General features: G+C 25.5%; 46 protein-coding genes and 1 riboswitch (1 of these 47 only partly in view). Of the genes, 14 read left to right on the top strand and 32 right to left on the bottom strand.

All coding sequences use genetic code 11. The features are described from left to right. The 3 genes from ARA19_RS05805 to ARA19_RS05815 all read right to left on the bottom strand — a co-directional run. On the bottom strand, positions 1-302 hold the start of the coding sequence (locus ARA19_RS05805; protein WP_147574366.1) for a ferric reductase-like transmembrane domain-containing protein. 400 nt of this gene lie to the left of the window's left edge; the window shows 302 of its 702 coding nt (coding positions 1-302); its start codon is at positions 300-302; its stop codon lies off the left edge, out of view. 337 nt (positions 303-639) lie between these two features. Next, positions 640-1,581 (bottom strand): hypothetical protein, encoded by a 942-nt coding sequence (locus ARA19_RS05810; RefSeq protein WP_055070026.1) that lies wholly within the window; start codon positions 1,579-1,581, stop codon positions 640-642. 46 nt (positions 1,582-1,627) lie between these two features. Continuing rightward, positions 1,628-2,638, bottom strand: a complete 1,011-nt coding sequence (locus ARA19_RS05815) for a hypothetical protein (protein ID WP_055070027.1) — start codon at positions 2,636-2,638, stop codon at positions 1,628-1,630. A gap of 335 nt (positions 2,639-2,973) precedes the next feature. Here ARA19_RS05815 and ARA19_RS05820 point away from each other — a divergent pair, with 335 nt between their 5' ends. Then, the gene (locus ARA19_RS05820; RefSeq protein ID WP_055070028.1) at positions 2,974-3,861 is read left to right on the top strand and encodes a hypothetical protein; all 888 of its coding nucleotides are present in this window, start codon (positions 2,974-2,976) and stop codon (positions 3,859-3,861) included. A gap of 152 nt (positions 3,862-4,013) precedes the next feature. Here the strand turns inward: ARA19_RS05820 and thiE are convergent, their stop codons facing one another. Genes thiE through thiD form a run of 4 tightly spaced genes read right to left on the bottom strand, consistent with a single transcriptional unit; the run spans position 4,014 to position 6,941 of the window. Next, on the bottom strand, positions 4,014-4,634 hold the full coding sequence (gene thiE / locus ARA19_RS05825) for a thiamine phosphate synthase (RefSeq protein WP_055070029.1): 621 nt from the start codon (positions 4,632-4,634) through the stop codon (positions 4,014-4,016). 19 nt (positions 4,635-4,653) lie between these two features. Then, positions 4,654-5,331, bottom strand: a complete 678-nt coding sequence (gene tenA / locus ARA19_RS05830) for a thiaminase II (RefSeq protein ID WP_055070030.1) — start codon at positions 5,329-5,331, stop codon at positions 4,654-4,656. Further along, positions 5,325-6,107, bottom strand: coding sequence for a hydroxyethylthiazole kinase (thiM, locus tag ARA19_RS05835; RefSeq protein ID WP_055070031.1), 783 nt, complete (start codon positions 6,105-6,107; stop codon positions 5,325-5,327). Before thiM ends, tenA begins: the two co-directional genes overlap by 7 nt. Before the next feature lie 33 nt (positions 6,108-6,140). Beyond that, positions 6,141-6,941, bottom strand: a complete 801-nt coding sequence (thiD, locus tag ARA19_RS05840) for a bifunctional hydroxymethylpyrimidine kinase/phosphomethylpyrimidine kinase (RefSeq protein ID WP_055070032.1) — start codon at positions 6,939-6,941, stop codon at positions 6,141-6,143. A gap of 127 nt (positions 6,942-7,068) precedes the next feature. Next, positions 7,069-7,166, bottom strand: a riboswitch (TPP riboswitch). A 301-nt stretch (positions 7,167-7,467) separates the two neighbouring features. Here thiD and ARA19_RS05845 point away from each other — a divergent pair. After that, positions 7,468-8,343: a DNA-3-methyladenine glycosylase family protein gene (locus ARA19_RS05845; RefSeq protein ID WP_055070033.1), complete on the top strand. Its 876-nt coding sequence runs from the start codon at positions 7,468-7,470 to the stop codon at positions 8,341-8,343. 32 nt (positions 8,344-8,375) lie between these two features. Here ARA19_RS05845 and ARA19_RS05850 read toward each other — a convergent pair whose 3' ends face one another. From ARA19_RS05850 to ARA19_RS05860, 3 genes are all read right to left on the bottom strand, one after another. Continuing rightward, the gene (locus ARA19_RS05850) at positions 8,376-8,990 is read right to left on the bottom strand and encodes an HD domain-containing protein (RefSeq protein ID WP_055070034.1); all 615 of its coding nucleotides are present in this window, start codon (positions 8,988-8,990) and stop codon (positions 8,376-8,378) included. An 845-nt stretch (positions 8,991-9,835) separates the two neighbouring features. Further along, the gene (locus ARA19_RS05855; RefSeq protein WP_055070035.1) at positions 9,836-10,072 is read right to left on the bottom strand and encodes a hypothetical protein; all 237 of its coding nucleotides are present in this window, start codon (positions 10,070-10,072) and stop codon (positions 9,836-9,838) included. A 206-nt stretch (positions 10,073-10,278) separates the two neighbouring features. Continuing rightward, positions 10,279-11,226, bottom strand: a complete 948-nt coding sequence (locus ARA19_RS05860) for a hypothetical protein (protein WP_055070036.1) — start codon at positions 11,224-11,226, stop codon at positions 10,279-10,281. Positions 11,227-11,847: 621 nt separating this feature from the next. Between ARA19_RS05860 and ARA19_RS05865 the strand changes: the two genes are divergently transcribed. Beyond that, positions 11,848-12,339 (top strand): DedA family protein, encoded by a 492-nt coding sequence (locus ARA19_RS05865; RefSeq protein ID WP_055070037.1) that lies wholly within the window; start codon positions 11,848-11,850, stop codon positions 12,337-12,339. 69 nt (positions 12,340-12,408) lie between these two features. Here ARA19_RS05865 and ARA19_RS05870 read toward each other — a convergent pair whose 3' ends face one another. From ARA19_RS05870 to ARA19_RS05895, 6 genes are all read right to left on the bottom strand, one after another. After that, complete coding sequence (locus ARA19_RS05870) at positions 12,409-12,981, bottom strand: Uma2 family endonuclease (RefSeq protein ID WP_055070038.1); 573 nt, start codon at positions 12,979-12,981, stop codon at positions 12,409-12,411. Between the two features lie 83 nt (positions 12,982-13,064). Beyond that, complete coding sequence (locus ARA19_RS05875; protein WP_055070039.1) at positions 13,065-13,598, bottom strand: hypothetical protein; 534 nt, start codon at positions 13,596-13,598, stop codon at positions 13,065-13,067. 394 nt (positions 13,599-13,992) lie between these two features. Next, the gene (locus ARA19_RS05880; RefSeq protein WP_055070040.1) at positions 13,993-16,155 is read right to left on the bottom strand and encodes an SH3 domain-containing protein; all 2,163 of its coding nucleotides are present in this window, start codon (positions 16,153-16,155) and stop codon (positions 13,993-13,995) included. Positions 16,156-16,615: 460 nt separating this feature from the next. After that, positions 16,616-17,575: an SH3 domain-containing protein gene (locus tag ARA19_RS05885; RefSeq protein WP_055070041.1), complete on the bottom strand. Its 960-nt coding sequence runs from the start codon at positions 17,573-17,575 to the stop codon at positions 16,616-16,618. A 353-nt stretch (positions 17,576-17,928) separates the two neighbouring features. After that, positions 17,929-19,170: a hypothetical protein gene (locus tag ARA19_RS05890; RefSeq protein WP_055070042.1), complete on the bottom strand. Its 1,242-nt coding sequence runs from the start codon at positions 19,168-19,170 to the stop codon at positions 17,929-17,931. A 207-nt stretch (positions 19,171-19,377) separates the two neighbouring features. After that, positions 19,378-19,692 (bottom strand): 3'-5' exonuclease, encoded by a 315-nt coding sequence (locus ARA19_RS05895; protein ID WP_055070043.1) that lies wholly within the window; start codon positions 19,690-19,692, stop codon positions 19,378-19,380. Positions 19,693-20,037: 345 nt separating this feature from the next. Between ARA19_RS05895 and dndC the strand changes: the two genes are divergently transcribed. From dndC to ARA19_RS05915, 4 genes are read left to right on the top strand one after another with little or no spacing between them, the layout of a single operon-like run. Further along, positions 20,038-21,672, top strand: coding sequence for a DNA phosphorothioation system sulfurtransferase DndC (gene dndC, locus ARA19_RS05900; protein WP_055070044.1), 1,635 nt, complete (start codon positions 20,038-20,040; stop codon positions 21,670-21,672). Beyond that, positions 21,662-23,824, top strand: coding sequence for an AAA family ATPase (locus ARA19_RS05905; protein WP_055070045.1), 2,163 nt, complete (start codon positions 21,662-21,664; stop codon positions 23,822-23,824). The genes dndC and ARA19_RS05905 overlap by 11 nt, the downstream gene beginning before the upstream one ends. 2 nt (positions 23,825-23,826) lie before the next feature. Beyond that, complete coding sequence (locus tag ARA19_RS05910) at positions 23,827-24,216, top strand: DndE family protein (RefSeq protein WP_055070046.1); 390 nt, start codon at positions 23,827-23,829, stop codon at positions 24,214-24,216. Next, positions 24,213-25,397: a cysteine desulfurase family protein gene (locus ARA19_RS05915; protein WP_055070047.1), complete on the top strand. Its 1,185-nt coding sequence runs from the start codon at positions 24,213-24,215 to the stop codon at positions 25,395-25,397. Before ARA19_RS05910 ends, ARA19_RS05915 begins: the two co-directional genes overlap by 4 nt. Before the next feature lie 25 nt (positions 25,398-25,422). Here ARA19_RS05915 and ARA19_RS05920 read toward each other — a convergent pair whose 3' ends face one another. The 8 genes from ARA19_RS05920 to ARA19_RS05955 all read right to left on the bottom strand — a co-directional run bounded on the left by ARA19_RS05920 (position 25,423) and on the right by ARA19_RS05955 (position 40,543). Next, positions 25,423-25,881 (bottom strand): DNA phosphorothioation-associated protein 4, encoded by a 459-nt coding sequence (locus ARA19_RS05920; RefSeq protein ID WP_055070048.1) that lies wholly within the window; start codon positions 25,879-25,881, stop codon positions 25,423-25,425. 5 nt (positions 25,882-25,886) lie between these two features. Next, entirely contained in the window at positions 25,887-28,175 is a 2,289-nt protein-coding gene (locus ARA19_RS18305; RefSeq protein ID WP_055070049.1) for an AAA family ATPase, read from the bottom strand. Then, positions 28,165-28,353, bottom strand: a complete 189-nt coding sequence (locus ARA19_RS05930) for a hypothetical protein (RefSeq protein ID WP_055070050.1) — start codon at positions 28,351-28,353, stop codon at positions 28,165-28,167. The genes ARA19_RS18305 and ARA19_RS05930 overlap by 11 nt, the downstream gene beginning before the upstream one ends. Before the next feature lie 79 nt (positions 28,354-28,432). After that, positions 28,433-33,631, bottom strand: coding sequence for a DNA phosphorothioation-dependent restriction protein DptH (gene dptH / locus ARA19_RS05935; protein ID WP_055070051.1), 5,199 nt, complete (start codon positions 33,629-33,631; stop codon positions 28,433-28,435). Next, positions 33,612-34,997 carry a DNA phosphorothioation-dependent restriction protein DptG gene (gene dptG / locus ARA19_RS05940; protein WP_055070052.1) on the bottom strand — a complete coding sequence of 462 codons (1,386 nt, stop codon included), beginning with the start codon at positions 34,995-34,997 and terminating at the stop codon, positions 33,612-33,614. Before dptG ends, dptH begins: the two co-directional genes overlap by 20 nt. Then, positions 34,987-37,920, bottom strand: coding sequence for a DNA phosphorothioation-dependent restriction protein DptF (gene dptF, locus ARA19_RS05945; protein WP_242862401.1), 2,934 nt, complete (start codon positions 37,918-37,920; stop codon positions 34,987-34,989). Before dptF ends, dptG begins: the two co-directional genes overlap by 11 nt. Before the next feature lie 705 nt (positions 37,921-38,625). Next, the gene (locus ARA19_RS05950) at positions 38,626-39,387 is read right to left on the bottom strand and encodes a hypothetical protein (RefSeq protein WP_055070053.1); all 762 of its coding nucleotides are present in this window, start codon (positions 39,385-39,387) and stop codon (positions 38,626-38,628) included. Positions 39,388-39,670: 283 nt separating this feature from the next. Next, positions 39,671-40,543, bottom strand: coding sequence for a hypothetical protein (locus tag ARA19_RS05955; RefSeq protein ID WP_055070054.1), 873 nt, complete (start codon positions 40,541-40,543; stop codon positions 39,671-39,673). Between the two features lie 393 nt (positions 40,544-40,936). On the opposite strand from ARA19_RS05955, the gene ARA19_RS05960 reads away from it, so the two are divergent. Further along, complete coding sequence (locus tag ARA19_RS05960; protein ID WP_055070055.1) at positions 40,937-41,503, top strand: hypothetical protein; 567 nt, start codon at positions 40,937-40,939, stop codon at positions 41,501-41,503. Between the two features lie 475 nt (positions 41,504-41,978). Here ARA19_RS05960 and ARA19_RS05965 read toward each other — a convergent pair whose 3' ends face one another. Then, positions 41,979-42,317, bottom strand: a complete 339-nt coding sequence (locus ARA19_RS05965; RefSeq protein WP_055070056.1) for a hypothetical protein — start codon at positions 42,315-42,317, stop codon at positions 41,979-41,981. A gap of 161 nt (positions 42,318-42,478) precedes the next feature. Beyond that, entirely contained in the window at positions 42,479-45,028 is a 2,550-nt protein-coding gene (locus ARA19_RS05970) for an SH3 domain-containing protein (RefSeq protein ID WP_055070057.1), read from the bottom strand. Positions 45,029-46,198: 1,170 nt separating this feature from the next. On the opposite strand from ARA19_RS05970, the gene ARA19_RS05975 reads away from it, so the two are divergent. After that, positions 46,199-48,370 carry an SH3 domain-containing protein gene (locus tag ARA19_RS05975; RefSeq protein ID WP_055070058.1) on the top strand — a complete coding sequence of 724 codons (2,172 nt, stop codon included), beginning with the start codon at positions 46,199-46,201 and terminating at the stop codon, positions 48,368-48,370. An 87-nt stretch (positions 48,371-48,457) separates the two neighbouring features. Here the strand turns inward: ARA19_RS05975 and ARA19_RS18100 are convergent, their stop codons facing one another. Next, positions 48,458-48,826, bottom strand: coding sequence for a dihydrofolate reductase family protein (locus tag ARA19_RS18100; protein WP_341382007.1), 369 nt, complete (start codon positions 48,824-48,826; stop codon positions 48,458-48,460). Beyond that, a complete protein-coding gene (locus ARA19_RS18105) occupies positions 48,807-49,019 on the bottom strand; it encodes a dihydrofolate reductase family protein (protein ID WP_278321672.1) in 213 nt (70 codons plus the stop codon). Before ARA19_RS18105 ends, ARA19_RS18100 begins: the two co-directional genes overlap by 20 nt. 429 nt (positions 49,020-49,448) lie before the next feature. Here ARA19_RS18105 and ARA19_RS05985 point away from each other — a divergent pair, with 429 nt between their 5' ends. The 4 genes from ARA19_RS05985 (at position 49,449) to rd (ending at position 52,836) form a co-directional block, all read left to right on the top strand. After that, positions 49,449-50,159, top strand: a complete 711-nt coding sequence (locus ARA19_RS05985; protein WP_055070059.1) for a Crp/Fnr family transcriptional regulator — start codon at positions 49,449-49,451, stop codon at positions 50,157-50,159. A gap of 199 nt (positions 50,160-50,358) precedes the next feature. Then, entirely contained in the window at positions 50,359-51,105 is a 747-nt protein-coding gene (locus tag ARA19_RS05990) for an FAD-binding oxidoreductase (RefSeq protein ID WP_055070060.1), read from the top strand. A gap of 322 nt (positions 51,106-51,427) precedes the next feature. Further along, the gene (locus ARA19_RS05995; RefSeq protein ID WP_055070061.1) at positions 51,428-52,648 is read left to right on the top strand and encodes an FprA family A-type flavoprotein; all 1,221 of its coding nucleotides are present in this window, start codon (positions 51,428-51,430) and stop codon (positions 52,646-52,648) included. A 26-nt stretch (positions 52,649-52,674) separates the two neighbouring features. Beyond that, positions 52,675-52,836: a rubredoxin gene (gene rd / locus ARA19_RS06000; protein ID WP_055070062.1), complete on the top strand. Its 162-nt coding sequence runs from the start codon at positions 52,675-52,677 to the stop codon at positions 52,834-52,836. 101 nt (positions 52,837-52,937) lie between these two features. Here rd and ARA19_RS06005 read toward each other — a convergent pair whose 3' ends face one another. The 3 genes from ARA19_RS06005 to ARA19_RS06015 are packed head-to-tail and all read right to left on the bottom strand — an operon-like array spanning position 52,938 to position 55,211. Beyond that, positions 52,938-54,263, bottom strand: coding sequence for a TIGR03111 family XrtG-associated glycosyltransferase (locus ARA19_RS06005; protein WP_055070063.1), 1,326 nt, complete (start codon positions 54,261-54,263; stop codon positions 52,938-52,940). After that, entirely contained in the window at positions 54,260-54,844 is a 585-nt protein-coding gene (gene xrtG / locus ARA19_RS06010; protein WP_055070064.1) for an exosortase family protein XrtG, read from the bottom strand. Before xrtG ends, ARA19_RS06005 begins: the two co-directional genes overlap by 4 nt. A gap of 10 nt (positions 54,845-54,854) precedes the next feature. Next, positions 54,855-55,211, bottom strand: coding sequence for a 6-carboxytetrahydropterin synthase (locus ARA19_RS06015; protein WP_055070065.1), 357 nt, complete (start codon positions 55,209-55,211; stop codon positions 54,855-54,857). A 520-nt stretch (positions 55,212-55,731) separates the two neighbouring features. Between ARA19_RS06015 and ARA19_RS06020 the strand changes: the two genes are divergently transcribed. Then, complete coding sequence (locus ARA19_RS06020; protein WP_055070066.1) at positions 55,732-57,024, top strand: SH3 domain-containing protein; 1,293 nt, start codon at positions 55,732-55,734, stop codon at positions 57,022-57,024. Positions 57,025-57,409: 385 nt separating this feature from the next. Here ARA19_RS06020 and ARA19_RS06025 read toward each other — a convergent pair whose 3' ends face one another. Continuing rightward, complete coding sequence (locus ARA19_RS06025; protein WP_055070067.1) at positions 57,410-57,607, bottom strand: hypothetical protein; 198 nt, start codon at positions 57,605-57,607, stop codon at positions 57,410-57,412. Between the last annotated feature and the right edge of the window lie 64 nt (positions 57,608-57,671).

Consider the following 57,671-nt stretch of genomic DNA (forward strand, 5'->3'; position numbering starts at 1 on the left):
CTGATGCTTAATAATTTTCTTGTTACATTCCACTTTGTGTTCATGGCTCCTGCAAACATAACTAAGATAAAAAATCCAATTGCAATGTATCCTTTCATAGTTGATTTTTCAAGACCATACAAAAATGTTGGTAAGTTGTAATTTGAGTATAATTTAAATATCTCAAAAATTGTTGTTAAAAAGGCTAATAATCCTATAGCCACATAATAAAATTTAGAATATTTTTTTATTGTTTTTGTTCCTATTAAACTTAATAAAGTTACTCCAACAATAGATATTAATAAATAGTAAATTAAAGACATGATTCTTTTCTCCTTTAAATTTTATCTTTCGTTAAATGAAAATGAATTTCATTACCAATTAATATATTAATATTTTATTATTTTCTCGTCAATATTATTAGCTGCTTTAAAATCATTGTTAATTATTTATTAATAATTAGCCTCATACTTTTATCTTCTATGTTTTATTTTTTTAATTTCATATAAATTTACCTAAAATATATCCCCAAAATATTCTTTATTTTCTAGTTTCCTCATATCAATTCTAAATCTACTACAAACATATTTTAATAGTATAATAAAAAATCCTATTAAGAATACTACTACTCAAAATAGGATTTAAATCATATTACTTTCTTTATTTTTTAGGTCCTACTACAAACCTATTTTCATAATGACCATATATAGATCCATTTTTCGTATTCACAAAGTAAATTATTGAACTCTGAGTTGGTTCTTTAATATTAATTCCATAATACTTACTGTCTGTATTCTTATCGTAACTTCTCTCACTTATACCGGTAACTATTTGATCATCTCTTAAGATTCCATCCAATTCCTTCACTGCATAATCATATAATTCCTTTTGTTTATAATCTAAACATGGTTGTGATTCATCTTTATTTTCTATGGCATTAATCATACTTCCTTCTTCAAAAAGTGAAGCTGCTCTAAGTTCTCCATTAACTTCTTTAAATTCAACTGTTTTTACATTCTTATCTACAACGGGAAATCCATAATAAAATCTTACATTAAATCTTACTTTTAAACTGTTATTCCCTGTAACTTCACGTGATTTGACACTATTGAAAAAATAGGGTATATGATTTTCATAATGCTCTTTTTTTACATAGGTCCTTCCTTCTTTATTTATGTATTTTTCTTCATATACTCCAGGAGCATAATACTTATTTATAGCTTCTTGTCTTTTTTCTATAGTTTCAAAAGGTCTTGAAAGCTCAGTATAACCTCCTGTTTTATCCGTATACATATCTGGAGTACCCGTAAATCCACCTAATTCTTCTGCAAATACCTTTGTTCCTTCATTCAAAAAGTTTACTAAATACTCATCTGAATATTTGCTAAAATCCACCTTTTTATCTTCTTCCTTTTCCTCATTTTCTATAGCTTGTCCACTTTCTTTTGTTTCCCTCTCATTTTCTTTTATTTCTTGGCTAGAAGTTTTCTTTTCTGATTCTATTTTCTTAGAAATAGTTTCTTCCTTTCCACAAGATACAAATAAAGTACTTACACTAATCAAAGCAGTTGTACATATTAATATTAATTTTTTACTTTTCATTTTGTCCCCCATTTTAGCTAATCTTCTTTTAAAAAGTTTCTATAAATTATTTTTTAGGCTCAACTACAAATCTTCCTTCACGAGAACCATATATTGCTCCATTTTTTATATTTACATGATAAGGAGCACTACAAACTTCAGGTTCTAAAACAGATATGGCATAATACTTACTATCTGTTTTTGGATCATAAGATCTATGATCTATTCCATTAACTATAAATTCTGGATTCATGACACCTTCAAGGGCCTTGTCTACATAATCAAAAAGTTCAATTTCTTGATTGTCTAAAGCTGGATCTATATTGTAATCTTTATCTCCATTTTCTAATATATTAAACATACTTCTATCTTGAAATAATGTAACAGCCTTTAATTTCCCATCAATTTCTGAAAATTCAACAGTCTTATATTTTTTATCTATAGTTCCTTGGTAATACATTCCAACATTAAAAGTAACTCTTAATCTGTTATTATCTATTATTTCCCTAGATTTCACACTTTTGAAATTATAGTTTACATAGTGTCTATAATAAGGATTTTTTAGGTAAGTTGTACCATCTTTTGTAATATACTCTTCCTTATATACATCTGGAGCATAATATCTCCCTATTATAGCTTGCCTTTTTTCTATTGTTTCAATAGGCTCAACCAATTCAGTATAAGATGCTTTTCTTACATTATATACATAAGGCATTATTGATGTAGTATTTAATTCCTTTATAAGAGCAGTTGTTCCCTCATTTAAAAAATCAATTAAAAATTTATCAGAATACTTACTAAAATCAACCTTTGCTACTTCTTTATTTACCTCTTCACTAAGAACCTTATTTTCATTATTATTAGTTACTTTATTTTCTCCCCCATTAAGTTCTTCACCATTTTCTTTATTCTCTTCAGTATCATTTCTTTCCTTATCTTTGTCACTTTCTTCACTTATAGATTCAATTTTTTTATCATTAGAATTTTTTATATTTTCCTTTTGCCCACAAGAAACTAACATAGCACTTACAGTAACTAAAGAAATAGTACAAATTAATAAAATCTTCTTACTTTTCATTGTTCCCCCCTAAAATTTAAATAAAGCTTTAATACCATATAAACGTAAACTTAATTATATTTTATATATCAATTATTTACTCCTAATGAATATAAAATTAAAATTTAAAATAAATTCCATATACTAACTACTTAATTATAAATTCCTAATATCCATGAATTCCCTCTTACCTTTCTACAAAGAAGTAGCTAGATTACTTTAAGCTATTTTAATTATTATTTAGTGTAAAAAAATTAAAGAATTATATATAATTTAATAAAATATCTTATGTATAATTTTCTTACATAAGTATTTTTGCTTATGTAAATTTTAAAATATTTATGGGGGATAAATATGTGAATATCGGGAACTTTAAATTAAGATTTGCTGAAGATAAAGGATATAAATTTTTTATATTATCTATTATAATAACAATGTTAAACTATAATAAGGAAGATTCTCTTCAAGCTGAAGTAATGACTATAGTTCTAATTATGATGCTTTTTGTTATAAGCAGTTATTCCAAACCAGATAGTGAAAATTTTGGCTATAAATTTCCTAATTACTTAGAAATCTTAAAGGTTTTATCCTTTATAATACCATTTCTATTAATAACTTATTTATTAAAAACTCTTATAATAAGGAATCCTCTTATACTTATTATTGAATTACAACTTATCATAATTAAAATTAAAAAGATAATAAGAAAAGAAGATGAAGATAGAAGGGATTGGATAAGAGAAAACATTTGTGATAAATATGAAGAAAGAAAAATAAATATTTTCTGGAAATATAGGTTTCTTAAATCACCTAAATGTACTCCTCCTCAAAACATAGATCCTTTTGAAAGCATCAATGCTTATGAAAAATTTTTCTATATGGTTATTGGATGTGGTGTAGCTGAAGGATTGGATACTAATATGAAAACCATAGTTTTTATAAGTATGATAATTATTTTATTATTCGAAGAAATATTATTCATGTTAGATAAATCTTTTAACAACTATATTTATATAGACGGCATATGCACTGGAACAATAAAATCTTATTATGAGGGATCTAGCAAACTAGTTGTTGGTATAGCTGACTTTGATAAAGAAATTGAATTATCTATAAAAATTACAGAAGACCAATTAGACTATTTTAAAAGTAATTACAAAATTAGAGTTACATATGGAATGCTATCCAAAAAGGTTGTCTCAGTAGAAAGAGGACTTTATTTTGCCGAACAAAAATATGTATAATAAATTATATAAAATGACCCTATAGATTTATATAAAATAACTCTATAGGGTAGTTTTTGTAGTATCTTTCTATAATATCTTAAAATTATCTAATAATAATTAATTTTAATTCTAAATAGTACCATAAAAAATATAATTTTATGCTATTATATTTATGCTATAATCTTCTTTATTTTTTCTATCCACAATCTTGATTCTTTTTCTATATCTTCTTTACTTAATATTGAAGATATTACTGCATATCCATCACAAGGCTCTATTTTTTCTATGTTATCTAATTTTAATCCTCCTATTGCAACAATAGGTAAATCTACTACTCTCTTTATTCTAATTAATTCTTCATTGGAAACTCCCTTGGCATCTTCCTTTGTTGTTGTATTAAACATAGCTCCTACCCCTAAATAATCAGCACTATTATTTTTAGCATCTATAGCTTCATTTAATGTTCTTACTGAAACTCCTAAAATTTTATCTTTTCCTATTAATTTACGAACTTTACTAGGTTCTATATCACTTTGTCCAACGTGTACACCATCAGCATCACTTAATAAAGCTATATCAACTCTATCATTTATTATAAGTTTAGCATTATACACTCTTGTTAGAATTCTTAATTTTAAGGCTCTTTCTAAAAATTCCTTACCATCTTTGTTCTTTTCTCTTAGTTGAATTATTTTAGTCCCTACTTTTAAAGTATCTTCTATAGCTTCATAAAAGTCTCTTCCTTCGAGAATATCTGAATCAGTCACTATATATAACCCTATATTTTTCATTAAATTCACTCCTTTAATTTTAATCTACATAGTTCTTATTACTTTTATAAGCCATATCCCAAAAGCCTTTTTCATATAAACTAGCTTCTTTGAAAATATCTATTAAGGTTTTAAATTCATTTTCATTTAAATCACAACAAATGTTATTTATATAGTTCTTCCAATCATATACTAACTGTTGATATTCCTGAGAATTATAACTCTCTATCCATTCTCTATAATAATTATTAGATAACTTTGAATTATATTTTTCTTTTAAGTATTGAGCTATATAAAAGTAACTCCATGTACAAGGCATTATTGCTACAGCTATAGCTTTTAAATCTCCCTCTTTAGCTATATTTATCATATAATTTGTATAATTTGAATTTTCTATAGAACTCTTAGTTTGATCTAATTTCCTTATATCAATATTAAAGTTTTTTAGATAGTTTATATGCACAGCATTTTCATCTTCTAAAATTCCTTGAATAGCCTTATAATGAAACTTTATTTTATCCATTGTTTTTGATTTGACCAATCCTATTCCAAATACTTTTACATACTCTTTTAAATAAAGATAATCTTCAATTAAATAATCCCTAAATTTTTCTTTAGGCAACGTTCCTTCTCCCAGTTCTTTTATAAAGGGATGACTTAAATAATCCATCCATATATGTTCCACCTCTTTAAATAATACTTCTGAAAATTTTACCATTTTAATTTCCCCATTTCCTCAAGTTTTTCTATATTCATCTCATATATTTCGTTAATTAAATCCACTTTAAATGTACCTATAGATGGGTTATTCTTATCTGCTAACTGTCCTCCTAATGACATTGTTAAAACTCCCATTGCAGCAGCTTCTATAGATTTTTTTGTAACTCCTAAGTAAGAAGCAATGAGACTTCCAGTCATACAACCAGTTCCTGTTACTTTTTTTAATTTTTCAGTTCCATTATAAATTTCTATAACAGATACACCATCACTTACAAAATCTACTTTCCCAGTAGCCACCACAGTAGTATTTAATTTATTTGAAATTGCTTTTATTTCTTCTCTTAAGTCTAATCCATCTTCATTTGAATCTACACCTTGTCCACTTGTTTTAAGACCAGCTATATACTTTACCTCTGATATATTTCCCTTAATAACTGTAAAATTAATTTCATTAATAAGTCTCTTAACTAAATTAGCTCTTGTTTTTGTTGCAAAAACACCAACAGGATCTAATAATACAGGTTTATTATACTTATTAGCTAATTTTCCTGCTTTTAAAAATAATTCTATTCCATTAGAATTCATAGTTCCTATATTAATAACTACAGACGAAGCAATTTGAATTACTTCCTCCACTTCTTCATGAGAATAACTCATTAAAGGACTTCCACCTAAAGCTAAAGTTATATTTGCACAATCATTTATAGTAACCTCATTTGTATAATGTAGTACTAATGGATTTTTTTCTCTAACTTTATTTAATAATTCAAACATATTAACCCCTCCAAAATTTTAAATATTTATTCCTTATTCTTTATCCCAGTTATAAAAATGATGTACTGGTCCTATACCTTTACCTATATCAAAGCTATATTCTATAGCTTCTGTTATATATTTTTTTGCCTTTAAAACGGCTTCATCTACTTCATAACCAAGAGCTAAATAAGCTGTAATGGCAGAAGATAGAGTACACCCTGTTCCATGAGTATTTTTTCTACAAATCCTTTCTGATTTATATATTTTGCTTCCCCCTTTCCAAACTAATAAATCAACTGCATCGCCTTCAAGATGTCCCCCTTTTATCAAAACATACTCAGGACCCATCCTTAAAATTTTATCTCCAGCAACTCTCATACTATCTAAATTATCTATCTTTAAAGAAGTTATTTCTTCAGCTTCTGGTACATTAGGTGTTATAACTTTTGCTAATGGTATTAAAGAACTTATTAAAGCTTCTTTTGCTTCTATTTTTAATAGTGAATATCCACTTTTAGATATCATAACTGGATCTAATACAAGATTCTCAACTCCATGTCTCTTAAGGCTATGGACTATTTCCATTATTATTTTAGTATTTGATACCATACCTATTTTTGTAGCCTTAGGTCTTATATCATTAAACACAGCATCAATTTGTTTTTTTATAATTTCACAGGATAAATCTTCAACATCAATGACTCCCATAGTATTTTGTGCTGTTATAGAAGTTATAACAGACATCCCATAAGTTCCTATAGCAGCAAAAGTTTTTAAATCTGCCTGTATCCCAGCTCCTCCCGAAGAATCTGATCCTGCAATGGTTAATGTAGGTATCCTATATTTGTTCATTTAATTTTCCTCCCTTTAAATTACCTAAAATAAAAAAACTCTAGAAATCTAATAGTCTAATTAGCTAGTAGATTTCTAGAGTTTCTCATCTTTAAATAATTCACTATAATTACAATATACATGATTTAATTAAATATAAGTGCTTTCCTACGCTGGTATTATCCAGATCAGGTTTGAGGGTTGATATAATATCTCTCAGCCATAAAGACACCCCTAGCTAAATATTTTATTATAATTACATTATATTCCTTTAATACATTTTGTCAAATAACTATTTATATTCTAAATATAGAGATTTTCAATTATTTATTACTTTAATTTTTCCTATCATTATGTTATATTATGAACTAAACTTAATACTCCCTCTTTGTATTCTAATAAGTATAATTTTAATTCAAATAAAATTTTTACTAACAAATTGGTGATTTTTATGAAAAATATAAAGTTCTTTATCTCCTACCGATGAAATGAAGGAATATTACATTCTCTACCTGTAAAATAATTTTTTATATTGGAGGTTCTATATATGAAAATTTATGAAGAAGATAAAAAAATTATTATAAAAGAAATAGATAATTTTGATTTAAATCAAATCTTTGGAAGTGATCAAGAATTTAGATGGATAAAAGAAACTGATGGATCTTACACAGGTATAGTAAGAGATAAAATACTTAATTTATCCCAAGATGGTAATACAGTTTACTTTAATAATACTACTTTAAAAGACTTTCAAAATATCTGGTATGATTACTTTGGATTTGATGTTGATTATAAATATATAAAAAAAACTCTAAGTAATATTGATGATAAAATGAAAACTGTTATAGAACATAGCGGAGATCAAAGAATGTTAAATCAAGATAAATGGGAAACACTAATTGCGTTTATCTTATCAACAAATAATAGCATACAAATGGTAGAAAAAGTGATGAATAACTTATCTATAAGGTATGGAGAATACATAGGTGATTTTAATGGCAGAAAATATTATTCTTTTCCATTACCTAAAAAACTAGCTGCCTTATCTCTAGAAGAATTGAGAGATTGTAAAATGGGTTTTAGAGATAAATATGTTAAAGCAGCATCTCAAGCTATTGCAAGTGGCGAAATTAGCCTTGATAATATTGCAAATCTTAACACAACAGAATGTATAAAACAACTTAAAAGCATAAATGGTGTAGGCACAAAAGTTGCTGATTGTATTGCTATGTTCTCTATGAAAAAAACTGATGTCTTCCCCGTAGACATATGGATGAAAAGAATAATGAAAGAATTCTATATAGATAGTAACATGAGTATCCCTAAAATCAGAGAATTTGCCATTAATAAATTTGGAGACTTATCCACCTATGCTCAACAATACTTATTTCATTATGCAAGAAAACATCAAATAGATAAATAATATTACCTGCTTGATATTTTTAATTATTTACCTTATTCTAACACCTTTTCTAAATATTCTTTACTTTCTATTATCCATGAATGAGGATATAAAATCATCTCATTATCTATAATATAATTTATATAAGATAAACATGCTTTCTCTAAAGAAATAGATAAATTTTCAACTACTGTATCATAAAATGGTGGGATTCCTTCTTGGTCCCATGAAAGCTTATCAGCAATAAAAAGAGCCATATCATATTGTGAAGGATTTGCTTTTAAAGTTGTATGACATTCAATAGCTGATAATATAACTTCATCATTTATATTAAAAAAGTTCTTCGCTATTAACCTTGAAATCCTTTGATGTAAAATAAAAGGATATTTTCTTTCTGATTCGTCAATAAATAAATTATTTTCTACCATATAATTTAACATATCTTGAGGTTTAATTACTGTACTTATATCATGTAAATAACCACATAGAACACATAAATTTTTATCTAACCCATATTTCCCTGCTATTTTGCTATTTGTATTAGCAACGTCATTAACATGTTTTAATGTTCTTGACTTATTATTATCTAAAAGAAAGTTTTTTATATCCATTACTACATCACCACTAAGTTCTGTAGCATTAACATAATTGTAATTATTTATATCCATTAATCTACTCCACCCTATAACTTATTTATTCAATTATATACCAAACAAACCCTTAATTGTATATAATAACCTATATTTTTAACATTAATCTAATTCAATAGACATACTTATTGACATCAGGTAAAATTATAATTAGTTAGGTATGACAAATAAATATCATTAATTATGCACTTTTAAATGATATTTTTATAGAATAATTTATTAATTTATAAAAATCTTTTTTTATTTCATACAAATCATTATTAATAAAATTTTAATATTTTGTTGATATTTTATTAACTTATATGATATCATAAATATAATTTTACATGAAAATTTATCTAATAATTATATCTTAATATCAATATAATATATAAAAAAATATACTTAATAAAATTTTAAAATATTAGTTTTGTATCAAAAAGGAAGTGGTGTTATTGGCAAAAATGGACAGAAGAAATTACAAAACAAAATTAAGTATACTATTTCTTTTGTTTATACTTTTACTTACAGTCGTAGTTATTAGCATCTATTTACCTCTTAAATCTTCTAATACTTTACTGCAAATAAAAAAACCTCACTATACAGATTATAAAAATTAAAGACACAGAATTTTTCTTATAATAGATAATTATCTATTAATTTTTAAAATATATTTGTCTATTTTAAAATTAATTCTGTAATTTATTCATATTTACAAGACAAAGAAGTACCTAATTTTCTTGGTACTTCTTTGTAGGATACTGAAATATTCTATAATATATATTTTAAAATCAAGGTTTCATAACTTATTTATTGATTTTTAATATAATTCTGTATAATCTGCTCTTAAAAATACTTTAAGTTCACTTATTCCTGTTCCATATCTACTTAGCATTTTTATTACTAAATTTCTTTAATTGTTCTATCTCTTCATTTTCTATTTTCTCTAACTTATCTAAATCATCTATAAATACTCTTACTTTATTTAAAAAGTCAATTAATCCCTCATTAGTATCTATAAATTCTTTAGCTTTTGAAAAGTTTCTATTATTTATTTCATTATTGTATCTATTATTTAATTTTTCAATAGTAGATGATACTATTGAATTTAATAAATCCATTGCTTCTCTAATTTCATCAATTGAACTAGGTAATTCTTTTCTTAAAACTCTAAAATATTGTTATCCATTATAAATATATTCCCCACATCCTTACATATTTCTAAGCCAATAATTTAACTTTTCTTTATTTCATTTTGTATATCATAAATTATAAAAAAATCTCTCTTAGTAGAAATTAACCCTAATTTAATTTCTCATTTACTCCACTAATTTAATTTTTTACCATCTATTTCTCTATATACACTACCATCATAAGAACTTATTAAATACTCAACTTCAGTCTTATTATCTTTAACTACATTTACCTTATAGAATTTAGTAGCCGCATCAACATACTCATCTCCAGAGTACATACCTCCACCACCGATTCCTAAAGGTAGTAGCTCTTTGTCTTCAATAGCAGCTTCTTCTCCTTGGCTAAGCTCTGGCTTAATATATTTATTCATTAGTTCCTGAGCTTTTTCTTTTCCTATATTTACCTTACCATACCTTTCAGCTATTATATCTCTAAAATTATCATTAACTAATTCTACATTTCGTAAAGTTGATACAAATAGATTCTTATTTGCATAATCATAATAATATATTTCTTCTTGAGACCATCCTTTTGTTATACGGAATCTATATAAATCAGTATTTACTAATTCTTTTGGTATTCTTTCCCCAGAACCGACATGAACTTGTTCTACATATTCTATATTGTCTTTAATATCTTGTTTATAAGCTTTTAACATTATATCTCTTATTTCTTTTTTCATTATTGATATATTATCTTTCTTATGATCATTATTTTTATCAACAACTTTATTGCTTTCTTTTTCTCCCCCATCATTTGAAGTATCATTATTTTTCTCGGTAACCTTATTCCCCTCTTTTCCTTCCTTATCATTTGAAGTATTATTGTTTTTTTCAACAACTTTACTATTTTCTTTTTCTGCTTCTCCATTTGAAGTATCATTATTTATATTAGTCTTGTTTTCATCATTTACTTTATTATCATCTTCTTTTTTACCATCTACAACATTAACTTCTTCTACTTTAACCATCTCTTTATTATGTTTATTGGAAATCTTATTTCCCAAAGCTAATCCACCTAAAGATAATATACACACTCCCCCTAATATTGCTATTACTTGTATTAATCTTTTTTTCATCAACTTTTCTCCCCTTAAATATGTTAACTAAAATATTGCTTACTATTGATTATACTTTAACCTTTAAATATCTCATATTAAGTGGCTGTAAATAATTCATGTATATAAATTTTTATTAGTTAATTATTAGATATATATACTATATTTTTATCAATTATAAAATAAATTAAAGTAATTTTATAATTATTCATTCTATCTACCTTTATAAAATATTATTTTATTAAAACAAATATATAAATACTCCTATAAAGTAGACTTTTGTGGATAAAAATAATGAGCTAATCTATTTATATAATTATTCTTTATATTTTCTAATAATTATAATTAAACTAGGGTACACTAAATAAAATACATAAAAAAAATTTATCCTATTCAAAAATTATCTTAGTGATTTTTAAAATAATATCCATAAAAAACTTTTTATTAAAAGCATATTTCTATAGCTATTATAATTTTTACATAATTGTAATATTAATGAAATATAAATAAACTTTAGAAAGTTAAATAATGGATTATACTATAATAGTTAGGCTATATTTATAAGATTAAATAAAAATAAATATACTTAAATAAAAAGAACTTAACTAATCACAACTAAAATCAATTACATAAGGGGGTAAAATGAAACCTATACTAAATCATTTCATAGACAATAGCCTTATATTGATTTTTTCATTAAATTTTTTAGAACATCTCGGAGCCCCTTGGTTAGGAACTGGAGCAATACTTCCTCCTGTAGGAATTTTGATTGCTCATGGAAAAATCAATGCCTTTGCAGGTGTAACTGTATGTCTAGTAAGTGGAATATTAGCTAGTTTTATAATGTATTTCGTAGGATACTTTTGTGGGGAAAAAGTACTACGAGCATTCTCTAAGAAATCGACACGAATAGATAAATGGATAAAAAAAGCAACCTTAACATTATCTAATGGAAATATTCTAAGCTCTATAGGTCTTAGGCTTGTCCCAGTAGCTAGAACAGTTATATCTCTTATAGAAGGAAGTCTGAGAATTAACTTTTTTAAGAGTGCCATTGCGATTATAATAGGTGTATCGACTAATATTATATTTCTTATATCACTAGGTTATTTCTTATCTAATATCTTTATATAATTGCTATAAAAAAACTCTATATAGAAATATTTTTGCATATCTCCATATAGAGTTTCTATTGAATAAATTTTAGAATTCTAAATTATAAAAAATATCTTTTAATTCTATTTGCAAATTTTCCATTACTAAACTTTTGTAAATATCCTCTTTATTATAAGCCTCATGCAAGTAATAGTCCTTTGTCTCAGCGCCTGTTATTAATCTATACTGTTGTATTAATCCTTCTTGATAAACTAGGTTATACTCTTCTATGCCAAATCTAGAATAAAGCTCCATCTTAGTTATAGTATCTAAACTAGTATTACTATGAAAAACTACTTCAAAAGTAATTTTAGGAATTATTAAGAATGATTTCCCTATTTTCTTAAAACTACCGTTTTCTCTACAAACAACAAAAACATCCGGCTTAACTCTATTTTCTCCTAATATAACATCTATTTGTTCTGAAAATACTTCACATGGCTTATCAAGTAAATATCTATCTATACTACTATTGATTCTATTCACTATTTTATTATGTGTCATCGAACTATTAGAACTTGTTAGTAAATATCCATCTATATACTCCATTTTATAGTTACTATCTTTATCCATTGATTCAAATTCTTCTAAACTTATTTTTTGATTAGTCTTATCTACCAATATAGAAATATCACCTCGATATATTATTATATAAATTTAATCATATTATATCATAGGACAATAGTCCTTTTTATATTATAGCCTTAATTCTTATTTATTAATTTAATTAGTAATTTACAGTTTTCAGCTCTTCCTGTTAACTTTAAGATTATAGAATCTTCTTCAAATTCATCAAGATTAATTTCCATTTCTTCTTTTGGAGATTTTAATTGAATTTCTTTATATACTGTTATAGATAAAGGTTGTGTTATTACAATCTTTAAATCAGATATATCTGAATCTAATTTTATAAAAAGCTTACTCCTCTTTGTTTTATTATAGCTAATTTCTATTTCTTCAGCTGGCTCAAATTTATGATATATAAGTCCCATTGCTGTTTTTGTACCAAAAAGTTGATGTTCATCTACTTTAGGATAAATATAATCAAAGTTTTTCTCAAAAATATGAGTTTTTTCATCTAAGTTTTTAGTAGTTTCAATCCTTTTATTTATATCTATATTTAAATTTATATCTTCTTCTTCACCTTTAGATTTCTTCAATGCTTTCTTACACTTACTAACCAAAAATGGAGTTGCAAAAGCTATTGAAAAAATTATTATTAATCTAATCTTTTCCATAAAAATCCCCCTTACATAATATTTTTACAGAAAAATATGTATACTAAATAAAGATGGGGTAACTATTTCTTTAATATAGAAGAAAATAATTCTTACTTGAAAGCTTCACCTAAATTTCACCTAATAACTAGAGGTTCTAATACTCCTAGGAGATAAACAAGCTCACGTTTCTAGATAACCTTGACTAAATATTCACATGTAGCCAAAATTCCACCTAAATTAAGTCTACGTTTATTAATGTTATCTTGACATGACTATACTTGTCTCTAGATTGTAGTAAATTAAAGTGTTATAGTAACTAGTCCTTAGATAAGTTTAAATTAAAGTTAAACACTAATAACAAAACACCAACCTAGATATTTACTAAATTGGTGTTTCTATTTTACCTAATTAATTAAGAATGATAATTTCCTGTATATGCATTTACTACAACATAAATATTATTACCAGATTCCTTTGTATAAACATAATAGCAACCTTTTTCTGGTACTACTTTTGTTATATCTGTATCTGGGAATAATTGTTTTATAAGTTTAGTTGCTTCATCAAGAGTAAATGGTTCCTTTTGTTTATTAAGATTAGCATATAATTTTAAAGTTGCATTATTAAACTCATTAGCAGTTATATTATTTTTAAGTACATTTGTTCCATTTGCTTCTATAAAAGCATTAATAAGTTCATTATTAGAAACTACTTTAAGCCATTGTGGCATCCATCCTGTAGTATTAAGAGTAGTTTGATTACAATTTAATTGTCCTTCTAAAATCCATTTTCTCATAAACTGAGCTAATTTACTATTTGAAATGTTATTTCCAGTTGTATTTTTTACAACTACATCATTAATATTTATTGTCCTATCTGAATTAAATGATTCTACCCATTTAATACTTCCATTCTTTGAAGTTGTTTTGTCATTTTTATTAGATGTTTTTTGTAAAGTTCCAGAATTATCATCTTTTCTTTGTGTTCCATTATTTTCTAGATTATTAGTGCTGTTACTTTGATTTTTTGAAGTTGTATTTTCTGAACCCTTGTTACATTGATTAATAGAAGAATTTCCTGCTCCACCACCCCATGTAACTAAACTGTCTCCGGATATTATAATCGGATTGTTTCCAAAGGCCATATATTGAAGCTTATCAATAAAATCTTTATTAGTAACTTTTTGAGTATTTGGAACTGCCATTATTATTTCCATTTCTCCATATTGATTAAGCTTTATAGCTCCATAATTATCATATTGTGAATTTCCAAATAATGTACTTGGATTCATTGTAACTATATAATAATTAGGATTTTTTATAACTGTTCCATTAAATGAATACAAACTTGGTGTTATTATTACTTTTTTTCCTTCGTAAGATTTATATGTTCCATTTATTCCTATAGTACTACCTATTTTCTTTCCAACTGTCCAAGTACCAAAATACTTAGATACTAAGGCATTATTATTTGGATGTATTTCATTCTCATTATTTTGGAATGTTATATATTTCTTATTTATATATCCAGTATCTCCATCATTATAAACACTTACTTTATAACAATCACCCTTCTCTCCTAATATAGTTACAGGTTGTCCATTATCCAACTGCCATCCTCCAAATATTGGCTTTCCATTTGTCTTTACATTAGTTATATAAGCTGTTTTATTTACAATATTCCCTATTCCTTTGTTTGTAGTTTCTGATGATTTATTTTCAGTATTGTTATTGATATTGTTACTTTGATTAACTCCATTATGAGTTATACTTGTTGTTGACCCTGTTTGTAATTTTGTAGAATTTGATGCTTGAGAATTTTTACTTCCTACTGTTATATGATTTGAATTTCTATTTTTACTTCCTGTATTTGTATTATTAGCAATTGATGATGAATTATTACTTGAAGTTATTGAACTTCCTTCATTTGAGATTTCATTACTTGATACTGATGAACTACTTGTAGCTCCTACATTTCCTGTCGATAAGTTTCCTGAAACTCCAGAAGATGATGTTGAAATATACTCTTCATAAACATATCCAACTTGACCATCAACCTCTACCTTGTACCATTGTCCTTGTTGACCTAGAAAAGTTATTCCTTGTCCATTATGTAACTTCCCTATAATAGAAGAATTTATTCCAGCTTTTGTTCTTAAATTAACAGCTGAACTTACATTTATTATTGATCCAGTTCCACTAAGACTTGTTAAATTACTGTTTTCACAATTAAATATTACTTTAGCATTTGCCTTTGATATATATCCTACTGCTCCTGTTTCATGTACCTTTACTTTATAATAACCATTATTATTGCTTAAAATACTTAACATTTCACCTGTTGATAAATAAGAAACAATTCCTTTACCATTTGATAGTCCATATAATACAAGGCTATTATTACCATTGATAACCACAGCTTCACTTGTTTTAACTTCACCATTATTATTCATTAATAATATATTATTCTTAAAATGATTCCTTTTATTATAACCATGATGATATAGCATAGGGCTTGATACAGCTGTCCCTACAGTAGCTGTCGCTATTAATCCTAATATAGCTTTACTTCTCATTAGTATTTTCCTCCTTTACAAGAAAATATTAGTTTAGTTGTTTTAACCTCATGCTAACACAAAAATGTATAATTTTCTTATCTACTAAGTTACATTTAATTCACACTTTTGTAACACTTTGTTTTTTTTAATATAAACCATAGCAAAAAAATAGCCTAGCTTACGCTAAACTATTTCAATATTTTTGTATATCTTTTTATTAATGTTTTGGGTCCCTTGTTATTGCTTTTCTTACTGGAACAAATGCTGAAGTTCTGTCTTCTGGATCAATAGCTTTATAATCTCCACTTTCATCCTTTCTAAGTCCTAAAGATGCCATTTTCTTTTTAGTATTTCTATATTTATTCCCATGTTCTTACCTCACATAATATTTATATTTATCATTTAATACAATATTATTTTGGGCATTATAATTAAAAATTATAGTTAGAAATAAATATTATTTTATCTACCCTTTTTCTTAATTAGTACGTTCTACATAAGGTGCATATATATAACCAGTATTACCATTACTTAAATCTACATGATAATACTCATTTGTTTCACCTAAAATTTGTACAGGAGTTCCAACTCCTAAATCATATCCACTTGAAGATGATGATGGACTACTATGTAATTTAGCATGGTCATGTCCATTACCTAATTTCTTAACAACTCCATTAGGGTTAAAAGTACTTTCATGATTAGTTGTATTAGTTTCAAGTTTAACTTCATTTATAGAAGAAATTTTAACAACATCACCTGTTACCAAAGAACAGTTGTAACTTTCTACAGATCCTTGTGGTGGATTAGTACTTGAACTTATTTTTTGATTAACAAGCTCAGTTCCATCTGGAGAATAAATAATAAAATCTCCACTACCATTTGCAGGAACTACATTATATTTTCCAGGCTCTATATCTAGTCCAACAGTCCAAGTTCCAGTACCTAAAATTTCATGTAAAGATGTAGATGCAGGAATAAATGAAACTTTATTCATGGAACTAATTTGAACTTGAGCCCCTTTTGCCAAATCACATGTTACATTTTCTACACTACCATTAGCTAAAGGTTCATTTACTCCAGTTAAAATAGCATTAATATTATTTATTCCATTAGAAGAAATAACTAGATTTCCAGAACTACTTTCTGATTTAATAACATACCTTCCTGGTTTTAGATTTTCTCCAACAGTATACTTTCCAGCAGAAAGAGTTGTTGATTTTGCAGTAGAACTATTTCGAGGTAATGTTGAACTTACACTAGCTGGAGCAGACTTATTAGGCTCAGCAGTAGAGTTTTCATATGAATTCTCTTTTTGAGTAATTAGATTGTTCGAAGCTTTCTTACTTATATTATTACTACTTTCTATAGCTACAAATATAAATATTAAAATTATAACAACTATAATTCCTAAGCATCCTATTTTAAATTTTTTCATTTAATATTCTCCTTTTGCACAATAAACATCAATACATTAGTCATCACTGATTTATTAAGTAGTCCCATAGTAGATTCCTCCATTCTATTTTTTACTTATGATACCATAAAACTCTAGTTTCTTGTTTTATATTTATTCAAATTTTATTAATAGCAAATTGAAAAACTTTAGTTTTACTTAAAAGTACTAATTAAATATTTAGTGATTAATATTATTTAAATAAATTCTATATGAAACTTCTAAAAAATTGTTCAAAACATAGTAATTCATATTATAACAATTTAAATCCAATGCATTAAAAAAACACTAGGCTATTCCTTTATAAACCTAGTGTTTTAATTATTTTATCCTATTTATCTTTTTATTCTACCTACATCAGTATTATCACGTCTTCTATTATTAAGCTCTTTTATTGGATGTGGTCCTTCTTGATATCTATAGTCTTTTCCATTTTTACATATATACTTTTCTATTACTGTATGACTAACAACATCACATAAATTTCTATTAACCATTTTCTGATACCTATAAAAATCCGCACATTTATCTAAATTTGCAACATCTATATAACCTTCTCTATGTGCTGTTATATTTACTGTTTTCATCACATCTCTTATATAGTCTTTATTAGACTTTAATACAAGTATGTTTGGGAATGTTCCATTAGGTATAATTTCTTGCCATTCTCTACCTTCATATCTTCTGAGAAGTTCTGCTGCTTTATGCAAGTGTGCCACTTCTAATAAAAAGTTTTCTTCCCATAACTTTCTTATACAGCTATCAGTTTCTGTCTTATAACAGGAATAATAAAGATAACACTCAGTATACTCATGCATTAATAATTCTTCTAACCATGTGCATCTAGTATCCTTAAGACTTGCATATTGAGTGACATGTTCTTCTTCAACTAAACCAATTTCTAAATACAACTTTCTTCCTATGTCATTTTTATATAGTGAGCTTACATTCATATAATAGTTCATTGTTTGTTGTTCTGCCGCTGTTATTATACCTATATTTAATTTGGTTAATAAATCAGCATTTTTAAAATCAATAAATCTTTCAATTGTGTCATAAGGATGTCTATGATGAGCAATGGTTGGTCTTGCTGGCATTATTTCTGTGTAATGACCTACAAGATGTTCAGCTTTAATCCCTTGATCCATTTCTAATAAATCTGCATATCTATATAAATGATCAAAATCTTCAAGAAGTGCAAAATCTAAAGATGCTTTTACATATTTATTTCTTTCACTTTTGGCAAGCGCACAAGTTAAATCTACAGCTAATTGCTCATAACTTATTGTTGTTTCTAAAATGGATTCATCTAAAGGCTTTAAATTGCTTATTTTCATTTGTTGTTGCTTTTCAATTCTTCTAGTTCTAGCTAATTCTCTTCTTAAATCATTATTCACGCAATGTCTTGAAAATTGATGTGAAAACCAGTTTGCTTCAAACTCAGTACCATTCATAAGAATTATACGAGTTTTAGTATAAGGATCAACCTCTTCCTTATTATACTGCTTAGGATATAACTCACCCCAACTTTGAAATGATGATTCTAAGTCTATAGGTCTTTCTTCAAATGGATTCATAAAAAAAATTCAACTCCTTTTACTCCTTCCCTAATAATATATACATTCTTAAGCAGTATGTTATCTTTAATATGATTTCCATTAGTATTTTTTGCATAGTATATTTATAAATTTTATTTTAATATGCATATAAAAATAAAATTCTACTTTAAAATACTTCCTTTAAGGAAGGTAAAATTATCACGAAGCAGAACTTTATTTTAATTATTATAATTCTATTTTTCTATATAATTCTCTATCAATTTCTTCTAATAATACATTTTTATTGTCATAATACATAACATCTAATTTATTTCTTGCTCTACTAAAAGCTACATACCAAAGCTTTCTTTGATTATTCCAATATTCTTCATCTTCATTTTCAGAAGATACTCTTTTATCTTCATTAAATTCTGGTACAATTACATAATCAAATTCAAGTCCTTTAGAAGAGTGAAGTGTCGTTATCATTACATCTATATTGAAATCAATTTTTTCTGATCCAGTTTGTAAAATTGTATTTATTCTTGTTCTAGCTAACATAGAATGTATATCCTTAGCAAGATTTCTATCTCTACAAAAGATACCTACTTTAGCTTCTGGATTGTTTTTTAAGTATTCTTGAATCGTTTCATTTAAACAAATAATCTTATCATCCCTATATTTTCCTTAACCTTTCAAATTAATTATCTTTCTTTTGTTAAAAATATATATTTTTCTTTTGTATTTTATTTCCCTTTACTTCTATTCATTTATTTGTCTTTATTTTATTTTAAGTTTATAATAGTAGAATGGAGAATTTATGTTCTGATCTTTAACAAGCTAAAGAATTCTACATAAATAATCTCGAATTTATATTACAGTTTAAAAATATCGGGAGAGATTAATATGAGTTTAAATATATCTAATCCTTCAACTCGTGAAAAAGTTGATTATATTTTAGAAGAAATGAAAAGAGTTTATAAAAATGATAATAGACCTTGGATTATAGGCTATAGCGGTGGAAAAGACAGCACAGCTGTAGTTCAGTTAGTTTTTGAAATGGTTTCTAAACTACCTATAAATGAAAGAACAAAAAAAATTTACATAGTTTCTTCAGATACATTAATTGAAAATCCTATTGTTTTAGGATATTTAAAGGAAGCCTCTAGCTTAATTGATAATGCTGGAAGAGAATTAAATATAGCTAGTCATATAGTTACTCCAGATGTAACTAATTCTTATTGGTACAATATAATAGGAAAAGGCTTACCAACTCCAACTTCTATACGCTTTAGATGGTGTACTGAAAGATTGAAAATAAAACCATCTAATCAATTTATAGAAAATACAATTAAAGAAAATGGAGAAGTAATTGTTTTACTTGGTGTTAGAAAAGCTGAGAGTATAGCTAGAAAAATAAGAATACAAAATAGGGAAATAGAAGGCTACTTACTTACCCCTCATACTACTCTTCAAAATACTTATGTTTATAACCCTGTTGTTGATTTAACAACTGATGATGTTTGGGAAATTCTTCTTAGCAATAATGGTATTAATCCTTGGGGTGGAGATAACAAAGAACTATTTTCTTTATATGCTGGTGCTGATGCAGGTGAATGTCCATTTACCATAACAGCCAATGAAAAAGGGGAAATAGATACTCCAAGCTGTGGAAACTCTAGATTCGGTTGTTGGATTTGTACTGTTGTTAAGGAAGATAAATCACTTACTGGCTTTATAACTAATGGTGAAGAATGGCTTTACCCATTATTAGAGTTCAGAGAATGGATTTTAGGAATTAGAAACAAACATGAATATAGACAACAATATAGAAGAGATGGAAATCACTATTATAAAAAACTTTATATAAAATCTATTCCTTTACTAGAAGATTATGAAATTAATCCAGATTGTATTTTTAGCGATCCAACAAAAGGTTTAGCTTATATAGATTTAAAACATAAAAAATCAATTCATGGAAATAATCCTAATACAGAAGAAAAAGATAAGGTTTATTTAGAACTTCTTCCAATGATAGATGAGACAAAAATCGATTCATCTAAAATACTTGAAGATGAAAAGGGAGCCTTTGTTAATGTTTTAGGCTATGGCCCATTTAACTTTGAAGCAAGAAAAATTATTTTAAGAAAACTTTTAGAAACACAAAAGAAAATTAATGAAAATGTTTCAGGTTTTGATTTAATTACTATTGATGAATTAAAAGCAATTGATAATTTATGGGATAATGAAGAAGATCTAGGCAGAACTGAGTTAGTTGAAATTTACTACGATGTTTTCGGTGAAAAACTACCTTGGCATGATTTTAAAAAACCTATAATTGATAAAGAAGCCATGGAAAAAGTAAAAAACCTTTGTGAAGAATTTAATGTAGACATTGATTTATTTAACAAATTACTTATTGAAACAAATAATAATAAGCTATATACAAATAAAAATCATTTAAGTAAATCTATATCAAAAGTTTTAAATCAAAAGTATTTACACAAAACAATCATTGAGGAGATAGACAATGTTAATTAATAGTATTACACTTAAAAACTTTAGATCTTATGAAGATGAATTTACATTTCTATTTGCCCCTAATAAAGAAAGAAATATTGTTTTAGTTGGTGGGGAAAATGGAGCTGGTAAATCTACTTTATTTGATGCAATGAAATTAGCAATATATGGACCAATGGCCTATGGTTATACAGGTGAAAATTCTGTTTATTTATCAAAAATTAAAAATTCTATAAACGTTAATGCATTTAAGAATAAAGCTGTAGAAAGTTTTATAAATGTCGTAATTGAAATTAAAGAAGGAGTAGAATTAAATAACTATTCCTTAACACGAAAATGGAAAATAGAATCTAAAAGATTATGTGAAGAATTTATAGTATTAAAAAATAAAAATAAACTTAATAAAGAAGAAACTATCTACTTTAATAACTATTTTAAATCAATACTTCCACCTTCATTATTTGATTTCTTTTTCTTTGATGGAGAGGAACTTAGTGAATTCTTTACTGGCAAAAATGCCAATAATAATTTAAAAGAAGCAGTACTTCAATTATTTAACTATGATACTTTTAATGTTTTAAAAAAACAACTTATTAATTATCAAAGAAATAATTTGATTTCAAATGAGAAATTAGCTTTAATTCAAGAAGAATTTGATGAAAAATCTTCTTTAGTAAATGAAATAAAAGAAAAACTTTCTTCTTTAAACAAAGAAATTGAAGAACAAAATCTTTTAAAAGAAAATCTACTAATTGAACTAAATAAACTTGAAGAAAACTTTAGAAACTCTGGTGGTCTATTAGAAGAAGAAAAAAATTATATAAATTCACAAATAAAAAAATTGGAAGATGAACGATTAGAATCAACTCAGAACATTAAAGACTTTTGCAATGATTCTTTACCTTTCTTAATAATTCCAGACCTTATTAAGAAAACTAAAAAGCAAATAAATGATGAAGATATATTAACATCATTTAATAACTTAAAATCAACACTGGATGCAAATATTGTAAAAAATTCTATTATAGAAGAAATAAGTATTTCTTCTAATGATGATTCTAAGTTCGAAAATATAGCTAATAATATAATAAATAATATATTTAAAGATACTGATATCTCGACTATAGATACTATTCTTAGTCTTTCTAGTAATCAAAAAAATAATGTATTATCTATTATAAATAATATCTTAGAAAATAACTCTAAAATAAAAACAAATATAGAAAATAAATTTTCTAGAACTAAAGAAATATCTACTGAATTAAAAGATTTAAGAAATAAAATAAATTTATCTGTATCAGAAGAAACTTTAGTTGAATACTTAAATAAAAAAAATAAATTAAAAGAAGCTATATCAACTTGTGAAAATAAAATAAATCTTTGTAATCTTTCTATAGAACAAGATACCATTAATTTATCATCTGCTGAATATGCTTTAGTTAGAGCTAAAAATCAATATACTAATGCAATGCAGTCAAGTAACACCTTAGAATTATCTAATAATATAGTTAATCTTCTTAATGCAATAGTTGAAGAACTTACAAAAGATAAAATTAAAAGTATTGAAAATAATTTCTTATTTATTTTCAAAGAAATTATTAGAAAAGATAATTATATAAATAATATTTCTATAGATGATAACTTTAACTATACTTTATATATAGATAAGGATTATAGTTCTATAGATATACTAAATATGATTAATAATATAAATTTTGATGAATTATCTAAAAAGTATGGATCCAAATTTATAAGTGATTTATTTGAATATTATAAAGTTAATGATAGAAAAGAATTATTAAACAAATTAAATGCTAATCCAACCTTAGAATTAATTACATTGAGTACAAAAGTTGATGTAAATGGCTTCTCTAAAGGGGAAAAACAAATTTATATTCTTTGCTTAATTTGGGCTTTAATAAAAACTGCAAATGTTGATATACCTTTTATTATTGATACACCTTATGCTAGAATCGATGAAACTCACAGAGCATCATTAACCAATAACTATTTACCAAATATAAGTAAGCAAGTTATTATTTTATCAACTAATGAAGAAATTGATGCTAACTTATATGAAGTTATTAAGCCTCATATTTGCAATGAATATTTATTACTTTATAATGATAAAGAAAGAAAAACTGAAGTGAAGAAAGGATATTTTAGGGTGTAATCATGGGATTTAGATTAAAAACTTCAAAACAAACTAAAGAAATATTCGAAGAACTTGGTTCAAGTACTAATCTTAAGCCATTTGCTCTAAGTAAAATAGCTATTGCTTTTTCCCTTAGAGAAGAAGAGCCTATAGACTTCCTTGAGGAAAAGGATGGAAATGGTTTAGAACTTCAACGTGCAACTGTTACTGCTGATTTAGATACTATATATAAAGCCCTGATGGAAGTTCATTGTGGTCATCATTTATCTGATGATGAATACTACCCTACTCATACAAAAAAGCATATTGATCGAGGTGCACAATTACTACTTCATAATTACAAATATTCTGGTGGAAATTTAGAAAAACTTATTAAACAGATATTCGAAAAAGGGGATGCTTCTTTATGATATATTTAGATAATAGTGCTACTACACCTATAGATCCAGAGGTACTAGATGCAATGTTGCCTTACTTAAAAGAAGAGTATGGTAACCCTTCTAGCAGGCATTATACTTTAGCTAAAAATGCTGAGAAAGCTGTTGAAGATGCCCGTCTTCAAGTGGCCTCTTTAATAAATGCTAAACCTAATGAAATAATATTTACTAGTGGTGCTAGTGAAAGTAATAATTTCATTATTAAGGGTATTGCTGACTATAAAAAATATTACGAGAATGCTGGAAATCATATAATAACCTCTTCTGTAGAACATAAATCTGTTCTACAAACTTGTAAATTTTTAAATGGTGAAGTTTATGAAAACAAAGAAAAAGCTAAAGCTTCTAGTAGATTTGTTAAATTAAAGACCCCTGTAACTCCAAAAGTTGATAGAGGCTTTGAAGTTGATTTCCTTAATGTAAATAATTATGGTCAAGTTGAACCTGATACTTTTGCTAATTCAATAAAAACTAACACTATATTAGCATCATTTATGTGGGGAAATAATGAAATTGGCTCTTTAAATGATATAAATAGACTTTCATCTATAGCAAAAGAAAAAAATATACTTTTTCACTCTGATGCCACTCAAGTGTTGGGAAAGATAAATATTGATATTCGAAATGTAGATGTTGATTTTCTTTCATTTTCAGCTCATAAAATCTATGGACCTAAAGGTGTTGGTGCAGCATTTATGAAAAGAGATTCTTTTCTTAGACCTAATATAACTTCTTTAATTCATGGTGGTTTACAAGAAGATGGTTTCAGAGCTGGGACTCATGCTGTTCATAATATAGTTGGCTTTGGGAAAGCTTGTGAAATTGCTAAAGAAAATATGAATGAATATATAAAACATATAAATAATCTAGAAATTGAATTTAAAAAGATGCTTACATCTAAATATCCAGAAGTTAAATTTTTAGGTGATGAGAATAATCATATTCCCGGAGTAGTTGGTTTCATTTTACCTAATATTATAAATGAAATGATGATTAAATCTCTTAAAGATGATATAGCTATTTCTTCAGGTTCTGCCTGTGGTATAGATGAACCATCCTATGTTATAAAAGCTATTGGACAAGGTGATTTAACAAGTAACTTCTTAAGAGTAAGTTTAAGTAAACTTAATACTATAGAAGATTTAAAGCTCTAGGAATTTTCCTAGAGCTTTAATTACTTTATTCTATTACTATTGAATTCAATATATCTGCTATATCTTTTTTAGGCTTTAATTCTTCTAAATCTCTATCTAAATTAGTTATTGCTTCTATTAAATTATCCAAACTTAAATAGTCTTCTCCCAAATATTTTTTTAATATTTCCATGCCACCATTTGCATATTCTTCTATTAAAATAGCCTTTTGCTCTATAGAATCTTCTTCATCTTTTAATATACTTAAATCCTTTGTTCTATCTATAGCTATAAAATTCATGAATGTTCTATCCGAATCGCTAAATATACTTTCTTTTATTGGTTCTCCCCCTTTATTTGAAAAAGGTTTTCGTTTATCTTCTTTTGCTCCTATTATCGCTGCTAAAACATATATATCCTTCATTGAATTAAAAAGTTTATTTTCCTTATTACCAAGATCTTGATATAATCCTTCAAATTCCTGTGATTTATTTAATGCTCTCAATTTAATTATACCTCCTTAACTATTTCAGTATACTCTCCAGCTAAATACCCACTATTTATGTCTCCATCTCTCATAATGTACTTATCAGATACCTGGTCTTTTATACTTTCTTCAACATATCCTACCCATTGTTTCTGTGACACTATTATTATAACTTGTGATGCCAAATAACCTATATTTTTTGCTACATTCTTCGTATGTATTTGATCTAAATTACCAAATGGAGAATCCATAACGATTGGATACTCATTTGCATACAAACTTGAAAGTACATCATTATCCTTATTTTCTCTCGCATAAGATACTAAAGCTCCTATAAATGATAAACTTGTTATCTGTCCTTCTCCTGTTGAAAGTGCAACTTCTTTATTTTGATCTTCATTAAGTTTACTTGTTATTTTTAATTCAAAATTCTCATTAAGTACAGGAACTCTATAATCTTTATTTGTTATTTTCGCAAACACTTCTTTTATCTTTAAATCAAGCTCTTCTCTTACTATTTTAGTAAATAACTCTTTAAATTCATCATTTAATTCTATTAACTCATTTAAAGTATCTAATTTTTTATTTATCTTTTGAACAAAATCATATTTGCTATTTGTCTCTTTTATTTTGATCTCTAACTTTTTCAACTCTTGTTCTATTATTTTTATTTTGGCTTCTATTTCACCAGCTTGTCTTAAATAAATTTCTTTGTTTTTCCTGCATATATCCCTTTTTTCCTCAATAGCTGCAACATCACCTGTTTCTATAGAACTTAACTTTTTTCTAATCTCATTTAATTTATTATCTACATCTATTATTTCATTTTTTACTTTTTTTCTTTGCTCATTTAAATAGTTAAGCTTTCTAAAAAAGTCTTTCCCTTCATTTTTTTTAGCCCCATCTATTAAACCTTTTATTTTAACATAAGCTTCATCAAACTCACTTCTTCCAGCATTTTCTCTTAGCATCTCTATATTTTTATATCCTTCACTTCCTTCTACTAACGAACATCCACATATACACTTTTTATTATGTAATAAATCATTTAAGAAAGTTACTTTTATATTAGAGGGTAATTGTCCTTTTTCTCTTCTTTCTTCTAAAAAATTCTCTACAAATTCACTATTTTTAACCATAAGATGATACTTATAATTCTCTGATATATGTTTTTTTACTTTTTTCTCTTCTATAACTAATTGACNATCAAACTCACTTCTTCCAGCATTTTCTCTTAGCATCTCTATATTTTTATATCCTTCACTTCCTTCTACTAACGAACATCCACATATACACTTTTTATTATGTAATAAATCATTTAAGAAAGTTACTTTTATATTAGAGGGTAATTGTCCTTTTTCTCTTCTTTCTTCTAAAAAATTCTCTACAAATTCACTATTTTTAACCATAAGATGATACTTATAATTCTCTGATATATGTTTTTTTACTTTTTTCTCTTCTATAACTAATTGACTAATTAACTTACTTTTTTGATTATTTTTCCCTCGCTCTTGTTCTTCTAATCGTCTTACTTCTTCTATATTAGACTCTCTTAATTGTCTATTACATTTTTCAAATATCATTTCAGTTTTTTTAATTTTTTCTTCTATTTCAATTAACTTTTTCCTTTCTACTTCCAATGATTCCTTGTACACAGTATGTTCTATTGATAATGCTTCTGAATCTTTTCCTTTTGAATATATTTTTATTTGCTCTACAAGATGTCTTTTTGTTCTATTTAAATCAAGTTGAGCATTTTCTATAGTATCTATCCCTAAAATATCTAATATAGCTTTTTTAATTTCTTTTTTTCCATCTATTTTAGCTAATCTATCTATTCTTTCTCCATCAAAAAAGAAAAACCCACTTAAGGATTTAGGAATTATTCTATTTATAAATAAATCTTCCTGTTTTATCTCTTCTTTAACTCCGTTTGATTTAATTCTTATAAAACTTACCTTAGAATTCCCAGCCTTATTTATTTTCCCTTGAGTAGATTTAACAAATCTTTGGCTTCTCCTTAATATATATGACTCATTATTCTCTGTAAATTCTAATGAAACAAAAGCTTCTGTTTCTTCTAAAAATTTAAGTTCTTTAGCCTTATTTTCATTTAACATTGTATCAATAGTCAAAGGCTTCATTACCTCACCATATAAGACCCAATTAAATACACTTAAAAGAGTTGTTTTACCTCTTCCATTCTCACCAATAATAACAACTACATTATTAGAGTTTTTATTTGTATATTCAATACTTTGCTCACCATAATATCTAAAAAAATCTTTTATAATTACTTTATTAATTATCATTGACTACATCCTCTACTATTTTTAAAATTTTATCAATTACTATAGTATTATCTTTAGCTGATCTTACTTTGTAAATCTTTTCTAGATTTAATAATTTTCTGTGAGCTTCTCTCATTGATTTATTATGTTTCATATATATTCTCGTTACGCCAGTGTGCATTTTTGTATTTAAACTCATATTTATATCCCCTTACTAACTTATAATTTAAGTATTATATAAAAAAGCTACTACCGTCAATAATAGTAGCTTTTTTAATTTATTTTTTCATTAATTCCCAAAAAGCTTTATCTTTAATATAAATAGGGCTATTCGAATCCCCCATTTTTACTAAACTATAATGTTTAGTTAATGATTTTATCTTATTACAAAGCAATTCTTCATCATGTTTATTTTGAGTATTAAATATATATTTTACATCTTTATTATTTATCTCTGTAACACTATGAACTATCCAAGTTAATATATAGTTTGAATAATCATTATCCCCAGTTGAAAAGTGGCTTAAAAGTTGTGTTGAAAGTATAGTTCCTACACCAAACTCTCTCCCCTCTTTTAATATTTTCTTTATAGATGTAAAATCTTCACTTAAGAAGTTATCAGCTTCATCAACAAGTATTATTTTATTTATCTGTCTAAGATTTCCTTCTATTTTGCTATGTCCCATCGCTTGCATTTGAGAATAGAATAAATCTAAGGTTATAGCTACCACTAAATTTTGAATACTTGGATCATATCCTGATAAATCAATTACTGTTACACCATTTATTAATTCAAATAATGGTTTTGTTTCTAAAGGATCTATTTCAAAAATTTCAAATTCAGCTAAATTCTTTAATGCTGCATATAAACTATCTTCTTTAAATCCTTCACTCTCAATATATAAATTATAAACTTCATTTAAAGTAGGTACTGGATTTTCCCAAGTTGATGGATTTCCCTTTGATATCCCTCTTCTTTCATAAGCCTCCATTATTATATCTTTTAAGGTCATATTTTGTTTTGCCCCTAATCTAAAGGCTTTAGTTATAGTTTCAGCAAGAGAACTAGCTGTATGAAGTGGTAACATTGGTTTAAATGCCTTAGGTTTTATTATTGAAAGAGGATTAAACGGTAATCTATATAATGGATAAACTTTAGCATTTGTGGCCTTTATAAAGTCTTCCTTGTTTTGATTATAGTCACCCTTGTAATCAAATATTAATATTCCTAAATCTTTACCTTCCACATTATATTTTCTTTCTCTATATAACTGAGTTATTAATGATTTTGTGAACTGAGTCTTACCAGTACCCATTTGTCCTATTATACCTGTATTTGTATGAAATACTTTATCAGTGTCAGTTGGATACCAGTATAAATTTTCTCCATTACTTTGATTTTGTCCAAATAATATTCTCATTTCTCGTTGTTCCTTAACAGAATTTTCTGCTAAGATAGACTCATTTATTTCTATCTTATATTGACTAATATCACTTTTTTCTTTCTTTTCTTCGTTTATTTTATTATCTTCTGTTAGTTCTTTACTCTCATTACCATTTTCATTATTATTTGTATTATTGTTTACATTAATGTACGCACTATCACTTGTATTTATATTTTCATTGCTGTAAGTATATTTATTTGTATCCTTATTAGAACCTATTATACTTTTTATTTCCTCTATACTTTTAGTAATATAGTTTATACCATCTTCTTCACTATATTCTATTACCTTTATATTATCCTGAATATGTGATTCATTGAAGCAAACATTACCAGCTTTAAATGATATTACAGCACCTCTTCCAATTTTATTATCTAAATCTAATGATATTTCGTATTCCTCATTAAGAAGTCTCTTCCTAACTTTAGAATCGATTATTCTATCCCAAACTTTAGAATTTCCTACACCATAAAGTTTAAGCTTTTCTGCACTTGTTATAGTTAGTTGCATTAGGAAATTTCTATATATTTTTTTATTATAATTTATATTCTCATTTCCTATTCCTAATGTTTTTATAAGGAGGTCTTTTGTTGTATTAGCTTGTTCCACACCTTTTTTTATATATGAATTATCATTCATTCCTATTTTTACTTCAATAGGATAATAATGAACTTTTATCTTCTCATTATTCTCTTCTATTCCTATTAATAATATATCATCACTAGTAGAAAAGTTATGTTCAAACCCAAGGTTTTTAGCAGAGAAAAATCCTTCATTTTTCTTAAGACCAGCTCCCCCTGAAACTCTTAATACTTCTTCTAATGAAATAGGAACCCATATTATATTTTCCATTTCAAAATATGCTAATGCTAATTTGATTGCTGATAAAATACTTATCTTTTCCTTTGGAAAATGTGATTTTCTAGATATTAATCTTAACAACCAATCTCCATTTATAGCATTAAACATATTAATAATTTTGCTAGTAGACTCTTTGGTATTATTAACCCCATGTTTTATTAAAAATTCTTCTATAAGCTTTTGATATGGGATTGATTTTCTTGTTACCGTTATTGCATCATATCCTCCAGCCGTAGTATATTGATCACTATAATGTATTATCAATAAATCATTAGCATTAGGGTCATTCTTAAAGAAATTCAAATCAACTTTAGGATTTATAAAAGTAACCCAGTTACCAGAATTGTATATTTTTTCTAAATTTTCTTTACTACTATTAGATACTGAAACCATTTTACAATTTTCTGAATTAAATGGTGCTCCTGTCAAGGATACATTTATCGCATTTAATCTTGTTACAATATTCACTAGCTTACTATTTTCATCTATATATTTAGTTCCAAATCCTGTTCTATAATTATCGCCTAAAAAAATTGATGGTATTCCTGAAATTAATCCATTTAACACTACCCCTGTTTCTATATCATTCATGTTGGAAATTATAGGTTTTACATGGTCATCCATTTCTAAAAAAGTTAAATGAGCATATTCTATATCTTTATTTCCATCAAATTTTTTTGAATAGAATTGTACTTTTTCCCTAAATAAATTCATTATATCTTCTTCTGTTGTAGTATTATCAACTTTAAACTTAAGATTATATAACTCTTTTAATTCTTCTATATTTTCATTAAATGCAACTTCTTCAAAGGCATTAACTATATTTTTATTTGAATATATATATATTTCCATTGGATTTATATTAAGTTTATCTTCTTTACTTCTCTTTAATTGTTTTACATAATAGTTAAACACACCTTGTAAAATTTCTTTACTATCACCAGTATTTATTAAATTTATTTTTATTGGAACATTATTTCCCATGCTAAATAAATACTTGAAATGGCTTATAAATTCTTCTATTTTTTCTTGAACCAACTTCGAAACAAAATCCCTTGATCCTTTATATCTTGGTAAATTTTCATCAACATAATATGTCCATTCAGGAGAATGACTTTGCTCTATTGGAATATAAATATTATCATTTTCATCACTTATATATGGTAATAAATAAGTTGAAGATAGTTTTTTAAGAGTATTATCCTCTAATTCCTCATTTCCTATTTTTTCATTAATAAGAAGTTGGTAAGCTATATTTACTGGATGTAATGGTGTAAAAAGTAATTCTTTATCCTCAAACTCTCTTTTTATTGTTCCTACTTTAAATAAATCTTTTTTAGAACTATTTAAATAGTCACCATCTTTTATAGAATGCAATTCATCAATAAAAGCATCTAAATAATTAATTAATAAAACCTTTAACTCCTCATTAATAGTAGATAAACTTGGTAATTGAGATTTTTTATTCATAAAGTCTATTATATCTTTATAAGTTTCTTTTATTCTATCACTTACATCTAAATTAATTTCTACTAATTCATCACTATATTGCTTAAATGAAAGTCCCCCTACTTCAATAATAAGTTTTTCTAATTCTAAATTTTTCTTGAAATCATCCCTTGTACAATGTTCTTCGGTTCCAAATTTCAATTTATTATCTCCACAGTATTCAAATGATTTACTTTTCTCTCTTTTTAATTTCCATACCCTAAAACCATCTATTGTTCTAATCTTTTCTGGAGTCCCTTGAATAACAAAATTAATTTCTTCAGTCCCAAAATTCAACGTAAAACTTGCAACTCCAGTTTCATTATAATCAAATTCTTCACTTATATTTATAATATTTTTTTTATCATTTAAAATATCTACTTCTTGATTATTAACTTTTATTTCTATTATATTTTCTTCATTTATACTTTCTCCAATATAAAATTTATCTTCATTAGTATTAAGTAATAAATGTTTCTGTCTAGGTTTTATAGAATATATTGTTTTTATATCATTAAACTTCTTAGGTTCTATAGACACTACTAATATTCTAAAGTCAAATTTAACTCCATCTTCATTGGTGTAAACTACTTGAGAAAACTTATCTTTTGAATTACCTTTAAGTAAAATCGTCAATTTTTTACCTGAAGTTGTCACCTCAACATTTTTAACTGTTTTTAAATAATCTTTTTTTAAATAATCATCAAAATAGCCTTCTATTTTTATTTCTTCCTTATTTTCATAATTGAAAACTATTATGTTTCTTATTCTTTCTTTAACTTTAGTGATTCCTTCCGCTCTATCCCACGCCTCTACATTACAAGTCATCTCATTATATCTGATTGGTTCTTTACTATTTTTATTATCTACAGATTTTTTTACAACACTATATTTTACTTCTTTCCAATTTTCGCTTTTTAACTGATCAATACCTTTTTCATCAAAATATTTCTCTAATTGAGTATCTAAATTACCATAGCTATGTGCTTCATTTACTATTTCAAAGCATCTTGAATTTTCTTTTAGCCTCTTTTTTAATTGTGCTCCTGTTAAATCATTTAATTCATCATCAAAAAAAAGTCCAAAACTTTTATACTTCTCCCTCTCTATACATGGTTCACTTATAACATTTAGCAGTTCTTTGTATTCGAATATTGAACTTGTCCCAGAAAAAACCTCTTTCTTCTTTTTATCCAATTCTGTAGATATAATTGCTTTATCAATTTTATTCAAATTTGAACTTCCGATTTTTTTATTTAAATCCTTTATAATAGAATCTACATGGAATGGCATTCCTTCTTTATTAAAACTTTCAGCCCCATTAATTATACTATCTAAGGTTGTGTCATGAATAAATAAAATTGCTTTATCTTCATACCCGCTTTTTCCAACTAAATTTCTAAGAGTTGTTAGAAAATCTGGTTGAATATTATCAATAGTTGCAGATACTATTACTTTTACACTATTAAAATTTAAAGTATAACTTTCATACTTTATTTCTCCATTACTATCTCTATAATAAAATGCTTCAGCATTTTCACTATTTTTTAAACTTTCATATAATGACTTAACTTGCTCCTCTTCTTCAAATTGAATATCAAACCTTGACGCTACAGCTGGGTTATTTTCACTAAAAAACTTTATAACTTTTTCTGATAAATAATCATAGAATTGTTTTAACATACATTGCATCCCCACTATCTGATTTTTTTTCTATTATGTTTAATCTCTCATATAATTGAAGAACTTTAGCTTTACTATCTCTGTCAAAGTATATTCCTCTTTTTTCAAATTCTTCAAATAATAGCTTTAACTTAATCTTATCATTATCTTTCATAGATATCTTTGTTAATAAAATAATATCGTCATCACTTAAACTAAGTACATAACCTAATGTTCCTCTTCTTTTAGCCATTTTTTCCTGAGTGAATTTAACAATCCAATTACTATAAGAATTATAGGCTCTCGATCTCTTGGAACCTTTTACATTAAACTGATAATCAACTGCATTGAATAGTTCATAAATCTTATCATATGCATAATCACCACTTGAATTTTTACTTATTTTCATATCGCTCCATGGAGTATCAACACTCCATCTCTCTTTATATGCATTTATTATTTTTGTCATATTCTCTGAAAAATTATCTCTATTTAAATCATTTATTTCTTCAAATAAAGTTAAATAATTAACATTCAAATTTTTATTAGTTAATGTATTTAAAAATTCTAATATAATTGCATGTGAAAATATATTTAACATATTTTCCTTTAAAAATCTAAATCCATATTCATAAGCTTTTCTACTCTTACTAACAGATTTTTCTGTATTTAATGTAAAATATATTTTTTCAATCCTATTGTAATCAGCTTTTTCAAAATTATTTAATTTTAAACTTAATTGAGAAATATAAAAGAAATAGTATATTTCTAAAACTCTCTGAAGACTTTCTTTATACAGTTCCTTATGACTTAGTAAAAACCTCATATCTTCACTAAATCTTTCTTTTATTATTGGTATATTATTCATATAATCTTCAACAATACTATTTTTTTCTTTTAACTGAGGAAGCGATTCTAATATCAGCTTGTACATTATGTTATTTACTTCTTCTGAATAAATCTCCTTAGAAAATTCCTTTAATTTTTCATCAAATAATACACTATAAATAAAGTTAGCTATTTTTTCTTCTGAACTATCTGATTTTATATAATTTAATGTTCTTATATCAAAATTTATAAGTTCATCATTGCTTATAAACATACTTTTTATAATTGATTTTAATGCTTTAGCATCTTTTTCATTAGTAGTTGCTTTTTCTTGAATTTCTTTTATTAATATTTCTATATCAAATTCTGTATCTTTTATTTTAGATTTATTTGAAATTAATCTTGAAAAAGCACCTGTTACACCTTTAAAATCTAATACTATTTTTTTATCATTTGCTGCAAAAGGTACTAGCTTACAATTATGACCTTGTGAATGATTTCCTTTTATAGTTTTCTTTATTCCTTCTAAATTTAATTCATAATTTAAATTACTTTCCATCAGAATTTACCTCCATAAATGAAAAACCACCAAAATCTTCATCATATTCTAATATATATTTTTTATTTTCTTCTCTATTTTTCTCTGTAAAGAACATTTTTTCCTTTTGAGATCCTAAAGTGATTATATTTTCTAAAGTTTCTACAAATTTTATATAATGAGCCTTATCAAGCTTATTGGCTCTATATCCCGCTAAAACTTTTTGTAGGGTTTCATATAGATCAAAATCAATTTCAAATACGTAAGATTTATCACTATTTTCAACTTTATACATTAATTTTAAATTATCTAAAAACTTTTCTAACTTAACACTATTATTTACAGTTAGATTTGATAAATCTGGTCTTATATTTATTTCTTCACTAATTTTATAATTTAGTTGATTCTTTCCTACAAAAATATTAATTTCATTTTGATCTGATTCACCATTCCATTTCATAATAGCTGTTTTAATTCTTACATATAAATCTTTTAATTTACTTTTATCACACTTATTCCAATTATATAAATCCTGTATGAATTTAGAATATATCTTATCTTCTAGATTAAATAAATCACTAGTTGCTGAAAGTGCAAAACTTCTTATAAATAACGCTAATAGCCTATCTCTTAATTCATCATTTTTAGTTCCAGCTAAATCTTTATTTTCTATTTTCATTAGATATTTATCTGGATATCTAATATTATTGTTAAAAAATTCAAATACTCTATCAGATGTATTAAACTCTATAACAAAATCATCTAACTCATTATTTCTGATATTCAAAGGATCTAATTTTTTAATAGCTTCAAAAACAAATGATAATTCAGATCTATCAAATAAAATATTAGGTAATAATGCCTCAATATACTCATTTTCATTTAACTTTGCTATTTTATTTTTAAAAATAAATTCATCATCTTTATTACTGTTTTTTCCCACTATTATATCAAAAATAAAATTCAATAATGCCCTTGTTGTAATTAAAAGCTTATTTTTAATAATTGCTTCTATTATCAAAGCAACAATATTTTCTCTAACTTCATCAAAGTTCAAATACTCATAATTTAATTTTATAGGACAACAATCTTTATTTTTACAGCTTAAACAATTTTCACAATAAGATTTATAGAAAACATTATCTTTATTGTCGCTAGTTACCTTCTTAATTAAATTTGATATATATTCTGATTTAGTTTTTTCATTTTCTAGTTCATACATATGATAATCACCAAAATTAACAAATTGGAATGAACTACTATCATCATAAGGATATTCAATAATTGTTGACTCTAGTATTTTTTTATCAGTAACAAATTCTCTTAATCTAGTAAAATTTTCACCATATTTTGAATCAATAAAATTATTTAATGTTCCTAAATTTATAGCTAAGATAAGTTTTTCCTTATTTTTGCTTATATTTTCATCATTAAAATCTGATAATACATCATTTAAAGTATCCATAGCTGTTTTTTTAGGGTCTAAACTTTCAGTAGCATCATTCCATAACTTAAATTCTCTCATAATTTGAGGATATTTATTTTTAAAATATGAAATTATGTGAGATTTACCATCTCCAGCACTTCCACAAACTAATATTAATTTTTGAAAATCAGACTTTGCACAATTTTTTATTAAATGTTCTAATTCTATATGCATGGTTCTCTCCACATGCATATATTGCTTAAATTTACTGAAACTTTCTAATCCTTCTACAGCTTCTTTTGAAGATTCTTTTAATCTATTTAATTCTTTCACTAAACATCCTGAAGATTCTTTAACTTCATTTATTATATCTTTTGTATCATCTATTATATCCAAAGCTATCTCCTGTTCTGTTTCTTCACTAATATTCTCTTTTATTATCTTATCGCTCCAAATTTCTAATAAATCATCATTAAATATTGATATAAATTTTTCTATTATTAGTTTTATACCTTCTTTATTATTTTCCATTGTTTCTTTTGTATCATCTAATTTTTCTTTAATATCAAGAACATTAAATTTAAACCTAAAAACCAATCCTTCATATCTCTCTTCACTTATGTCTAGGTTCATTTCTTCTCTTAAACGTCTTATTAAGCTATCTATTAAATCCTCATTTATATTATTTAAATCTTTAATATTTACATCTATATTACATTTTGTATTTATAGGTCTACTAATATTTACTTCCAATGATATGCCTTTTAGTGCATCAAGATTTTCAAATTTATTTTTTAAATAAATATTTTTTATATTTATCTCTTCTCCATTAAAACTTATATCCCACTTTTTTTCTTGCAATATATTTTTTAATTCACATGTCATGAATTCTAAATAACATGAATCATTATTAATTATGTTCTCTTTCTCTTTTATCTCTTCATTATTTAATACTTTTGTAGTATCTTTTTCTTCTGAATAAACTTCCAATGTTTTATCTAAATTAAGTTCTTTGCCCTTTGAATCGTTATTAAGTAACAATCCCTTTAATTCATTAAACATTTTTTTTATCATTCCAGAATTCTCATTTTCTTGATTTTGCATACTAGGTGTTTTATATGGTTCACCCTTAAAGTCTGCTTTTATATAATTTTGTATATACCAAGTAATTATTTTATATAAATTTCTATGAATTTTTAAAGCTGATTCCAACTCACCTTCTACCGTATCATGAACAACTTTATTTCCAGTTTTTCTTACTATGTTGAAATACTCACTTACTTCTCTAGTAATAACATTATTTACAAATAATTGATTAATTCTATCAACTTGTTTAAAATTTATTAAATCATCAAGCCCTTCATCACTAGCTATTCTTTTACTTAATAATTCCCCTAAAAGTCTCCCCTTAAATATAGCCGCTGTTGAATCATTATATATTGATTTATCTATTTCAAATGCTAATTTTTCTAAGTTATCATTATCATCATATATATTCTCAAACAATTTAGAAAGCACACTCCACACTCCTTTTTATATAGATCTCTTAAGATTATACCATTTTCACCCTATATTTATAGGAATTTATAACTTATTTCCAAAATTCTTAACAAATATATCAAAAAATGACGAAAAGATAATAAATGCTAATAATATTTACCACTTTATGCCCTTATAAAAGAAGAAATTTAAGATATCTATAATAATCTATTAATAACTAAAAAAAAAATACATCCTCAATTGATATGAAGATGCATTTTTAAATTTCAATTTTAAATAATATTACAAAAGTTTAAAACTCTCAATAATATAAATTTTATATTTCCTTATGTTTATTTACATTACCATTTAAATAGCATAATTATCAGTGCAAATATTAAAAGTCCAACTCTTACCACTTCTATATTAAATTTACCTAACTCACTTAGAAGCTCCTTTGAATACTTTAATCTCATAAATTCTCCTTTCTTTCATGTAATACTACTATTTTATTATATTTATAGTACAAAACTTCTTCATATGATATTTTCTATATAAGTATTTATTTCCCTTTATTTTTTAATATACAAAATATAAAAGGTATTCTCCATTTAAAACATAAGAATACCTTTATTGTTATTACCTTTATTTCTCCTCTACTTACACATTACAATTTTTTTCGAAATTCCACCATAAACTAAAGTTTTCTTTCTTCCAACTTTAAATCTATAACTATCACCTTCATTAACTACCACTATTTTTTTCTATTTTTTTATTAAAGTCTACTATGCTAACTATATAGTAAGGAGGTGCTTTTTTGGTTATTACTTCAATTTTATCAATACATACACCCTCAAATTTATAGTAATTCTTAAATTTCTTATCTATATCATAAGCAATTGATGACTTTAAAGTTATAGCTATTCCCAATATAGCAATTATTATGTAAAATGGTATTAATGGCATGAAATCTATTAATATTAAAATAATAAATGCTCCATATACAAGGCCTTCAAACTTTCCCTGTTCTTCAAAATTTTCTAATACTCTTTCATTATATTTCTCACCTATTTTTAAGTTATATCTCCAAAATATATTGATTGAATTTATATCATAATTCTTATTAGTTCCCATTAATAAATTTAAATTCTTTCTTTCTAACCCATTGTCCTTTTCTAGCATATTTGCAACTATAGAAAATCCCAACAAAAAAATTATTAAATAATATTCACTTAAAATGCTCCTTGGTACTAATAATAAAAATATTATAATCCCTCCAAGTGACATTATATGGAGGAGATTTCTAAAATTAAATAAGTCAAAACCATTTAAAAGTCCATTGATTATATATGTAATACCAGTAATAATAATACATAGATTTAAAAATACTAATCCCTCAATACTAGTAAAATTATATTTAACTAATGAAATTATAAACAGGTCTACAATAGCTAATATAATAAATCTTTGTTTTATTAACCTTAACTGTAACTTTCCTCCCTCCATAACTTCCTCCCAAATAATCATCTATAAAATTCAAACCTCTCTGATTAATATAGTTTTATTAATATTATTATATAGTTAATATTACCTTATATCTATTATTAACATATGTACATTTCTTTAAATTATTTAAAATACAATTTCCTCTTTATAATAAAAAAACTACATAAATACTCTATCTTTAAATAGAATCTTTATGTAGTCTTAACTTTTTCCTATATACTTTAAAATGAGCTTAAGAAGATAGTCCTCTCTTTAGTCTTTTCCTAATTACTATTCATTAAAATTAATAAACCATAACTACTTTTTTTGATATAGCTCCATAGACTAAAGTTACTTCTCCCTCTTCACTAAACCTAAAAATATCATCTTCCTTAACATTTATTACTCTTTCAATTTTATTTTCAAAATTAACTATACTAACTTTATATATATATTTTGGTGGACCATGTCTCCTAATATTCTTTTCTATCATTCCAGTACAAATCCCATTAAGTTCCACATGAATATTCAAGTGTTTATCTATACAATAAAGACCTTTTGTTGCAATAAAAACATAGATTATCATAATTGCCATAATAAACTTAAAAGAAAGCTCTTGCCCATTAATTTTTAATTCAGGTAAAATTAATAATAAAAATATTGCTCTAGTAGTTACTTTAGAATCTAAAGCTTCATAAAATCTAATTTTCTCTATATTCCCTTTATACTTTGGCTCAAATTTGGTATTAAACCTCCAAAATATATTTATTTCATCTTCATCAAAGTCATTCTCATATCCTCTTTCCCACCATCTATTATTAACTTTTTTCTTACCCCTTTCTAAAATAGTAGTTATAAACAAAGCAATCATTACACCATATAACATAGGAAAAGTATTCATTAAATCCCTTAAAATTATTGAAAATAACATTATTAAAGTTCCCATAAAGGCTCCAGACTTTAGTGTTTCAACAGTGAAGAAATTAAAATTACTAAAATCAATTTCTAACAACATAGCTATAAATTCAAAAATACACAATAATGATAAAAAGAACAACATCCTAAATCCATCGTATTTTAAGCCAACTACCCCAAAAGCAATTACTAAAATAACATTAACTAGCAAAAGTAAAAAAAGTTTTTGTTTAACATAACGTAGATGAAATTTTCCCCTCATTTTAATTTTCTCCTTATATAAATTAAGATTTAATTCAGCTGGAGTTTTAGCTTTATCTGAATTTTAGTAAATCTTATCTAGGTGTCTATGTCTGTTTATCTCTAGCTTATAAAAGCTTGGGGTATTACAGACACTATCATTTAGATAAATACATTATTAATTAACATATTAAATAAATATATTTACTTCTTTATATATCATTATATACCATTTATTGTTTATTATATATATTTATGGTTTATATTTACAATAAATTTACCCTTATTAATCATTAATTGATTATTCATTTATTAAGTTTCACTTTATTCACAAGTGATTAAAGATATATTAACAAAAAAATAGTATGATTATTATAATTAACATAAGAAAATTTATAATTTACGGGGTAAAAATATGAAAAGAAATAAACTTTTATTATTATTATTTTCAATAGTGGGATTTATAGTTCTTCTTGTTGGATTTACTGCTTATAATCCCAAAAAGGAAAGTTCAAAAATTAGTTCTCAAGTAATTAATTCTGATAATAAATCAATAACTAATAATACTAGTGATATTGATGGTATATATCAATATGTAAATAGTAATTCTAAAGATACTTATAATGTTGATTTAAAGGAATTATCTAACGGTGATATATCTGTTCATTATACTGTTCAAGCACCTCATGAAGATGAAGAAGATAATGGAACACATCATGACCACGATCATGGTTTAGATACTATTGATTATGCTAGTGGTATTTTAAGTAAAAATTCTGATGATAAATGGACAGGTATCCTTACTAATCTTATGTCCAATAGTGAATGGGATGTTGAAACTTCACTTTCAGGAAATAATTTAAACCTTAAATTTATTTCATCAAGTGAATTTAAAATTTCTGGTGAAGAAAAGGTAATTATCTCTAAAAATCCTAATTATAAATTTAATTTAGTATTAAACAAGCTAACAACAACCAAATAAATTTCTATGTACATAAGAGGTCTCTTAAAGCGGACAATTATCTAGAAATATAAAAAATGGTACTGTATCAAAGCAGCACCTTAATTCATATTACTTTTATAAACGTAGACTTAATTCAGGTGGAGTTTTAACTCCATCTGAATGCTTAGTCACATTTCTAGATAAATGTATTTTTCATCTGCCGAGATAGCTATATAGGTACAAAATGCTGTGACCATTAAACTAGTACTAGAAGCTCTTTATTTTTGAACAATAGTTTCGTGAAAAAATTTTCATTGTTTGAACAAAGTGAGTTTGAAAATTTCAGAAACTGTTGTAGAAAAAATATTAGAGCTTCTTTACGTAGGTGAGTGGTCACAAATGGTGAACCTATATAGCTAGATAAAAAGCAAAGAGGATGTATCTATAATTTTATATATCCTCTTTAATTCTTTTGCTTAAAAGGAAATTTAATATCCCTACTTCATCTTTTCCCTTAAAAATTTCCTATATAAAGTTCGCCTTTCCAAGCTATATACTTGCTAAATATATCATCTCTAACTAAAACTAGTTTTTCACCTCTGTCATTATAAAAATTATATGTTTCTCCATCCCTTTCTCTCAATTGAAAGCCATTACTACTTAAATAATCCTCAACAGCCTTATCTCCATTTTCTATTTTTGTCATATAATAATAATTGCTTACATATATATTTTTTTCTCTTCCTTCTATATTTATAATTCCCTTTATAGCATTAAAGGTTAACCCCTTAAAATATAACCCTCCACAAAAGAATCCAATAATTATAGATAAAGCTATAGCTCTTTTAAACATACTTACCCCCAAAAACCATTTTACATATATTGTAAACTATTATATGAAATAATCATAGTATTTTTTAATTTAACCTATAACTTTAATTAATAATTAAATAAATAAGGAGTGCCTCCTCCTAGGAATAAAATTCCTTTTAAGAGACACTCCCTTATTATTTTTTACATTTCAGCTAAATAACTAGCTGAAACATATCCTACTGTTCCATTGTATGATATTTTATACCATCCATTTGCTTTCTCTAAAATAACAACCTTAGTGTTATTATTTAAAGTTCCAACAATACTAGATGAAGTACTTGGGCTTCTTCTAATATTAAGTTTTGTACTTATATTTACTACTTTTCCATACTTTTCAGTTGAACCTATATTGTTATTATTTCCACCATCATTATTTACTCTAATATAATTTGCTGAAACATATCCTACAGTTCCATTATGTGAAATCTTATACCAATTTCCTTCTTTTCCTATTATATTAACAGTTGCATTAGCTCCTAAACTTCCAACTATTCCAAAGTTTGTACCTGCTCCACTTCTTATGTTAAGCTTTGTGCTTACATCAACAACCTTACCTGTTTGAGTAACAGTAGGGTTTTGTGGTGTTTCTGGAGTACTTGGTGTGTTTGGCACCTCAGGAGTAGCATTTCCATTTACTCTAATATAATCTGCTGAAACATATCCTACAGTTCCATTATGTGAAATCTTATACCAATTTCCTTCTTTTCCTATTATATTAACAGTTGCATTAGCTCCTAGACTTCCAACTATTCCAAAGTTTGTACCTGCTCCACTTCTTATGTTAAGCTTTGTGCTTACATCAACAACCTTACCTGTTTGAGTAACAGTAGGATTTTGTGGTGTGTTTGGAGTACTTGGTTTTTCTGGTGTGCTTGGCACCTCAGGAGTAGCATTTCCATTTACTCTTACATAATCCCCATGAACATAGCCTGTTCCAAAAGGTGAGCCTTGAATTTTATACCAACTACCTTCTTTTCCTACTATATTAATAGTAGCTCCATTCCTTAAAGTTCCTACAATTTTTGAATTTGTACTTGCTCCTGCTCTAACATTTAAACTTGTACTAATATTAATTATAGTACCAGTTTGTTGTGTAGGTTGTGTTGGTGTTTCTGGCTTACTTTCATTATTACTTCCACCATTGTTCACATCACCAGTTATTTGTATATAATTCTTATGTGCGTATCCATAACCAAAAGATGGGCTATAAACTTTATACCAATCTCCCTCTGTGCCAACTACCTTAACTTCAGTTCCCTTACTTAAACTTGCTATAATAGGTGCACTAGTACTTGGTGACTTTCTTATATTTAATGATGTTGAAAGATTTGCAACCTTACCTATTTGGTATTTAGTTGGTGCTTCTACATTACTTCCACCACCATTATTATTATCATTGTTATTTGTATTATTACTTAATATTTTTACATAGTCTTTATGAACAAATCCATATCCAGCACTTGATTTAACTTGATACCAATCTCCTACTTTACCAAGGATTTTTATTTTAGTACCATTACTGTAGCTTCCTATAATATTAGCATTAGTTGATGTAGTTATTCTTATGTTAAGAGAGTTAGTATTGTAAACTTGTCCCTCTGCATTCATAATTTCGAATCCATCACCATTTTTAATTATAGATTTTACTGAATTGTATAATTTATTTGCATATCCATTATTTTGGATTGATGCTGAACTACTTGGCATTGGTAACTCAAGTAAAGTTGCTAAAGCTCCTTTTGAGTGAGCATAACTTATTAAGTAACCGTTTGCTGCTTTACTCATTAATTTATTAGAAATACCAAAATTACTGTCAAAAGCCTTTCCAAGTGATGGGTCTCCAATAGTTTCATTTAACCATCCATGAACATCAACTAAAGACATATGTGATGAACTTTCACTAAATTGACTAACTAAATTAGCTAATGCTCTAGCTTCTGGAGCTGCTAATGGTTCTGGTCCTGTATAATTTCTTGAATTATACTGTGGTGTAAAGAAGGTTGGGAATGATCTATTTAAATCTATTTTCTTTGATACCTGATTTCTTCCTGGTCCATTGTTAGTCCAACCATCTAATACTCCATCTGGATTTGCTGATGGTACTATTACTACAGACCAACCATTTAATCCATTAGCTGCATTATCCTTAGCTATTCTTTCAGTAAGGTTCTTAGCTAGCTTGGTAAGTTCTTCTCCATCTTTACTCCAAGCATCTTCATAGCCATGAATACCAAAGTTCATAAATAAAACTTTCTTTCCAGTACCTATTTTATAATAATATAGTGGTCTTCCATTTCCACTTGTTCCATATGTATGCTTTTCAGCCCCTGGAATATTAAAATTATAGTAATTCTCTGATACCTTTGTAGCAGCGAATCCTTTTGCTTTAACTACTTCTTTTTGCTCAACATCATGCCCATCTTCATGATCACCAGTAAAACTAGGTTGACTATTAAAAGAACTTGTATCTATAGAACTACTTGTATCAGTTTTTACTTCTTCTTTATTTACTGTAGTTGTACCATTATCATCATTATCTTTATTATTTGTGCTATTATCCTTATCCAAATTATTATCTACTGTCTTAGAAACACTTTGTGCATAAGCTTTTTGTGGTGCCTCTATCCCCGCAAAAGTTCCTGTACCTATGGCCGTTGCTACTAGTAATGTTAATATTTTACCTCTGTTCATTAAAAAAATTCCCCCTTGCTTGTCGTCGATTCTTCTTTACCAAAGTAACATTTAAAATTCTATTGGACAAACAAGAAAATTTTATTATTTCTCAATTTTAAATATATAAATCAATTAAAGTTTATTAAAATCTTATATTTTTTTATAAATTATTTTGTATAAAACTCTTAAATTTATCACTTATCCAGTTTAGGTAAATATTTGTAAACTTACTATTAATATGTGTTCATAATTCCTCTCATACTAGTTATAAAGTAGGAGTTCAATAGAAATAATATCTCTATTTGGAATACATTAACTCAATATACTATAAGGTAAATTTTCTCATTGTATTATATACACTTGAAATAAATGGTTTTCTCACAATTTACCACTTTATTTTCTAACACCATCCATGGTAAAATTATCTCCGGTAATAAATTTTAGTGCGATACATAACAATATAAATTTCCTTTTTCGTATTTAATTAAAGAGGCTAGCTATATATTTAAATTTAGTAGTAGTGTAGTAAGTTTTAAATTTAGTATTAAGAGTATCCTAATTATTGATCGTGTGTTTTTGTAAAGTATTTTACTTATTACTTAAAGTGGTATTTCCCAACAACTAAAAGTTTTCAATCACTTTTAGTAATTTCCAACCCAAAATGTTATACCCTTTTAATAATTTAATACTTGCAATTTTATTTGATACTCAATATATAAACATAGCTGATAATTTATGTTGAGAATGACAATTGCTTTTTATTACCTTTAAGAGAGGTTGATGCCTCTCTTTTTCAATAAAATTTTTTATTGTAATTATTATAAAACTCTTTTATCCTTATATTTCTTATCTTATTTCCTATGATTTTATAAAATTATTCATTATTAATATTGAAAGTTTTTTATATTCATTCCTAATATTTTTTAAGCTAATTTAAGTATAAATATATAATTTTTCCTAATATTATATTATTCTTCATACTCTAATAATGTTTTATTTATTGTTAATATTTTCATTTCTTAAAGTATTTTTATTCATATTTTCTTCATATTTTCATCAATATTTCACAATTTTATAGTTCTTTTTAAAATAACTACTAATTTTAGGACTTTGTATTTATTATTTTATTGTTATAGTATGGAATTGGGTAAAGTATTTAATTCTACATATAAAAAAGGAGAGTTTGTTATGAAAGGTAAATTACTAGCAGGTGCATTAGCTGGAGCAACTATAGCAACGGGTTCAATTGTCCCTGTTTTAAACAATATAAATTCCACCACTATGAAAAATTCAAGTAATGAAGTCCTTCTATCTAAACCAGTTTCAACTATTTCTGGACAAGAAGCTGTTGTTATTAATGGAAATAATAACTTAGTTCTTTTTAATAATTCAGATGGTCAATCTGTTAACTCTTATCTTTCTACAGGAGAAATGTTAACTATATTAGGGCATGAAGGTAACTATTATAAAGTTGAAGTCCATGAAACCGGAGCTGTTGGGTATATTTTTTCAAATAACTTACAAGTAATTGAAAGTGGCTTAAATATTGAATTTCATCAAAATATTACTGATGGTTCAATTATAAATGTTTCTACTAGAGTTCATCTAAGAGCTCAACCAGATTTACAGGCTGGAATCTTAAAAAATTTAAAAGAAAATACCTCTGTTGAAATTTTGGGTAATCAAGGACAATGGATTAAAGTAAATGTTAATGGTACTATTGGCTACATATATGAAACTTATGTTTCTTTAAATCAAGATAATAATACCTTAAATACTGTTTCTTCTACTAGTACTAGCTCTTCTAGTATTTCTACAGGAAGCAATATAAATACTAATACAAACATAAATAATGATACAAACGTACACAATAACATAAACAAAAATGTAAACACTGATACAATTAGTTCTTCAAATAATATTTCAAGTAGTAGTTCCACTGGTTCTAGTACTAAAAATGATGTACCTCATAATAGTCACAATATTATTAACAATAACAATGATAATATTAAACTTCCTGAAGTTTCTAAAGTTATTCCTATAAATGCTTCTGCCTATATTAAAGCTGCACCTAATGTACAGTTTTATAATGGTGCAAATTTAGAAACTAATCCTAAGACTATTACTTATGAAAATAAACAGCTTGATAATGTTACTGTTCTTAATAAACAAAATAATTATTATGAAGTTAAATTATCTAACGGAACAGTGGGACTTGTAAATCAAGACTATATTGTCTTTTCAGGAAATAGTGCTAAATCAGATTATTTAAATAAATTAAACAATTTATCAATAAAAACATATAATCTTTTCGCTACTCCAACAGCACAACAAAGTCAAACAAATATGAATATATATTCTGGTCAATGTGCTGAAATGTGGGAACATCAACTTAAAGATATGTATGAACACTTATTAAATGTTTTACCTCAAAATAAGGCTGAACAGTTAAAAGAAAGTCAAAATCAATTTAATATGAAAGTTAATAATACAATAAATGAAGTTTCAAAAGCTTATGAAGGAGGGTCTATACTTCCTCTTATGGATAATATTTATTATGAACAATTAACACAACAAAGATGTTTCGAACTTGTTAATGAATATCCAGAGTTATATAGTTCTAATAATGAATCATTAAATACAAATACTTCTCACAATACAGTAAACAATGAAAATAATAAAGTACATAGCGCTACTAATACTAACACTAATACTAATACTAACACTAATACCGAAAAAGAAACTAGTACATCTTCAACAAATAATACTAGTAAAAATACTGTAACTAATAAAACTATTTCTACTAGAACTAAAACAAGTGAAAATAAAAATATAAATACTAAAAATAACAATGAAATTAACAATTCAACTAGTAAGGGTAATGTGGTTAATGTAAAAACTGGAGAAGGCTATTCTTACATAAGTAAAAATGCAGTTAATCATCAAGAATCAGCAAATAATCTTGATAACCTAATATATACTTATATAAATGATACTTTCGCACCTTGTAGGAATTATGTATCTTATAATAAAATAAGTAATATTGTAAATCATGGAACAGAAGCTCAAAAGGAAGCTTTAATTAAGGAATATGGATCAACTTGCTTAGTTATAAATTTAAATAGTACTAGCAATACAGTAACTCCTGAAGTTTATTATAATGGGCAATACTACTTTAAATTTACTTGCACAAATTTATATTCATTAATAAATAATCCTAGTAACACCTATAATGGAATAATTGATGCAAATGGTAATGCCCCTTCAATGAATACTTATAAAGAAGCTGTATCAAATCATGAAGTATTCTCCTTAGGGTCACAAAATCCAACTTGGGTATCATCAGGAATAAACTGTTAATAATAAAAAAGAAAAAAAGAGCTATCAAATTGGAATCTAGTTCCATTATTAAGATAGCTCCTTTTTATTCTAATAAAGAATTTTAATTTATCCTACTATTACTTTATCTTTTAAATAATGTAGCACAACTGCTCCATTATAAACTGAACTTCCATTAAATTTAAGTTTTATTTCTGGATTATTTTCATTAAATAATTTTATTCCGAATCCTAAAATTGTTGGCATTATTGATATTATGTATTCATCTACAATATTTTCCTTAATAAGAGCATCTATTAATATAGCTCCACCAACTATCCAAATATCTTTTCCTTCTTTTTCTTTTAACTGTTTTATAAAATTAACTACATCCTCTTTTATGAACTCTACGTTCTTATTAGGTTCTAAATCATCTGTAGTTACTACATAAGTCTCTTTTCCTTCATATGGCCATTGTTCAGGACTTAAATCTTGAATCTTGAATTATTTGCTCATAAGTATTTCTTCCTATTATTATTGTATCTATTGATTCATAAAAGTCATTATATCCAAAATCTGAATCTGGTTCACTTCCATCTCCCTCAAGCCAATCAATGTCTCCATTACCTCTTGCTATATATCCATCTAAACTTTGTGCTATGTATAATACAACTTTTCTTTCATTTTCCATGACTTATTCTCCTTTGTTTTTTTATTTATCTAAACTAATTAATATAGATTCCTTACTTCCATAAAATTAAATCTCAGCTTATTTCTATTATACATTATATTTATAAAATTTTCGTGATAAAATTCTTTCAGAAACTTAACAAATTAAGTAGATAATAGAAATATACCCTCTTATAACTAAATCAAAATTTACCTATTTCAATTGTCTAGAACCAAAACTTTATATGAATTAAATCTTAGTTTATAAAATCATCAAAAAACTATAAAAAAGAATTATACTTACCTGCAAAGATTATTTATTATACTCTTATGAGAAAAATCACAGAGTTTCAGCACCTTCATATGGTAGTATGAAATAAAATCATATGATACTATTATTTAATGTAAATATAATTACATAAGATAAATAATGGTGAGGAGGAAATTTAATATGGAGAAAACGTGTAGTTGTGGCTCATGTAAAGAACCTTGTGCTAAAAATATAGCTATTTTTTCAGGATTATCTCATGAAGAATTATTAAAAATAGTTAATATGACTGATCATAAAAGTTTTAGGGAAAATGATGTTTTATGTAGAGAAGGAGAAAAATCAAATAAACTTTTTCTAATTAGAGATGGGAGAATAAAGATATGTAAAATAACCAAAGAAGGAAAAGAACAAATAGTTTATATCCTATCTAAAGGAGACTTTTTTGGAGAAAACAATCTTTTTACTAGTAATAATGTTAGTAACTTTTCAGCTTATGCAATAACAGATGCAAAATTATGTATTTTAAAAAAGGAGAATTTAGAAAAAATACTTCTACAAAATCCAGAAATATCATTAAAAATAATACAAGAAATGGCTGATAGAATAAATTCTGCTGAAAATTTAGCACAAACTCTAGCAACTAAAGATGTTGAAGCAAGGTTAGCCACGGTGTTAATAGAATTTATGAATAAATATAGTCAAAAAAAAGATGGGGAAATATATATAGATTTACCTCTTAATAGAGAACAAATAGCAAGTTATTGTGGTATAACAAGAGAAACTGTAAGCAGAAGACTTTCTAAGTTCAATAAAATGGGGATAATAGAGTTAAAAGGAAATAAAGGACTTATTATTAAGGATAAAGAAGCTTTATTAGATTTAGCAGAGTAAAAAAATTAGTTTTTAGTAAATACAATTTTTTAAATGTGACACCAATCATATTTCAAAATAATTATTCTAAATATAATTATCTTATAATAAACAAGCAAATATTTAAGTAATTCATATTAATAATATATAAATATAAATTATTAACTTAATTACTTATTTAGTAATTTATAAACACAGAATAAAATTATGAGGTGATACCATGGAAAATATTTGGAATGGATTTAGACAATTGGAAATATTTAAAATAGATGAAGAAGCAAAAGATATAAAATCTTTTTATCTAAGAGCTACTGACAATAAGCCATTAAAAGAATATAAATGTGGTCAATTTTTACCACTTAAAATAGAAACTGATGATGAAATTGTAAAAAAGGAAATGAGAAGATATAGTTTATCAGGTAATCCAAAAAAAGATTATTATAGATTAACAATAAAAAAAGTTCCTAATGGAAAAGTAAGTGGATATTTTCATGAATCCATTAAGGTTGGTGATATAATATTAGCAATGCCTCCCTTTGGGAAATTTACTCTAACAGAAGATAGTGATAAACCTTTAGTTTTACTATCAGGTGGCATAGGAATAACTCCTATTTTATCAATGCTATATGGAGCTAAGGAACAAAATAGAGAAGTATATTTTGTTGAAGCTGTATTAAATTCAGAGAATCTAGCTTTAAATTCAGATGTTCAAGAAATCAAAAAAATAAAAGATTTTAAAGAATTAAAGCTATTTAGTAACCCATTAGAAAGTGATATAAAAGGTAAAGATTACGATGCAGAAGGCTTTATAACAAAAGAATGGATAAAAAATAACTTACCTTTAAATGGAGAATTTTTCTTTTGTGGACCAACTTTATTTATGAAAAGTATAAATAATAGTTTAAAAGATTTAGGAGTTAAAGAAGAAAATATTAATTTTGAGTTCTTTGGAAAAGAAGAGTTTTAATAATTATTTTTTAGATTTTAATTATTTTAAAAATTTAAAAATTATATAAAGCAGGACTAGCTTTGATTGGAATAAAACCCTATTAAAGCTAGTCCTTTTGCACTTAAATAATATATCTTCTTTTGAAACTTTCTATATTATTTTTATATGTAAAAATACTTATATTATAGGATACCCCTTTATTCAGGTTAGTTTTATACTGATTTTTTATTTTTATTTCAAAATAGTTTTATCCTGTGCGTTTAATCACATTCAATTACTTTAATATGTTTTAAACTAAACTTGTAGATTTTCAGAAAAAAACTTTATAGGGAGGATACTTATGAATACAGAAATAAAATTAACAAATGATATTTACTCAGTAGGGGTTATAGATAATAGACCTGTTCCATTCCATAGATTAACATTAGAAAAAGGAACAACTTATAATAGCTACTTATTAAAAACTCAAAAACCAACAATTATTGATACTGTTGATTTAATATATACAAAAGACTTTTTAAATAATTTAAAAGAGCTTATTGATTTAAAAGATATAAGCTATATAGTAATTAATCATACTGAACCTGACCACTCAGGAGCCTTAGGTGGATTAGCTAGACAAGCTACTAATGCTAAAATAGTTTGTAGCGAAAAAGCTGTATATCACATAAAAGAATTATATAAGTTACATGATAGAGAGTTTATAGTGGTAGATGATGGGGACACTCTTGATATAGGAGGAAAAACTTTATTATTTAAAATGACTCCTTATCTTCACACAGAAGAAACAATGATCACATATTCTATAGAAGATAAAATATTATTCCCTTGTGATATTTTTAGTACTCATCTTGCTGCAAAAGAATATTTCGCAAGTAAAGCAAAAGAAGATATTACAGAAGACTTTATAACTTACTATAATCTTATAATGTCACCACATAAAAAGTATGTTAGACCAATGATTGATGTTGTAAAAAATTTAGATATAGAAATGATTGCTCCATCTCATGGTTATATACTAGATGAAAATATTCAATCTTATATTGATATATATGATAAATATAGTAAAGAAACTAAAAATGGCAAAAAAGCTACTATAGTTTATACTACAATGAGAAACGCAACAAAAAAAATAGCTGAAAAATTTAAATCTGAATTAGAAAGTGAAGATATTGAAGTTACTATTTTTAATGCAGATAAAACTGATAAAGAAGATATAATAGCTTCAATAAAGGAATCAGATGCAATATTATTTGGTACTTCAACTAAATATGGTGATTTAATAGGCTCTATTGAAGATGTGTTAAAAGAGTTACCTAAACTAGATTTAAATAATAAAATCTTAGGTGCCTTTGGATCATTTGGTTGGAGTGGAGAACCTATAGAAATAATCCAAGATTATTTAAACTCTACAAATGGTAATGTTTTAAATACTTCATCAATAATAAAATCTACTGGCATGATTGATGTTCATTTCCCAGTAAGAATTAGATTCTCATTAAATGAAGAATCAGAAAAAGAAGTTGTAAGAGCTGCTGATTATATCAGTTCAATAATATAATTATTAAATTTTAGGAGGAATTAATTATGAAAAAATTTATATGTGATGTTTGTGGATATATTTATGATCCTGCTGTAGGAGATCCTGATAATGGAGTAGAACCTGGAACTGAATTTAACGATATCCCAGAAGATTGGGTTTGTCCCCTTTGTGGCGTAGATAAAGCCCAATTCTCTGAAGTAGAATAATATTAATATTATCATTAAATACAAAATTCAGAGGCATATAAAAATGCCTCTGAATTAAATTGTATCTTATATATATTTAATCAAACTAATATACTATTTTATTATATTTTTCTTCTCTTTTTCCCTTTAATTCTATCTTTTATATATTCTTTAATTTCTATAGCTTCTGTACTTAAAGTCTTTCTCTTCCACTTTGATTCATAATCCATAGCATTGATTACTCCTATAGCTCTTACAAAGAATAATATTATTCTATATGCAGGCATTAAAAATACTACTAAAAATCTTTTTCTATAATAGCTTCTCATTTGTGGCAAGTCTTTTAAATATTTATTTACTACCATAAAATTCAACATCTCTATAATAGAATAAAATCCATAAAGTATTATATTGAAAATTATTATAGTATAAACTGAATAATTAGCAGCAGCTAAATACACTGTACCAAACATCCATATTATTCTTGGAAATAGGAATGTATGATCCTTTATTAGAGTTACATTTAATATACTTTTTAACTTAAATCCTAGCTTTTCAGAACTAAATAAAGCTCCTATTTCAATTTCTCCCCTTTGCCATCTCTGTCTTTGGGCATAAAGCTTATCAAAGCTCTCAATAGGGTCAGTAAAGAAATAAGCTGTGTTACAAATCTTAACACTTCCTTTTCTAGCAGTTTTTATTTGAAGAGTCATGTGTGTGTCTTCCCCTAAAGTTTCCCCATTATATAGTGATGTTTTCATAATTAATTCTTTTCTAAAAGCTGAAAAGGCACCAGCCATTGTAAATAATCTATTATGTTTTGATTCAAATATTCTTCCCACTAGAAATGCCTCTGAATACTCAAAAAACTCACAAACTTGCATTAATCTCTTTGAAATTCTTTTAGTTTCCTTAATTTGCTCTGGATCAGTTAATATAACACCAGTCAATGCACTAATAGATTTATCCTTTTCAAACTCCACTATCATATTTTTTACAGCATCTTCATGTAAATAGCCATCTGAATCTATATTTATAACATACTTTCCTTGAGATAAATATAATCCTTCATTTAAAGCTTTAAATTTTCCGTTTTCTGCTTTTAACCACCACATTTTTATACTTATATGATTTCTTTTTGCTCTTATATAAGCTTCAAAGGATTGATCTTTTGATCCATTATCCACTAATAAAATCTCTATTTTTTCCTTTGGATAATTTTGCTCAGCAATAGAATCTATACATTGCTCTAAAGTTTTTTCTGAATTATATACAGGAACAATTATTGATACTGCTGGGTAAAATTCTAATTCATCCTCTTTATTTCTTTTAATTCTTGAAAATATTAAACTAAAAAATACAACAACACTAGATATTCCATCAACTAAAAAGGGAATTATCATCCATACACCCCAAAAGCTTATATATTCAACTAATTTACTCATCATAGTATTTCACCAACCCTTTGATTTCTTATTTGAGTTTTTGTAAATGCAAAATAATATAAAATCATTATCATTACGAAAAATACTATTTTAGATAAAATCATATAATCAAAATTATAGCTGTTTATTCCAAACACACTTGTAAGTCCTGTTATTAAAACTATTCTAAACACATCTATAAACATTATTGCTATATTTCCAAAAATAAAATATAAAACCCTTCTTGATAAACTTATATAAGGGAAAAACACTATTAAAGATGTAAAGACTAACATTGTTATCATACCAACATCTTGGTTATTTACATTTATACTGAGAACATGTCCACTAACATTAGAAATGTAAATTAAATTATTCTTAAAAGTGAATAAGTGTGTATATTTACTTATATAGGTCAATAAAGTAAACAATGAATATTTTGTAATATGTTCTAAAGGTCTTCTAAAGAAAAATATGGCCATTAAAAACAATCCTATAGCTCCCGTATAAAATCTAAAAGCTAACATTTTTAAATCACTAAAAATTTGTATTAAGAATATCCATATGAATAAACAAATAAAAAATATTATATATTTTAGAATCATATATATCACCTTAATTCTCAATAATAAATGTTCTTGTAGGATTTTCACTAATTTCTATTTTTTCTAATAATATGTTTTTATCATCCAAATATCCTTTAAGTTCTTTAAAAATAATAATTCCTACACATTCGGTACTACAACTACTTTCCTTAAATTTATCTAAAGAATTAAAAGTTTTCTCTTCGAATTCTAAAAGATAGTTTCTCACATTTTGCTCAAATTCTTTAAATTTTATAAGTTCTCTACTTTTACTTTTAACACTTAGTACAAGTTCCCAAGTATGAGGATGCATAGGTTGTTCTTTTCCCCCTATGGTAGTACTATGTCTTCCATTTAAATAAAACTTAAACTTATAATTACAATTCATAAAGTTTCATCTCCATCCAAGTATTTAACTAAAATTATTATTTAATTAAATTTTATATTAAACTTTTTATTTCAAAGGTAATTTTATATCTATTTATTTATGTAGTCAAATAGTAGATTAATTTTTTCATCTTATAAATTCTTATATTTTTCCTTATTGTATTTAAAATATTGCATATTTATTTAAAGATTTATAACTTTTAAGAAAGATTTCTTGAACTTTATAAATAATTTATTATATTTTTACATTTATTTTTAAATATTGTTTTATAATTTAATCTATCTATATATTATTTTAAAAAATTTATTATTTAACTATTAATTTATAAATTATTCATATTTTATTCATTTTTATTTTTAAGCTTATTTTTATTTTTCTCATATTTATTAATAGTTAGTAACATTTATAGTCAATTTAATATTTATGCAACTTTGAATTTCCTCCTTTATTGTTATAATATTTAATTAAAGAAAAACTCAAATATTTAAGTTAATTAGTATAAAGGAGATTGAAATTATATATGAAATGGAAATTCTTAAAAGATGATTTACCCAGCGATAAAGCTTCAAAAAGCACTGTTGTACTATCTTCAGATTATTTAAATAAGGTAACAACTTTAAAAATAAACAAGAAACATAATAATAAAGTGCTTTTAAATAAAAATATAAACAACCTATCTAATAAAGAAGCTATTGTTCTTAGTAGCAGTTCTAAAAGAGGTGCCATCTTCAATAATATAAGCTCTGGACCTGTCAATTCTTATTTATATACAGGAGAAAGATTAACCCTAATAAAAAAAGAAGGAAGCTTCTATAAAGTTAAAGTTAACGTAAGTGGTGCTATAGGTTACATATCAGCAAGCAATATAAAAATAATAGAAAATGGTCTAAACCTTCAATTTGAAGAACTTATTTCAAAAGGAACAACTATAAATATAACTAATATTGCTTATTTAAGAGAAAAACCTTCTAGTAGTTCAAAAATTCTTCATAAGTTAAAAAATAATACCTCTATTGATGTTCTAGGTATTCAAGGTCAATGGGTTAAAATTAGTTATAATAATCTCATTGGATATGTTCTAGATACATATATAAATATTGAGAATAATAAAATCTCTATGGAAAAGATAAATTCAGAAATGAGAAAAGATGCAGAAAAACTTACTAGAACAACTATTCATAAAAAAAATTTATCAAGTACTAGCCATAAAAACTCTGACAACTTACATGCTTCAAAGGAAAATAACCTAAAATTAGTTGCTGACCATACAGCACTTAATAACTTAGAACTTGCTAATAAAACTATAGATGATTTAAAAAATATAAATGTCTCTTTAGGTGAAGGCTATTTTGCTTTAAATGAGTTATCTAAAAATTACTCTGTTAATTCTTATAAATTAGAAAATTTAATTTATACTCATATCTTTGATGAAGTTGCTTCTTGCAGAGGCTATGTATCTTATTCTGAAATAGAATATGTACTAAACAACGGTACAGAATTTCAAAGAAAAGCTTTAATTCAAAAATATGGTGCTAATTGTTTAGTTATTAACTTAGTTATTAACTATGATCCAACACCAAAACTTTTGACTCCAAGATTATTTTATAAAGAAAATTTCTATTTCAAGTACTACTGTGCCAATCTTTATAGTCTCGTAAATAATCCTGAAAGTGGTTTTAAACTCTGTGGAGTAATCGATAAATTTGGGAATTCCCCAGATTCAGAAGAATATGATAAAGCGGTCTTAAAAAAAGAAGTTTATAAATTAGGGCATGAAATTCCAACTTGGACACAAACACAAATTAACTGCTAATTTAAATGGAATTACCTTAAATTTGTTTATACTAATTTAAGGTGCTTCCCTTATTTTATTTAATTTTTCTGTTCCATAAAAAACTCTTTAAAAATAAAATTCATTAAAAATTTGACTTTTTTCCTTGTTGAATATATAATTTATAGAATAGCTTATATAATTTATATAATAATTCCACATTTAAAGGAGGTTTAAAAGGTGTGTTCTATTAAAGAGTTACCTTTAATTAAATGGAATTATGATAATGGATGTGATTTTTCTATTATTAAAAAAAGATATGAAAATTCTTAAGTTTGTTGTGTTATTACAAGGGTATCTATAAGAATTTATCATATCTTTATTTTTATTTAAAATAAAACACTTATTTTAATATGTACGTAACTATTTAAAATATAGTCCTTAATTGACTTCCAATTACTGAAATAGCAAAACATAATAATATAGGAAACCAATTTTTAGAATGATGAATCATATTTGATCCTAATAATAAAAATCCAGCCATTGTAAATAAAGTGCTTACTATCATTGTAATCTTTCTATATAAAATAGCTTTTTCTTCTTTCGTTTTAGCTTTAAGATTCATAAATATCTCTCCTAGCTTTATTTTATTTCCCTTTTATTATACCATAATAAAAAACATTTAATAT

Origin of the sequence: Clostridium massiliamazoniense (assembly GCF_001403635.1) — a bacterium.
Lineage (GTDB): Bacteria > Bacillota > Clostridia > Clostridiales > Clostridiaceae > Sarcina > Sarcina massiliamazoniense.

Excerpts from the sequence above, each read along its gene's own strand:
- ARA19_RS05810 (WP_055070026.1), bottom strand. The coding sequence starts at position 1,581 with ATGAAAAGTAAAAAATTAATATTAATATGTACAACTGCTTTGATTAGT.
- ARA19_RS18105 (WP_278321672.1), bottom strand. The coding sequence starts at position 49,019 with ATGGAAAATGAAAGAAAAGTTGTATTATACATAGCACAAAGTTTAGAT.
- ARA19_RS05990 (WP_055070060.1), top strand. The coding sequence starts at position 50,359 with ATGGAAAATATTTGGAATGGATTTAGACAATTGGAAATATTTAAAATA.
- ARA19_RS05875 (WP_055070039.1), bottom strand. The coding sequence starts at position 13,598 with ATGGAAAAGATTAGATTAATAATAATTTTTTCAATAGCTTTTGCAACT.
- tenA (WP_055070030.1), bottom strand. The coding sequence starts at position 5,331 with ATGGTAAAATTTTCAGAAGTATTATTTAAAGAGGTGGAACATATATGG.
- ARA19_RS05930 (WP_055070050.1), bottom strand. The coding sequence starts at position 28,353 with ATGAGTTTAAATACAAAAATGCACACTGGCGTAACGAGAATATATATG.
- dndC (WP_055070044.1), top strand. The coding sequence starts at position 20,038 with ATGAGTTTAAATATATCTAATCCTTCAACTCGTGAAAAAGTTGATTAT.
- xrtG (WP_055070064.1), bottom strand. The coding sequence starts at position 54,844 with ATGATTCTAAAATATATAATATTTTTTATTTGTTTATTCATATGGATA.
- ARA19_RS05815 (WP_055070027.1), bottom strand. The coding sequence starts at position 2,638 with ATGAAAAGTAAGAAGATTTTATTAATTTGTACTATTTCTTTAGTTACT.
- ARA19_RS06015 (WP_055070065.1), bottom strand. The coding sequence starts at position 55,211 with ATGAATTGTAATTATAAGTTTAAGTTTTATTTAAATGGAAGACATAGT.
- ARA19_RS05860 (WP_055070036.1), bottom strand. The coding sequence starts at position 11,226 with ATGAAAAAAAGATTAATACAAGTAATAGCAATATTAGGGGGAGTGTGT.
- ARA19_RS05965 (WP_055070056.1), bottom strand. The coding sequence starts at position 42,317 with ATGTTTAAAAGAGCTATAGCTTTATCTATAATTATTGGATTCTTTTGT.
- ARA19_RS05890 (WP_055070042.1), bottom strand. The coding sequence starts at position 19,170 with ATGAATCCATTTGAAGAAAGACCTATAGACTTAGAATCATCATTTCAA.
- ARA19_RS05915 (WP_055070047.1), top strand. The coding sequence starts at position 24,213 with ATGATATATTTAGATAATAGTGCTACTACACCTATAGATCCAGAGGTA.
- rd (WP_055070062.1), top strand. The coding sequence starts at position 52,675 with ATGAAAAAATTTATATGTGATGTTTGTGGATATATTTATGATCCTGCT.
- ARA19_RS05885 (WP_055070041.1), bottom strand. The coding sequence starts at position 17,575 with ATGAAAAAATTTAAAATAGGATGCTTAGGAATTATAGTTGTTATAATT.
- ARA19_RS05905 (WP_055070045.1), top strand. The coding sequence starts at position 21,662 with ATGTTAATTAATAGTATTACACTTAAAAACTTTAGATCTTATGAAGAT.
- ARA19_RS05895 (WP_055070043.1), bottom strand. The coding sequence starts at position 19,692 with ATGTTAGCTAGAACAAGAATAAATACAATTTTACAAACTGGATCAGAA.
- dptG (WP_055070052.1), bottom strand. The coding sequence starts at position 34,997 with ATGGAAAGTAATTTAAATTATGAATTAAATTTAGAAGGAATAAAGAAA.
- ARA19_RS05855 (WP_055070035.1), bottom strand. The coding sequence starts at position 10,072 with ATGGATTTATTAAATTCAATAGTATCATCTACTATTGAAAAATTAAAT.
- ARA19_RS05950 (WP_055070053.1), bottom strand. The coding sequence starts at position 39,387 with ATGGAGGGAGGAAAGTTACAGTTAAGGTTAATAAAACAAAGATTTATT.
- ARA19_RS05970 (WP_055070057.1), bottom strand. The coding sequence starts at position 45,028 with ATGAACAGAGGTAAAATATTAACATTACTAGTAGCAACGGCCATAGGT.
- thiM (WP_055070031.1), bottom strand. The coding sequence starts at position 6,107 with ATGTTTGAATTATTAAATAAAGTTAGAGAAAAAAATCCATTAGTACTA.
- ARA19_RS05960 (WP_055070055.1), top strand. The coding sequence starts at position 40,937 with ATGAAAAGAAATAAACTTTTATTATTATTATTTTCAATAGTGGGATTT.
- ARA19_RS05845 (WP_055070033.1), top strand. The coding sequence starts at position 7,468 with ATGAAAATTTATGAAGAAGATAAAAAAATTATTATAAAAGAAATAGAT.
- ARA19_RS05975 (WP_055070058.1), top strand. The coding sequence starts at position 46,199 with ATGAAAGGTAAATTACTAGCAGGTGCATTAGCTGGAGCAACTATAGCA.
- ARA19_RS06025 (WP_055070067.1), bottom strand. The coding sequence starts at position 57,607 with ATGAATCTTAAAGCTAAAACGAAAGAAGAAAAAGCTATTTTATATAGA.
- thiE (WP_055070029.1), bottom strand. The coding sequence starts at position 4,634 with ATGAAAAATATAGGGTTATATATAGTGACTGATTCAGATATTCTCGAA.
- ARA19_RS05995 (WP_055070061.1), top strand. The coding sequence starts at position 51,428 with ATGAATACAGAAATAAAATTAACAAATGATATTTACTCAGTAGGGGTT.
- ARA19_RS06020 (WP_055070066.1), top strand. The coding sequence starts at position 55,732 with ATGAAATGGAAATTCTTAAAAGATGATTTACCCAGCGATAAAGCTTCA.
- ARA19_RS05850 (WP_055070034.1), bottom strand. The coding sequence starts at position 8,990 with ATGGATATAAATAATTACAATTATGTTAATGCTACAGAACTTAGTGGT.
- ARA19_RS05865 (WP_055070037.1), top strand. The coding sequence starts at position 11,848 with ATGAAACCTATACTAAATCATTTCATAGACAATAGCCTTATATTGATT.
- ARA19_RS05955 (WP_055070054.1), bottom strand. The coding sequence starts at position 40,543 with ATGAGGGGAAAATTTCATCTACGTTATGTTAAACAAAAACTTTTTTTA.
- dptH (WP_055070051.1), bottom strand. The coding sequence starts at position 33,631 with ATGTTAAAACAATTCTATGATTATTTATCAGAAAAAGTTATAAAGTTT.
- ARA19_RS05880 (WP_055070040.1), bottom strand. The coding sequence starts at position 16,155 with ATGAGAAGTAAAGCTATATTAGGATTAATAGCGACAGCTACTGTAGGG.
- ARA19_RS06005 (WP_055070063.1), bottom strand. The coding sequence starts at position 54,263 with ATGATGAGTAAATTAGTTGAATATATAAGCTTTTGGGGTGTATGGATG.
- ARA19_RS05985 (WP_055070059.1), top strand. The coding sequence starts at position 49,449 with ATGGAGAAAACGTGTAGTTGTGGCTCATGTAAAGAACCTTGTGCTAAA.
- ARA19_RS05910 (WP_055070046.1), top strand. The coding sequence starts at position 23,827 with ATGGGATTTAGATTAAAAACTTCAAAACAAACTAAAGAAATATTCGAA.
- thiD (WP_055070032.1), bottom strand. The coding sequence starts at position 6,941 with ATGAACAAATATAGGATACCTACATTAACCATTGCAGGATCAGATTCT.